Here is a 56935-nt window from a genome sequence, read left to right on the forward strand (position 1 = left end):
GACCGGGGTATTGCCCTTGCGCGAGACCACGTTGCCGGCGGCATCTTTCTCGTTGAACTCGTCATACCGGGCATCGACCCAGGCGAAGTTGCCCTCCAGCAGCAGGTTGGGGCTCAAGTGCAGCGAGCTGGCCAGTTCCACGCCCCGCGAACGCTGCTGGCCTACCGCAATGCTGTTGCTTGGATCCTGCGGGTCGGTCACCGAAAAGTCCTGGCGCTCGATGCGGTAGGCCGCCAGCGTGGCCGAGCCCCGGCCGTCCAGGTAGTCGAATTTGCTGCCGATCTCCCATTGCTTGCCGGTCGATACGTCGAAGTTCTGGGTGCCATTGGGCTGTTCGGCGGCCGTGCTGTACAGCACGTAGACGTTGGCGCTGGGGATGAACTGGTAGGTCAGGCCGAGGCGCCCGGTGACCGGCTCCCAGCGTCGCGTGAGATGACGCGGGTTGCTGGGCGTGACTTCACGGTGGTTGGTCAGGTCCAGTTCGATCGCGTCGTAGCGCAGGCCGCTCACCAGCGCCAGGCGTTCGGTCAGCGCCAGGCGGTTCTCGGCGAACAGCGCCCGGGTCGTGACCTCATTGGTCTTGTCGGCGACAAAGCCCTGGCGGGTCTGTGGCAGGTCATAGAAGTGCCCGGGCAAGTAGTTATCGGGATCGACACTGTTGGCGGCCTTGACGTTGAGCGGCGAACTGGTGAGGCGGTTGACCTTGTACTCGAAGCCGCTGGACCAGGTGCTGTCGAGGCCGAACAGCTGGCCCTCGTGGCGCAATTGGAACTGGTTGCCGTTCTGCTCGCCCTGGTGCCGCACCTGATAGGCGGTGGAGCGATTCACCCGGCTGTTGTCGGCGTTGTACTGGTAGGTCTCGAGGTTGCGGTAATCGCGCTGGCTGTCCAGGTGGTAGAGGGTGTTGCTCAGGCTGGTGCTGTCGTTGATCCGGTAGTCGATGATCGATCGCACCCAGATCGTGCGCTGCTCGTAGCGGCCGTCCGCGACGTTGTAGTTGTTGAAGCGGTTGTGCTTGTCGATCTTCAGTTCGCCGGCCTTGGGGTTGAGCACCGGAGTGCCCCAGTAGGGGCTGTCCTGGTGCTCGTCCTGGTACTCCAGGGCCAGGGTGTGGGACAGGTCCGGGGTCAGGTCGCTGAGCAGGGAAAATGCCAGGCTCCAGGCATCGCCCTGCTGGCGGTCGATATAGCCATTGCTGGTGTTGTGGCTGAGGTCCAGGCGCGCGTAGTGCTGGACCTCGGCGCCCGCGTCGCTGAGGGCATGGTTGAGGCCGAAGGCGGTCTGGGTCGTGTCGTAGGTGGCGTAGCTGATTCGGCCCTCGGCCGCCTGTTCCTGGCGGTTGGCCAGTTTGCTCACGTAGTTCAGCGAACCGCCCACCGAGCCTGCGCCATTGACCAGGGAGGCCGGGCCACCGAGCAACTCGACCCGGTCGTAGATCCAGGCATCCACCGGCCGCGCCAGGCCGCTGGAGACGTTGATGCCGTTGAACATCTGGGTGATCTGGCTGTTGCTGAAACCCCGGTAGGAGACAAATCCGCCAAAGCCCGGCGGAGCGCTGGCATTGACCCCGGGCAGGCTGTTGGCTGCGTCCTGGAAAGTCCGCGCGCCGTGGCGCTGCATATCGCTGCGATTGGCCACGGCCACCGAGGCCGGGGTCTGCCGCAGGCTCAGGCCCAGGCGCGAAGCGATGCCCCCGGCTTGGTCGAGGGCCAGGCCCGGTTCGGCCTCCTGTTCGCCGTCGATGGTGATCGGGGCCAGGTCGAGGCTGGCTTGCGCCCAGGCGTTGGCGGACAGGCAGCCGAACAGGCCGGCCAGCAAAGGAAGGTGTTTCATCGAAGTATCCTGAATTCTTGGCTAGGAATCAGCCCACGGCCGAACGCCACGCGTTGGCGCGGTGGGCAGGTGGTCGAGCGAAAGAGTCAGGCGACAGGTGGGGCGCGCGGGTGGGCCGTGGGCCAGAGGAAGCGGGTGGGGATTTCAGCGCTGGCGATCGGCGCCGGGGGCGGGCTGTGCTGCTCCGGCAGGATCGCCAGGGTCAGGCTGGAGTTGAGTGCCGGGCCCATGCCGCCACTGGAACACAGCGGACAACCGAAGGCCTTGGACAGGGTCGGCAGCGACTCATCGCCGGGGCTCACGGGGCTCGGTGCCTGGGTCTGCGGGTCGACCGCACAGAACTGGCCGCCGATGCCGTTGAGCTGCATGCCGACCATTTGCCCGTGACCGATGCTGCAGGCGAACACGTTGAACAGGACGCAGCAATAGAGCATCCAGGCCAGCAGTGAGCGGTCGGTTCGGGCAAGTTTCATGGGGCGGCACTTTACCATCGGTGCGACTGAAAGCACTTACAAAAACGTCCGGGGCGGTCCATTCTTCAGCGACATTTTTGTCAGGGATGTCTGAGCATGAGCCTTTTGGTCGCGCAAGGAACAGCCACGGTTTTGATCCTGATTGCCTTGGTTCATCTGTACTGGGCCCTGGGCGGGCGGCTTGGCAGCGAGGCGGTGGTGCCCCAGGTGGCGGGTGCGGCACCGGGCCAGTGGCAGCCGGCGTTCCGGCCGACGGCATGGATCACCGCGCTGGTGGCCCTGGGGTTGTTGTTGATTGCGCTGCTGGTGTGCCTGCGGGTCGGGCTGTTTCTGCCGCTGCTGGGCCAGCCGTGGTTGCAGTGGTTGATCAGTGCAATTGCGCTGTTGATGTTCGCCCGGGCCATTGGCGATTCGAGCCTGGTGGGCTTCTTCAAGGAGCCCAGCCCGTCGCGCTTCGCACGGCTCGACAGCCTGGTCTATTCGCCGCTGTGCGTGGCGCTGGGGGCCGGCCTGCTGGTGGTGGCGTGGAACTGAGGCAGCGGGGTTGCCGTTGCGCCACCACCGCTCTTCAGTTACCGCTCTCGCTGCGCTTGCTGCTGACTTCGGCCGGTACATCGTGCCCGGCCATGCGCTTGCGAAACAGCGCGGCGCGGGCCAGCAGCAGGGTGGTCACCGGCACGGTGATCGCCAGCAGGATCGGGATCAGCCAGGCATGCAATACCGGGCCGGACTTGAGCGCCGAAAAGTAGATGATCGACGCCAGCGCCACGGCCCAGGAGCCCAGGGTGGTGGCCAGCGCCGGCGGGTGCATGCGCTGGAAATAGTCCTTCATGCGCAGCATGCCCACCGCGCCGATCAGGGCGAACAGACTGCTGAGCACCAGCAGGATCGCCACGGGGATCTCGACCCAGGGCGACAATTCAACCAGGCCATTCATTCGATCACCTCGCCACGCAGAAGGAATTTCGCCAGGGCGAAGGAGCCGACAAACCCGAGCAGCGCGATCAGCAGCGCCGCCTCGAAGTAGGTATCACTGGCGTAGCGAATGCCCAGCACCAGCATCATCAGCATCGCCAGGATGTACAGGTAGTCCAGGGCCAGGACCCGGTCCTGGGCCGAAGGGCCCTTGAACAGGCGGACCAGGGTCAGGACCATGGCCACCGAAAACAGGAACAGGCTGAGCAGGATTGCATTGGAGAGGAGGGCGCTCATTCGAAGATCTCCATCAGTGGCCGCTCATAGGCGGTCTTGAAGTGCTCGATGAATTGCTCTTCGTCGTCCAGGTCGAACACGTGCAGCAGCAGGATGCTGCGGTCCAGGGACAATTCCGACCAGACCGTGCCCGGCACCACCGTGGTGATGGTCGACAGCGCCGCCAGGCCGTTGGCATCGCGCAGGTCCAGGGGGATCTTGACGAACTTCGAGCGTGGCGGCCGGCGTCCGGCATTCAGCACGCTCCAGGCCACCGCCAGGTTGGACAGCACCACATCGCGGCCCACCAGCAGGAACAGGCGCAGGATGGTCATGGGCCGGCGAATGCGGATTGGCAATGGCCGCAACGGGCGCATCAGCAGGGGGGCGGCGAAACCCAGGATCGCCCCCAGCAACAGGTTGCCCGGGCTCAGGGACAGGTTGAGCAGCAGCCACAGCAGCCACAGCGCCAGGGACAGCCAGGGGGCGGGGAAGATGCGCTTCATGGCTGCACCTCCAGCGCTGCGGCTCGGGCTTCAGGACTGGGCACGGCGCGGGTGCCCAGCACCGCCATCACGTATTGCTGCGGGTTGTTGAGGCTGTCGGCGGTGGCCTGGGTGAAGCGCAGCAGCGGCTCGGCCTTGAACGTCAGCAGCACGCTCAGCCCCAGCAGGGCGATGATCGGCACGCATTCAAAACGACGCAGCAGGGGCGAAGGCCGCTCCTCGGGAGTCCAGAAGCGCTGGATGCCAACCCGGGAAAAGGCGATCAGCGAGGCCAGCCCCGAGAGAATCAGCAACGCCAGCAAGCCCCAGGCCGCGAGGCTGATCGGCTGCTCGCTGGCAACGCCCAGGCCTTGCGGGTTGAGCAGGGCGCTGATCAGGCTCAGCTTGCCGATAAACCCCGACAGTGGCGGCATGCCGATAATCAGCAGGGCGCAGGCGATAAAGCTCAGGCCGAGGAAGGCCATGGTCCAGGGGATGACCTGGCCGACCACGGCTTTTTGCTCGTCATCGAGGTTGGTGCCCCGGGGCGGTTGCAGGGATTCCAGCGGTCGTGGCAGGACTTCGACTTCATCCTCCAGGGGGATTTCATTGGCCGAGCGCGAGCGTTCGATCAACTCCGCCAGCAGGAACAGCGCACTCAGGGCCAGGGTGGAACTGACCAGGTACACCAGCGCCCCGGCGATCAATTGTGGCTGGGCGAACCCTACGGCCGACAGCAGGATCCCGGCCGAGACCAGAATGCTCAGGCTGGCCATGCGCTCCAGGCGCTGGGCGGCGAGAATCGCCAGGGCCGCGCAGGCAATTGTCGCCATGCCGCCGTAGATCAGCCACTCGCCGCCAAAGTAGGCCGATGCGCCGGCCTGCCCGGAAAACAGCAGGGTCCACAGGCGCAGCAGGGTGTAGACGCCGACCTTGGTCATGATCGCGAACATCGCCGCCACCGGCGCGCTGGCCGAGGAGTAGGCCGGCACCAGCCAGAAGTTCAGCGGCCACATCCCGGCCTTGGCCAGGAACGCGGTGGCGAGGATCGCCGCGCCGGCATGCAGCAGGCCACGGTCGGCCTCCGGCACCAGCGGGATCTTCAGCGCCAGGTCGGCCATGTTCAGGGTTCCGGTGACGCCGTAGATCAGCGCCGCGCCGATCAGGAACAGCGACGACGCCAGGAGGTTGATCGCGATGTAGTGCAAGCCCGACGAGACCCGGGCGCGCCCCGAACCGTGCAGCATCAAGCCGTAGGAGGCAGCCAGCAGCACTTCGAAAAACACGAACAGGTTGAACAGGTCGGCGGTCAGGAAGGCCCCGTAGAGGCCCATCAGCTGGATCTGAAACAGTGCGTGGAAGCTGGCCCCGGCGCGGTCCCAGCGAGCCATGGCGAACAGCAGGGCGCTGACGCCGATGATTCCGGTCAGCACCAGCATCAGTGCTGACAGGCGATCGACCACCAGCACGATGCCGAACGGCACCTGCCAGTTGCCCGGCAGGTACACGCCGATCGAGCCGGGCACGCCTTGTTGCTGGGTCCAGTACAGCAGGAGCACGGAGATACCCAGGCCGACCATGCTTGAAAACAGGTTGATCCGGGCCTTGAGCGGGCGATGTTTCTCGCCAAGCATCAGCATGATCGCGGCCGTCAGTAACGGCAGCAGGATGGGGGCGGCTATCAGGTGCGGCATCAGGTTCATTCTTTAGGCTCCCGGCCATCCACGTGGTCGGTGCCGGTCAGGCCTCGCGACGCCAGGAGCACCACCAGGAACAGCGCGGTCATGGCGAAACTGATGACGATAGCGGTGAGGACCAGCGCCTGGGGCAGCGGGTCGGTGTAGTGCAGCAGGTCCTGGGGCACGCCGTCCTTGATGATCGGCTCCTTGCCGATGAACAGGCTGCCCATGCTGAAGATAAACAGGTTGACCCCGTAGGACAGCAGGCACAGGCCCATCACCACCTGGAAGGTCCGCGGGCGCAGTACCAGCCAGACTCCGGAGGCGGCCAGGACGCCGATGGCGATTGCGATGACTTCTTCCATCAGGCGGCTCCAGGCTTGGGCAGGGCTTTGATCTGGTTCGGCTTGTGGGCCCGCACCGATTGGTGCGCCAGGGCAGTGAGGATCAGCAGGGTCGAACCGACCACCACCGCGTAGACCCCGATGTCGAAGAACAGCGCGCTGGCGATATGGATATCACCCAGTACCGGCACGCTCAGGTGCAGGGTATGGGTAGTCAGGAACGGATAGCCGAAGGCCATGGCCCCGAGGCCGGTAACCGTGGCGAACAGCAGCCCGGTGCCCATCCAGCGCAACGGTCGCAGGCTCATCTGCGCCTCGACCCATTGGGTGCCGGCGACCATGTATTGCAGGATGAAAGCCACCGACATCACCAGGCCGGCGACGAAACCGCCGCCCGGCTGATTGTGCCCGCGCATGAACAGGTAGAACGACACCACCAGGGCCACTGGCAGCAGCAGGCGCACCAGCACCGCCGGCACCATCATGAAGCCCAGGGCGGTATCGCTGGCCTGGCGCGGGTTGACCAGGTCGGTGACCACGTCCGGTGCCAGCAGGCGCTGCTGGGCCGGCAGTTGCATGCTTTCCTTGGGCGGGCGGAAGCGTCGCAGCAGGGCGAACACGGTCAGGGCCACGGCTACCAGCACGGTGATTTCACCCAGGGTGTCGAAGCCCCGGAAGTCCACCAGCATCACGTTCACCACATTGCTGCCACCGCCCTCGGGCAAGGCGCGGCTGAGGTAGAACGAGGAAATGTCATTCGGTGTCTGGCGCGTCAGCATGGCGTAGGAGAGCACCGCCATGCCGAGGCCGACGGCGGTCGACAGCGCCAGGTCGCGCAGGCGGCGGATGCGCGCCTTGGGCACGCTGCTGGGCAGTGGCGAGACGTCTTCGATCCGCCGCGGCAGCCAGCGCAGGCCGAGCAGGATCAGGACCGTGGTCACCACTTCGACCACCAGTTGAGTCAGGGCCAGGTCCGGCGCCGAGAACCAGACGAAGGTCACGCAGGTCATCAGGCCGCAGACGCTGACCATGGTCAGGGCCGCCAGCCGGTGATACTTGGCTTGCCAGGCGGCGCCCAGGGCACAGGCAATTGCCAGCAGCCACAGGGTGACGAACACGATCGAGCCCGGGATCTTCGGCCGGTCGCCCCAGGTCAGGCTGCTGTTGAGCATCGGGATCAGGCCCAGCAGCACGGCGGTCAAAACCAGCAGGAACAATTGGGTCTGCAGGCGCCGGGTGCTGATCCACCGCTCCAGGCGTCGGGCCAGGCGCATCATGCTCACCAGGCTGCGTTCGAACAGGCGCTTGCCGTTGAGCGCGCCGGTCAGCGGCGGGTAGGCGAAGCGTCCCAGGTGCAGCTGCTTGCGCAGCAGCAGGTAGAGCACGATGCCGCCGGACATGGCAATCAGGCTCATGATCATCGGCGCATTCAGGCCGTGCCAGATCGCCAGGCTGTACTCGGGCAGGACCCCGCCCACCACCGGCAAGGCCGCAGCGGCCAGCAGCGGACCGACGATCTGCGCCGGGAAAATCCCCACCAGCAGGCAGGTGAACACCAGCAGCTCCACCGGCGCGCGCATCCAGCGCGGCGGCTCGTGCGGGGTGTGGGGCAGGTCGGTGGCCGGCTCGCCGAAGAACACGTCGACGGTAAAGCGCAGGGCATAGGCGACGCTGAAGGTCCCGGCGATGGTGGCGATCACCGGCAGGGCGGCTTCGACCCAGGCGGTGGAGTTGATGAACACGGTTTCGGCGAAGAACATTTCCTTGGACAGGAAACCGTTGAGCAGCGGTACACCGGCCATGGAGGCACTGGCCACCATGGCCAGGGTCGCGGTGAACGGCATCAGCTTGACCAGGCCGTTGAGCTTGCGGATATCCCGCGTGCCGCTCTCGTGGTCGATGATCCCGGCGGCCATGAACAGCGAGGCCTTGAAGGTGGCGTGGTTAAGGATGTGGAACACCGCCGCCACGGCGGCCAGCGGACTGTTCAGGCCCAGCAGCAGGGTGATCAGGCCCAGGTGGCTGATGGTGGAGTAGGCCAGCAGGCCCTTGAGATCGTTCTGGAACATCGCGCAATACGCGCCCAGCACCAGGGTGCAGGCACCGGCGCCGCCGACGATCCAGAACCATTCTTCACTGCCGGAAAGCGCGGGCCAGAGCCTGGCCAGCAGGAACACTCCGGCCTTGACCATGGTCGCGGAGTGCAGGTAGGCCGAGACCGGGGTCGGTGCGGCCATGGCGTGGGGCAGCCAGAAGTGGAAGGGGAATTGTGCGCTTTTGCTCAGGGCGCCGATCAGGATCAGCGGCAACAGGATGGGGTACAGGGCATGGGCCCGAATCAGGTCGCCGGCGGCCAGTACCTGATCCAGGTCGTAGCTGCCGACGACATGGCCGAGCAGCATGACCCCCGCCAGCAGGCACAAGCCGCCCGCGCCGGTCACCATCAGCGCCATGTAGGCGCCACGGCGGGCGTCGGAGCGGTGGTGCCAATAGCCGATCAGCAGAAACGAGAAGAGGCTGGTCAGTTCCCAGAAGAACACGATCTGGATCAGGTTGCCGGAAATCACCAGGCCCAGCATGGCGCCCATGAACGCCAGGAAAAACGCAAAGAAGCGTGGCACCGGGTCTTCCGGCGACATGTAGTAGCGGGCGTACAGCGACACCAGGGTGCCGATGCCCAATACCAGAATGGAGAACAGCCAGGCAAAGCCGTCCATGCGCAGGACGAAGTTCAGGCCCAGGCTGGGCAGCCACATGAACTCCTCGCGGATCACGCCGCCATGGGCGATCTGGGGATATAAAAGGGCTACTTGAATGGTCCCGGCCAAGGCAACAAGGCCGGCCAACAGGGATTCGGTGTTACGTGCGTTGTGCGGCAACAAGGCCGCTACACAGCTTCCAATAAAAGGTAGAAGCAATAGAACTATCAGGGACATAGGCTTCTAATCTGCGGAGAATTCTGACGAATGATACGTGCCGGACCCCGGATCACCAAACGTCAAGCTGTGCCAGGATCCTACAAAACTAGTTACATCAGGTTTCAAAGTAGGGGACAAACCCGACACCTGCCCAAAAACCGTGGCCATTTACTCGACACCGCCAGTGACCTGCGGCCATCGCTAAATGTTATCGTGGCGCCCGCGCCGACCCCAGGCTTGCAAAGGACCCTGCAGACTTCCCATGACTTCCACTACCTTGCGCCACAAGACCCTGATCATCGTGCTGCTGGTCATCATCCTGGGGTTGCTCGTCAACCTGTGGTTCGGCTTTATCGCCAGTTCGCCGAGCATGGGGATGCGGAAGATCAAGACCCTTGAACCCTTGCTGATCGGAGGGCCCCTGGAGGATGACAACGTGTATGCGCTGCCGCCGGGCACGCTGCTGTTTCTGGACACCGCCTTTGCCGAAGGGCACGTCCGCTACCTGGCGTACTTCTATCACAAGGGCGCGTTTGCCCATGAAGAGGTGCCGGCGGACCTGGAACACGGCCCCACTCTGGGGGCGCCCACCTGGCTGTACAACGTTGACCTGGACAACCCGGACGCACCCATCCCGCGCCCCCCGATGACCCGCGACGATATCGTCCAGGCCGTGCGCGCCGGCCAGGTCACGCGCCAGGACCTGACCGCCATCCTGCGCTCCCTGCCCAAGTAGCCTGGTGCTTACTGGCGTGATTCCAGCGTCTGCTCCTGCTCATCCGCCTCAGGCACCGGTTCGGCACGGCCCCTGGTTTTCAGCTCGCTGATGATCACTGCCGCCACGATCAGCGCACCACCGACCAGGGCCAGGGCCGGCAGCCGTTCGCCGGCGATGCGTCCGACCAGCCCGGCCCAGACCGGTTCGCCGGCGTAGATCAGGGTGGCGCGGGTCGGCGAGACGCTTTTCTGCGCCCAGTTCATCGCCACCTGGATCGCCGCACTGGCGGCGCCCAGGCCCAGGGCGCTGGCCAGCAGCAGCCAGGAAAACGACGGCAGGCTTTCCTGGGTCGGTACCACCATCAGGAACGCCAGCAATGAGGTCGCCGCCAGTTGCACCACGGTGACCCGGCGCACATCGACCTGGCCGGCGTAGCTGCTGATCAGGATGATTTCTGCGGCAATGGCCACGGTGCTGATCAGGGTGGCGATTTCCCCGGGGCTGAAATCCAGCGAAGCGCCGTTGGGCCCCGACAGCAGCATCAGCCCGGTAAAGGCCAGCATGATGCCGATGCTCGGCATCAGCCCCGGGCGCTTGCCCATGAACAGCCATTGCAGCAGCGGTACAAAGGGCACGTAGAGCGCGGTGATAAAGGCCGACTGGCTGCTGGGAATGGTCTGCAGGCCGATGGTCTGCAAGCCGTAGCCGAGCATGATCGCGGTGCCGATGAAAGTCCCGGCCTTGAGTTCGAACCAGGTCAGGCCCCGCAGGCTGCGGGCCGAAAATAGCGCGACGATGATTGCGCCGGCGGCAAAGCGCAGGCCGACGAAAAACATCGGCCCGCTCACGGTCATGGCGTGCTGCACCATCAGGAAGGTGCCGCCCCAGATCATGGTGATCAGCACCAGCACGCATTCGGCTTTGCTCAGCTTGAGGAAGGTTTTGCGGGAGTTCACCGGAGTCATGACCTTGCGTACAGGGGGAGTGGAACGCACAATGCGCCGAAATGCGGGCAGTATACTGCGCAATCCTTCTAAGTGAGCAATATAGTGCACAAAGAATCCGGCCAGCGGGCTTCGGTCCTGCAACATGTCAGCCTCAATGTGCGCCGCCTGCGCCACGCCGCCGGGCTGAGCCAGAGCGTCCTCGCGGAACAGTCCGATGTCAGCCGGCGGATGCTGGTGGCCATCGAGGCCGGCGAGAAAAACGTCAGCCTGGGCACCCTCGACCGGGTGGCCGCGGCCCTGGGGGTCGCGTTCAGCGACCTGATCCAGGCCCCGGAAGTGCGTGACCCCAGCCGTATCAATGAGCTGGCCTGGGCCGGGACCATCCCCGGCAGCACGGCGATGTTGCTGGCCAAGGCCGTGGCCACCCGCGAGGTTGAACTCTGGGAGTGGCGTCTGGAGCCGGGCGAGCTCTATCAGTCGCAATGCGATGCCGAAGGCTGGAGCGAACAGATCTATGTGTTCGAAGGCTGCCTTACCCTGGTACTGGGCGATACGGAGCGGCGGATCGAGACCGGCGAGTTCTTCATGTTCGCCAGCCACGTGCCCCATGCCTATCGCAACGACGGCCCGCTGGCCACGCGCTTCGTGCGCAATGTGGTGGTCTGAACTGACGCCAGGGCAACTGTTGGCCAGCCAACAGTGCTTGAACACTTTGCCTGTTTTGAATTGATGCCAGTTCTCTGATTGTTGATTAAGAGGCTGATAAACAAGGCTTTTAAACTTCGGCACGACTTCTGCAATAAGTCCTGAAACACAGGTCCGCCACGGGCCTGGCGCATTCATCCAGGACTTGGAGTCGGCCCATGACAGCCTCTGCCCAACCCACTCGAACCGCCCATATCATTCGCACCGACGCCGAGGCGATCAGCATCGCCCGGGAGCTGGCCGAGCGCTTTGCGGTCGATGCCAGCGTGCGTGATCGCGAGCGGCGCCTGCCGGTCGCCGAACTCGACGAGTTTTCCGCCAGCGGCTTGTGGGGCATCACCATACCCAGGGAATACGGCGGCGCGGGGGTGTCCTACGTCACGGTGGCCGAAGTGATCAAGATCATTTCCGCGGTCGACTCGTCCCTGGGGCAGATCCCGCAGAACCACCTGGGCGTGCTCGACATCCTGCTGCAAACCGCCAGCGAAGAGCAGAAGCGCTACTACTTCGGCAAGGTGCTGCAGGGCGTTCGCTTCGGCAATGCCTTCTCCGAAGCCAAGAGCAAAAACGCCGGGGCCTTTGAAACCACGATCCGCTTCGACGGTGACAGCGCGCAGATCGACGGCGAGAAGTTCTACTGCACCGGCGCGCTGTTCGCCCATATCGTGCCGGCGGTGGCGGTGAACGAGCAGAACCAGGCGTTTATCGCCTTTATCGAGCGCGATAACCCCGGGCTGACAGTGATCGACAGCTGGGACGGCTTCGGCCAGCGCACCACCGCCAGCGGCGGCGTGACCCTGAACGCGGTCCGGGTGCCGCTGAGCGCGGTGATCCCGGCCCATCGCGCCTTCGATGAGCCCACGGCCGACGGGCCGATTTCGCAGATTATCCAGGCCGCCGTGGACACCGGCATCGCCGTCGGCGCCCTTGAAGAAACCAAACACTACGCCCGCCAGTCACGGCCCTGGATCGACAGCGGCCTGGACCATGGCTGGCAGGACCCGTTCACCATCGCCGCCATCGGCGACCTGGAATGGCGCGTCCACGGCACCGAGGCGATCCTCGAAAAAGCCGGGAGCGCCATCGACCAGGCCTTGCTCAACCCCAATGAAGACAGCGTGGCTCACGCCTCGGTGGTGGTGGCCCAGGCCAAGGTGCTGTCGGCCGAAAGCGCCTTGCTCGCCAGCAGCAAGTTGTTCGAACTGGCCGGGACCCGCTCGGTGCTCGGCAAATACAACCTCGACCGTTACTGGCGCAACGCGCGCACCCACACCCTGCATGACCCGGCGCGCTGGAAATACCACCTGATCGGCAACTTCCTGCTCAACGGCGTCAAGCCAGCCCGTCACGCCTGGAATTAAAAGGACTTCGCTCATGAATGCACTGACCCAAACCGCTGCCGCCCAGCCGTCCCTGGCCCGCAGCGGCAATGACCTGGAACGCGCCCGGCAACTGTTGCAGCAGACCCTGCTGTTCGTCCGCGAGCAGGCCCAGCCCTGGGCTGGCAGCGGCCTGGCCAAGGCCAGCGACGACCCCTATGTGATCAGTCGTTTCGGCGACTTGCAGATCCGCATCGAAGTCGCGGCGGCCTTGCACGAACGGGCCGAAGCCCTGCGCAACGCCGCCCAGGACCCGGCCGAGGTCAGCGTGGCCCAGGCCGAGGCGGCGATTGCCAGTGCCGAAGCGCTGCTGGCCGCAAGTAACGCCGAATTCGAATTGACCGGGCAACGCAGCCCGCAGTTGGCGGCTCTGAACGATCCGCTGCGCTGGAAATATCAGTTGATCGGCAACTACCGCCTCAATGGCGTGCTGCCACCGAGCCTCAGGAGTGCTGTTTGATGTCCCGTGAAATTCGCCTCAACGCCTTCGACATGAACTGCGTCGGCCATCAATCCCCAGGCCTGTGGGCGCATCCGCGCGACCGCTCGTGGCAATACAAGGACCTTGAATACTGGACCGACCTGGCCAGGATTCTTGAACGCGGCAAGTTCGACGGTCTGTTTATCGCCGACGTGCTGGGCATCTATGACGTCTACAACGGCAACGGTGACGCGGCGATCCGCCAGGCGACCCAGGTTCCGGTGAACGACCCGTTGCAACTGATCCCGCCGATGGCGCTGGTGACCGAGCACCTGGGTTTTGGCCTGACCGCGTCCCTGTCGTTCGAGCACCCGTATCCCTTCGCCCGGCGCCTGTCGACCCTGGACCACCTGACCAAGGGCCGCGCCGGCTGGAACATCGTCACCTCCTACCTGGAAAGCGGGGCCAAGAACCTGGGGCAGAAGACCCAGACCGAGCACGACGCGCGTTATGACTTTGCCGAAGAATACCTGGAGGTCTGCTACAAGCTCTGGGAGGGCAGTTGGGAAGACGGGGCGATCCTGCGTGACCGCGAGCGGCGGATTTTCAGCGACCCGAGCAAGATCCACGAGATCCAGCACTTTGGGAAACACTTCCAGGTTCCCGGTATCCACCTGTGCGAGCCCTCGCCGCAGCGCACGCCGGTGCTGTACCAGGCCGGGGCATCGAGCCGGGGCAAGCAGTTTGCCGCCGAGCACGCCGAATGCGTATTTGTTGCCGCGCCGTCCAAGGTGCTGCTGAAAAAGACCGTGGCCGATATTCGCCGCCGCGCCGCCGAGGCCGGGCGTGATCCGTCGAAGATCCTGATTTTCAACCTGCAGACGGTGATCCTCGGCGAGACCGATGCCAAGGCCAAGGCCAAGTTCGAAGAGTACAAATCCTGGGTCAGCTATGAGGGGGCGATGGCCCTGATCTCGGGCTGGACCGGTATCGATTTCAGCCAGTTCAAGCCCGATGAACCGCTTAAACATGTGCACACCAACGCCATCCAGTCGGCGGTCGAGGCGTTTTCCACGGCGGACCCGAACAAGGTCTGGACCCCCATGAGTTGGCGGACTGGGTGGGGATTGGTGGTTTTGGCCCGTTGTTCGTCGGCAGCCCGGAGACCGTCGCCGACCTGTTGCAGGAGTGGGTCGAAGACACCGATGTCGATGGCTTCAACCTGGCGTATGCCCTGACCCACGAGACCTTTGTCGACGCCGTGGAATTGCTGGTGCCGGAGTTGCAGAAGCGCGGCGTGTACAAGACCGAATACGCCCCCGGCACCCTGCGCGAAAAACTCTTCGGCGCCGGCCCACGCCTGCCCGAGATCCACCCCGGCAGCGCCTGGCGTGATCTGGGTGGCCAACGCGCCGCCGCGCAAAAAACTGCCTGAGGAGCCTCGGCAGAAAACACATAGGGCTGCAGCAGGCGGATGGTCGTTGCTCATGAGGGGCAGCGGCCACAGATTTTGATTCACCCAACCCCCAGCCAGCGGACCACCGCACGCTTTAGCCATACGAGGTAAGCCCATGAGCGTGCATGAACTGAAACGTCCGCCCGTTGCCGAGCCGTTGGCCGCTGACGGGCGGCTGAGCCTACCCCAGGCCTTGGAGCAACTGCGGCACTGGGCCCAGGTCAGCCCGTTGCAAACCGCGCTGCGCCACAAGCGTCACGGCCAGTGGTATGCCTGGCGCTGGATCGACGCCTTGCGCGATGTCGAGCGCCTGGCCGACGGCCTGCGCCAGCAGGGCTTCAGCGAGCAGTCGCGGCTGGCCCTGAGCGGTGCATTCGAACCCAACCTGTTGCTGCTGGCCCTGGCGGCCCAGAGCATCGGCGCCCAGGTCTTGAGCCTGGGCGACGAGCTCGGCCCCGAGGCCCTGCGCCAGGCCTTATGGCGCTTGCAACCGAGCCATGCCTTTGTGCATTCGCGCCAGCAATTGCGGCAATGGCTGGCCGCGGTGCAGCACGCCCCAACGCCACTGGTGCTGATCAGCAACCAGCAGGTGCCGCGCCTGCCGGCAGATGCACCGCAACCGCTGGTGGAGTTCGCTGCATTGCTCGGCGCCAGCGAAGCCCCGCAACGCCAGGTCTACTGGCGTCAGCCGGTGGCCGCCGCGCAGTTGTGGAGCGAGGAGGGCACCCAGTGGCAGGACGGGCTCAAGGTGGTGCTCGAACAATGGTTGAGCAGCGGCCACAGCCTGGCGTTCCCCGAAAGCCGTGGCAGTGCCGGTCGCGACCGCCGCGACGTGGCCCCCAGCGGCTTGCTGCTGTCCGCCGAACGCCTGCAACGCCTGGCCGACGACATCGAAAACCGCCTGGCACCGCCCCTCAGCTGGCGCCGGCAACTCTGCGAATGGGCGCTGGCCCACCCCGAGCACCGCCTGGCCCGGCTGTTGAAAAACCGCGTGCGGCGCCTGCTCGGCTTCCAGCGCCTGGACTTTATCTGGCAAGCCCCGAGTCACGCCGCGCGAGCCTCGGCGCCGACCTGGCTGGCCGAATTCAAACGGAACATCGCATGAGCCCAACCGATTGCATCTTGCAGGTCAGCGCCATTTCCCTGTCGTTCAAGGGGGTCAAGGCGATCAATGAACTGTCCTTCGACGTCCGGCGTGGAGAGATCTGCGCCCTGATCGGCCCCAACGGCGCCGGCAAAAGCTCCCTGCTCAATGTGTTGAACGGCGTGTACCGCTTCGACGCCGGGGCCATCGTCTTCAACCAGCAGGCGTTCAAGCGTATCGACCCTCTGAGCGCCGCGCGCCGTGGCATTGGCCGCACCTTTCAAAACAACGCGCTGTTCAAGAAGATGAGCGTGATCGACAACATCCTCACCGGGCTTTCGCGACACATGCGCGTCAGCTTTATCGAACAGGCCCTGGGCCTGCCCCGGGCGCGGCGCGAGGCCGAGGCGTTCCGCCAGCGGGCCCAGGGCATCCTCGAATTTCTTGAACTGCAGGCCCAGCGCGATGTGCTGGTGGGCAACCTGTCCTACGGCCTGCAAAAGCGTGTGGAGCTGGGGCGGGCGCTGATCGCCGAGCCCAGCCTGTTGCTGCTGGATGAGCCCATGGCCGGGATGAACGCCGAGGAGAAGCAGGAAATGGCGCGCTTTATCGCCGATATCAACCGCGACCTGGGCACCACCGTGGTCCTGATCGAGCACGACATGAGCGTGGTCATGGGTCTGTCCGACCATGTGGTGGTGCTCGATTACGGACGCAAGGTCGGCGACGGCACCCCGGCCCAGGTGCAGGCCAATCCGGAGGTGATCGCGGCCTACCTGGGAGTGGTGCACTGATGAATTTCTTTCTCGAAACCCTGCTCGGCGGCTTACTGGCCGGCACCATGTATTCCCTGGTGGCCATCGGCTTCGTGCTGATCTACAAGGCCAGCGGAGTGTTCAACTTCGCCCAGGGCGCCATGCTGCTGTTCGCCGCGCTGACCTTTGTCAGCCTCCACGAACAGGGCGTGCCCTTTGCCGTGGCCTTGCTGCTGACGGTGCTGGTGATGGTTGTCGGCGCCCTGCTGATCGAACGCCTGGTGCTGCGGCCGCTGGTTAACCGTTCGCAGATCACCCTGTTCATGGCGACCCTCGGCCTGTCGTTCATCATCGAGGGCCTGGCCCAGGGGCTGATGGGCTCACAGGTCCGGGCCCTGGACCTGGGCATCGACGACGTGCCGCTGTTTCTCGGGCCGTTGATGGTCAGCCAGTTCGACCTGATCGCGGCGGCGACCGCCCTCGTGCTGGTGACCGTGCTGGCGCTGTTGTTCAACAAGACCCGCATCGGCGTATCGCTGCGGGCGGTGGCCGACGATACCACCGCGGCCTTGTCCATCGGCATCAACCTCAACCGCATCTGGCAGATCGTCTGGGCGGTGGCCGGGGTGGTCGGGCTGGTGGCCGGCTTGCTCTGGGGCGCGCGCCAGGGGTGCAATTCTCGCTGTCGCTGGTGGTGCTCAAGGCCTTGCCGGTGCTGATCATCGGCGGCTTCACCTCCATCGGCGGGGCGATTGTCGGCGGGCTGATCGTCGGTGCCGCCGAGAACCTGGCCGAGGTCTATATCGGCCCGCTGATCGGCGGCGGCATCACCCCCTGGTTCGCCTATGCGCTGGCCCTGGCCTTCCTTTATATCCGTCCCGCCGGCCTGTTCGGCGAACGCGCCATCGAGCGAGTGTGAATTCATGTCCCTGACTCTGTTGCATTCGTCGGCGCCGGTGCTGCTGGTCCGGCGCCGCCTGCCCTGGGGCCTGATCGGCCTGTTGCTGCTGGCCTTTGGCGCGGTGCCGCTGCTGGGCAACGACTATTGGCTGAACGCGATCCTGATTCCGTTCCTGGTGCTGTCCCTGGCTGGCCTGGGGCTCAACCTGCTCACCGGCTACACCGGCCAGACGTCGGTCGGGGCCGCGGGTTTCATGGCGGTCGGGGCCTTCGCCACCTACGGCTTCCTGCTGCGCCTGCCGGAGCTGGGACTGCCGCTGGCGCTGCTGGGCGGTGGCCTGATCAGCGCCATGGTGGGGGTGTTGTTCGGCCTGCCGAGTTCGCGGATCAAGGGTTTTTACCTGATGGTCACCACCCTGGCGGCGCAGTTTTTCCTGGAGTGGCTGTTCGTCAAATTCCCCTGGTTCTACAACTACGGTTCATCGGGGACCATCTCGGCGCCGAGCCTGAGCCTGTTCGGCCATGACCTCAACACTCCGGTCGGGCGCTACCTGCTGACCTTGGTCACGGTGCTGCTGCTGACCTGGGTGGCGCGCAACCTGGTGAACAGCCAGATCGGCCGCAACTGGATGGCGATCCGCGACATGGACACCGCCGCCGCGGTCATCGGCATCGGCGTGGTGCGCTACAAGCGCCTGGCGTTTGCCGTCAGCTCGTTCTACCTGGGGATCGCCGGCGCGCTCTGGGCCTTTGCCTACCTGGGCACGGCCAGCGCCGGCAGCTTCGATATCAATCGCTCATTCCAGATCCTGTTCATCATCATTATCGGCGGCATGGGCAGCCTCGCCGGCAACTTCGTCGGCGCGGCCTTTATCAGCCTGCTGCCGATCTTTCTCAGCCACGCCGGGCAGGCGCTGTTTGGCGGCGCGGTGGATGCCGGGCAGTTGCAGAACCTGCAGAAAATCATCTTCGGCGTGCTGATCATCATGTTCCTGATCAAGGAGCCCGAGGGCCTGATCCGCCTGCTTGGCAACTTCAGGCAACGGCTGGCGCACTGGCCGCTGCGTTTCTGACCCCATCCCGTTCAACCCCTATTTCGTTAGAGAACCACTATGCGTGCATCCTTGAGAGCGACTTTCCTGAAAATCAGCCTGGCCCGCGCCGCCCTGGCGCTCGCGGCGTTTGCCAGTGTGGTGCCTGCGGCCCAGGCAGGGCCGGACCAGCAGTTTTTCCCCCTGGCCACCTACCGGGTCGGGGCGTACGCCTCCAGCGGCGTGCAGGTCTGGGCGGGGATGATCGACTACCTGAACTACATCAATCAGGTCGAAGGCGGGATCAACGGGGTCAAGCTGGTCTGGCAGGAATGCGAGACCGAATGGACGGCAGAGAAGGGCATCGAATGTTATGAGCGCTTCAAGAAAGGCCTGGATGGGGCGCCGGTCGCGGTCTACCAGCCCAACGGCGCACCGGCGGCCTATGCCTTGAGTGAGCGCGCGGAGGTCGACAAGATCCCGCTGATCACCCTCGGTTACGGGCGCACCGAGGCCACCGACGGCACGGTGTTCCCCTATAACTTCCCGGTGATGCTGACCTTCTACAGCGAAGCCTCGACCCTGGTGAACTACATCGCCCAGCGCGAAGGGGGCTTCGACAAGCTCAAGGGCAAGAAGATCGCCACCGTCTACCACGACTCGGCCTATGGCCGCGAAACCCTCGGCCCGCTGAAATTGCTGGCGCAGAAATACGGCTTCGAGAATATCCAGATCCCGGTGGCCGACCCGGGCAACGAGCAGTCGGCGCAGTGGCGGCAGGTCCGTCAGTTGAACCCGGACTGGGTGTTCCTGCGTACCTGGGGCGTGTCGACCCCAGTGGCGGTGAAGACCGCGGCGCGCTTCGGCTTTCCGGTGGACCATATCGTCGGCGATATCTGGGCCAGTTCCAGCGAAGACGTACTGCCGGCCGGCGCGGCGGCCAAGGGCTACCTGGCTTTGACCCCGTACCCGGCGGGCAGCGATTTCGAGATCCACAAGCGCCTCAAGCAGTCCATCCTCGACTCGGGCAAGAGTGATCTCAAGGACCTGAAAAACTTCGGCAGCGTCTACTACAACTCCGGGCTGGTGAATGCCGCCGTGGCGGTCGAGGCGATCCGCACCGCCCAGGGCAAGTTCGGCAAGCGCCCGCTCAACGGCGAGGAAGGGCGCTGGGGCCTGGAACATCTGAATATCGACGATGCGCGGCTCAAGGCCATGGGTTACCTGGGCCTGATGCAGAACCTCAAGCTCTCTTGCCGTGACCACGAAGGCGGCGGTTCGGCCCGGGTGCAGCAGTGGGACGGCAGCCAGTGGGCCCTGGTCAGCGAATGGATCGCCGCCGATCGCGCTTTGCTGCGGCCGCTGATCGACGAAAAGTCGGCCGCCTTCGCCAAGGAAAAAAACCTCACGCCGCGCACCTGCACCGGGGATGAATAAGCCATGAGCCACGCCGCCAGCGCCGTTTCGAGCGACCCGCTGTTACAGGTCCGGGACATTGAAGTGATCTACGACGGCGCGATTCTGGCCGTGGCCGGGGTCTCCCTGAGTGTGCCCAGGGGCGGCATCGTTGCCTTGCTCGGGGCCAACGGCGCGGGTAAGAGCACCACGCTCAAGGCCATCTCCGGGCTGGTGCGGGCCGAACGCGCGGAGGTCAGCCGGGGCAGCATCGAGTTTCTCGGCCGCGACACTGCGGGCGTCGACCCCAGCCACCGGGTGCGCCAGGGCATGGTCCATGTGCTGGAGGGGCGCCATGTGTTCCCGCAGTTGACGGTGGAAGACAACTTGCGCAGCGGCGGGTTTGTCCGGGGCCTGAGCCGGCGCGAACTGGCTCAGGACCTGGAGCGGATCTACGCCTGGTTCCCGCGCCTGAAAACCAAACGCAAGACCCAGGCCGGCCTGACCTCCGGCGGCGAACAGCAGATGGTCGCCATCGGCCGCGCGCTGATGACCCGTCCTACTTTGGTACTGCTCGACGAACCGTCCATGGGTTTGGCGCCTATTATCGTCCAGGAGATTTTCCAGATCGTCGCCCAGCTCAATCGCGAGGCGCAGGTGAGCTTTCTGATCGCCGAGCAAAACATTAATGTGGCGCTCAAATATGCTTCCAGTGCCTACGTGCTCGACACCGGGCGCGTGGTGCTGTCGGGCAGCGCCGACGAGTTGCTGGCCCGTGGCGACCTGCATGATTTCTACCTAGGTAAACACTGACCGTGAGAACCCCATGAGCGAACCACACAACGCCCAGGCCCACCCCGAGACCGGCAGCGCCGATATCCTGATTGTCGGTGGCGGGCTCAGCGGAGCCTTGCTCGCCGGGCAGCTGTTGCGCTTGCCGGGACGGCGCCGGGTGGTGGTGCTCGAGTCGCGCAGCGAGCTGGGGCGCGGCGAGGCCTACAGCGCGGTGGAGTTGGGCCATACCCTGAACGGCAATGCTGCGCGCATGAGTGTCGACCCGGACAACGCCGATGACCTGACCCAATGGCTGACCCGCTACCTGGCGGACGGCGGCTGGCCCGAGGCGCACGAGCAAGGGGTGCCGATCAGCGAGTTGTTTCCGCCACGGGGCCTTTTCGGCCTGTATGCCCAGCAATGGCTGGCCCAGGCCGAAGCGCTCGGGGCGCGCGAGGGATCGACCGTGCGCCATGTCCGAGGCGAAGTGGTGGACCTTGAGACCGATGCCGACGGCACGCTGCTGACCCTGGCCGATGGACGCCAACTGCGAGGCGCCTATGGGGTGCTGGCCACCGGCATGTTTCCCGCCGCGCGCACGCCGCAGACCGAATCCAGTGGCTTGAATGCAGCGGCGCTGGACCCCTGGGATGTGCAGGCCATGGCCCGGCTGGACCCGCAGGCGAGGGTGCTGATCATCGGCTCCGGGTTGACCATGGTCGATGCCGTGGTGTCCCTGGAACAGGCCGGGCATCGCGGGCCGATCGAGGTGTTTTCCCGCCATGGCCTGTTGCCCCATGCCCGTCGCCAGCCGCCGGTGTGGGAAGACTTCCTGGCCCGGGATCCGGGTATTCGCAGCCCCCGGCAATTGCTGCGCGAGCTGCGCCGTCAATGTAGGGCGGCAATTGCCCAGGGGATTGACTGGCAGGCACCTTTGGACACGGTGCGCGCCCATATCGGCCGCCTGTGGAGCCAGGCCAGCGACCGCCAGCGCCGCCAGTTCGTGCGCCATGTACGGCCTTGGTGGGAGAGCCATCACCATCGCTCGCCACCCTTGAGTGCCGAGTTGGTGGCGCGACTGCATGAGCAGGGCCGGTTGCGGATCCACGCGGCGTCGTTCCAGGGCCTGGAGCCTGGAGCGGATGGGCGCCTGGCAATTCGCATCCGCCGCCGTGGGGAGTCGCACACCACCCAGGTGCCGGGTGATGCGCTGATCAACTCCAGCGGTATCGAATACGACTGGCGCCGGGTGGCGCGCGCGCTGCCCCGGCAATTGCTGGCCCGGGGCCTGATCCAGCCCGGCCCGCTGGCCCTGGGGATTGCCGCCGACCCCGGTGGCGCGGTGCTGGATGCCCAGGGGCAGGTGTCCAGTCGCCTGTTCGCCATGGGCCCGCCACTGCGTGGCCTGTGGTGGGAAAGTACCGCCGTGACCGACGTCGCCCTGCAGGCCAAGCACCTGGCGGCACGCCTGGCCGCGCTGCCCCTGTAGCCGCTACGGCAGGCTGACCCAGCGTTGTTCCAGGGCCGCCAGGCGGATGGCCGTGGCCAGGCGCTCGACTTCCCAGGCCTCCTGGAAGTCGGTGCCGCCCAGGCCCTGGCCGGCTACGGCCATCAGCAGCTCGTGAACCTCCAGGGTCTTCAGTTCGTTGTAACCCAACTGGTGGCCGGGAGCGGGGCTGAACGCGGCGTAGCCGGGCAGGTCGGGGCCGGCCAGCAGGCGCTGGAATCCTGCTTCGCCGGCACGGTACAGCCGCAGTTCGTTGAGTCGTTCCTGGTCGAAGGCCAGGGTGCCGCGAGTGCCGCTGATCTCGAAGCTCAGGTGGTTTTTGTAGCCATGCTTGAGCCAACTGCTGCTGAACGTCCCCCGGGCGCCGTTGGCGAAACGCAACAGGGCGTGGGCCTGATCGTCCACGGCAATCGGCCGTTGTTCCTGGCTGCCGTTGCTGGCCGGGCGCTGGCGGTGCACGGTCTGGGTGTCGGCGCATACGGCGCTGACCGGGCCCATCAGGTAGCGGGCCATGGCCAGCAGGTGGCTGCCAAGGTCGGCCAGGGCGCCGCCGGCGTGCTGCGGGTCGCAGCGCCAGGACCAGGGCGAAGCCGGGTCGGCCATGAAGTCTTCGCTGAACTCACCCTGGAAGCTGAGCAACTGCCCCAGTTCGCCAACCTCGATCAGCTCGCGAGCGCGGACGATCATCGGGTTGTGCTGGTAGTTGTAGCCGACCCGAGTCACCACGCCAGCAGCCTTGGCAGCCTGCTGCATCTGTTCGGCCTGCTCGACGCTGACCGCCAGCGGCTTTTCGCAATACACCGCCTTGCCGGCCGCCAGCGCAGCCATCGCCATGGGGAAGTGCAGGTGGTTGGGGGTGGTGATGGCCACCAGGTGCACCTTGGGGTTGGCGATCAACTGCTGCCAGTCGCCGTGGGCCCGCTCAAAACCCCAGGCCGCCGCGCAGTGCTCGGCCCGCTGGCAATCGGCATCGGCCAGGGCGGCCAGGTGCAGACGCATGGGCAATTCGAACACCGCGCTTACATGACGAAACGCCAAGGCGTGGGCCCGGCCCATAAAGCCGGTGCCGATCAGACCAATTCCAAGCTCATGCATAGCCGCGCCCTTCAGAATTTTTATTTTAAGAAGGGCTATTTATGGAATAAATATTCTCTAATTGCAATCCGTGGAATAAAAATTCACACGCGCCAGTAACCGCTGCCGAGCCCGCGAGGCAGCGCTGGCCGCAACAGGCGCCATTGCATTTCAGTGTGATTGGGTTGTTCGGGAGGGCCAGCGCAGCCTAGCGGCAGCGGTTACAAGTGCTAGGTTGCGCTGGCTGGAACGGGCGCCATGGTCTTTCAGATGGAGTCGTGTCGTCCGACGGCAGACGAACTCAGGAAAGGAACCCGCCATCCACATTCAAGGCCACGCCGGTGGTGTAGCTGGAGGCATCGCTGGCCAGGTACAGCACGGCGCCGGCCATTTCGCTGGGGTCGGCCACGCGCTTGAGGGGGATTTGCGCCAGTGCGGTCTTGAGGATGGCGTCATTCTTCACCAGGGCCGAGGCGAATTTGGTGTCGGTCAGGCCCGGCAGCAGGGCGTTGCAACGGATGCCGAACTGCGCGCATTCCTTGGCGAAGACCTTGGTCATGTTGATCACCGCAGCCTTGGTCACCGAATAGATGCCCTGGAAGATCCCCGGCGATATGCCATTGATCGACGCCACGTTGATGATGCTGCCGCCACCGTTGTCGCGCATCAGCTTGCCAGCTTCCACCGACATGAAGAAATAGCCGCGAATGTTCACGTCGACGGTTTTCTGGAACGCGCCCAGGTCGGTGTCCAGCACGTTGCAGAACTGCGGGTTGGTGGCCGCGTTGTTGACCAGGATGTCCAGGCGCCCGAATTGCTCGCGAATGCCGGCGAAAACCTGGCTGATCTGCTCCATTTCCCCGATATGGCAGGCAATCGCCGTGGCCTTGCCACCGTCGGCAATAATGGCGTCGGCCACGTGCTGGCAACCTTCGAGCTTGCGGCTCGACACAATCACGTGGGCACCTTGCTGGGCCAGAAGCTTGGCGATGGCTTCACCGATACCGCGGCTGGCGCCGGAAACGAAAGCGATCTTGCCATCGAGGTCGAACAACTGAGTCTTGGACATGGTTATTCCTTGTTATAGGCGAGGGGCGCCATCAGAGGCTGGATTTCTGGATGACTTGCAGGCTCATCTGCTCCAGCAGTTTGTTCATGTGAATGAACTGCGCGAAGCGTTTGTCCTGGGTCTGACCGTGGAAGAAGCGGTAGTAGATCTGCTGCACGATGCCCGCCAGGCGGAACAGGCCGTAGGTGTAATAGAAGTCGAAGTTGCCGATCTCGATGCCTGAGCGCTCGGCGTAGTAATCGACGAACTGCTGGCGGGTCAGCATGCCCGGGGCGTTGCTCGGTTGCCGGCGCATCAGTTGCACTGCTGGTGGGTCGCCGGCTTCGATCCAGTAGGCCAGGGTGTTGCCCAGGTCCATCAGCGGATCGCCGAGGGTGGTCAGCTCCCAGTCGAGCACGCCGATGATCTGCATCGGGTTGGCGGGGTCGAGGATCACGTTGTCGAAGCGGTAGTCGTTATGCACGATGCTCGAGGTCGGGTGGTCGGCCGGCATCTTGTCATTGAGCCAGGCTTTCACCGCTTCCCATTTCGGCGCGTCCGGGGTCAGGGCTTTCTCGTAGCGGTCGCTCCAGCCGCCGATCTGGCGTTTGACATAGCCTTCGGGCTTGCCCAGGTCGGCCAGGCCGCAGGCGTTGTAGTCCACGCGATGCAGTTCGACGAACTTGTCGATAAAGCTCTTGCACAGGGCTTGGGTCTGGTTCGCGTCCAGGCCCAGCTCCGGCGGCAGGTCCGAGCGCAGGATGATGCCCTTGACCCGTTCCATCACATAGAACTCGGCGCCGATCAGCGACTCATCGGTGCAGTGCACATAGGCTTTGGGGCAGTAGGGAAAACCGTCTTTGAGCTGATTGAGAATGCGGTACTCGCGGCCCATGTCATGGGCCGACTTGGCCTTGTGGCCGAAGGGCGGGCGGCGCAGGACGAACTCCTGTTCCGGGTATTCCAGCAAGTAGGTGAGGTTCGAAGCGCCGCCCGGAAACTGGCTGATCTGCGGCGTACCGCTAAGGCCTGGAATATGCGCCTTGAGGTACGGATCGATCAGGTTGGCATCAAGTTCTTCGCCGGAACGAGTACGGGTGGACTGGTCAGTAAGCGCCATGCTTATCCCTTCTGCTTATTCTGGAGGCCAGAGATTATTGGCTAATCTAATGCGCACACCGGGCCGCCACAATCGTGGCGGGCCTTTATAGGTGAGCGTGTTGCCGGGCAATCATTGCTTTTGATACAAGCGTTTGAAAACCCCAGGCCTGACTCTAGTTCAGTTCGGCGCAGGCAGGGTGAGGGGCGTCAGCAAGGGTTGGCCGGAGAAGTAGGCCCGCAGGTTTTTACCGACCATTTCCACAGTGTCGCGGGCGGCCTCCGGCGAATGGCCGGCGACATGGGGTGTCAGCACCACGTTGTGCAGCCCCTTCAACTCCTCGGGAACCTGGGGCTCGTGATCGAACACATCGAGGGCCGCGCCGGCGATGCTGCGCTGCTCCAGTGCGTGCAGCAGGGCGGCGGTATCGACCACGCTGGCGCGGGCGATGTTCACCAGAAAACCATCGGGCCCGAGGGCCGCCAGCACCTGTTTGTCGATCAACTGCCGGGTGTCGGTGCCGCCCGGGGTGGCGATGACCAGGTAATCCGATTGGCGCGCCAGCTCGGCCGGGGTTTCGCAATAGTGGTAGGGCAGGTCGGTGCGCGGCCGGCGGTTGTGGTAGCTCACGCTCATGTCAAAGCCCAGGGCGCAGCGTTTGGCGATGGCCAGGCCCACCGCGCCCAGGCCGAGAATCCCCAGGCGTTTGCCGGCCAGGGACGGGCGCATGACCTTGGGCCATTCGCCACGGCGCACAGCGGCATCGGCCCGGGGAATGTCACGCACCAGGCTCAGCAGCAGCGCCAGGGCATGGTCGGCCACCGACGAGGCGTTGACTCCGGCGCCATTGGTCACGGCAATCCCGCGGTTGCTGGCGGCCTGCAGGTCGACCTGTTCATAACCGGCGCCGATCACGCAGATGATTTCCAGGTGCGGCAAGGCGGCGATTTCTTCGGCATGCAGGCCCAGCGGACCACGGGTCAGCACGGCGTTGATCTGCCCGGCATGGGTCTTGATGGCTTGGGCGCGCTCACTGGGCGTGGGTGCGAGGATCAGATGAAAGCCTTGGGCTTCGAGAATTGGCAGGTATTCGTTGATGGTTTCAACCAGGACCAGAACAGTGGCGGGCATGGCGGGTTCCTGAGGCGGAGGACAGGGCGCTCAAGAGTGCTGGTTGGGGGGGCTTTTGGCAATCGCCGTCGGTGCGCAAAGGTTCAGGCCAGAGGCCTCGCAATCAGGTCTTGGGGAAAAGCCCGCCAGGGCGGCGGGCTGATCAGGGTGACGTCAGAACGCGATATCCACGGTGTTTTCCAGGCGTACGAAGGCACCGTTGAGGGTGGCGTTGTGGTGATCGATGATCGCCTTGGCCGTCAGCACGGGAGTGTCCATGCAAGTGTGCGCATCGGCTACCAGCACGGGCGCAAAACCCAGGTCTGCGGCGGCGCGGCAGGTGCTGTCGATGCAGTATTGAGTCTTCATGCCGACGATCACCAGTTGGCCGATGTCGGCAGCGTGCAGACGCTCGGCCAGTTCGGTGCCGAAGAAGCAGTTGGGGCGGGTCTTGTCGAACAGGGTGTCGTGTTGCTCATCCAGCTCCAGTGTCGGCAGCAACTGCCACAACGGGCTGCCGGCATGAATGGGCGACTCGGCCGGGCCGGTGTGGCGCACGGCGAAGATCGGCACGCCGGCCTGGCGGGCGCGGCGGATCAGTTGGTTGATGTTTTCCAGTACGCGTTCGCGTTCGAAAGGTTTGTCCGGGCCGTTGAACAGTCCGACTTGCATGTCGACGACCAGCAAGGCGGGGCGCTTGGCTTGGGCTGATGGCATGGTGTTTCTCCTTGAAAGCCAGCTGGACGGAGAAACAAAAGGCCCCGTCCATCGCTGGCGGGGCCTTGGTGTCACTGCGCTGTATTCAACTCTCGCAGCCACCATCCGACCCGCCGAAGGCAGTCGTGGTGGTGGAGGTGGGGTTGAGCGCGTAAATATTCATGGGGTCCGATCATGCCGTCGTCGCCCCAAGGCTGTCAACGTCGCGCCCGCCATTCACACTGGACCCTGGAGCCGCTGCCGAGCCCGCGAGGCTGCGCTGGTCGGAGCGGGCGCCGTGGGGTGTCAGGTATGGACACGTTGCTGCTGATGGCCAGCGTCTGAACGCGGCCCGAGCCGTCGGCAGCGGCTACAGCCATGCCGGCAAATACACCGTTCCTCAGCTAAGTCTTTGCTTCTGTTACCGAATCCCGGACAATCGCGCCCCTGTTTCGACCAGGGCGCTGCCTGTCGGGTTTTCCGACTCGTCCTGGCCGAGTGGCAAATGACCGGAATGCGGAGATCCGACCGGATGAATGATCAGGCCAATAGCGTTGATCAACGCTTTGAAGCGGCAGCCCCAACGACCCTCAGTCGCTGGGATCGCCATGACACCACCTGGATGCTGGGCCTGTTCGGCACCGCCATCGGTGCGGGTACCCTGTTTCTGCCCATCAACGCGGGCCTGGGCGGTTTCTGGCCGCTGCTGATCCTGGCGCTGCTGGCATTCCCCATGACTTTCTACGCCCACCGGGGCCTGACCCGCTTCGTGCTTTCCGGGCGTGACGGTGCGGACATCACTGACGTGGTGGAAGAGCATTTCGGGCTCACCGCCGGCGCATTGATCACGCTCCTGTACTTCCTGGCGATCTTCCCGATTCTGCTGATCTACAGCGTGGCCCTGACCAATACCGTCGACAGCTTCATGACCCACCAGCTGCACATCGCGCCGCCGCCCCGGGCGATCCTGGCCCTGATGCTGATTTTCGGCCTGCTGGCGGTGGTGCGCTGTGGCGAGCAGGTGATCGTCAAGGCCATGAGCCTGATGGTCTATCCGTTCATCGTTGCCTTGCTGTTCCTGGCGGTGTTCCTGATCCCGCACTGGAATGGCGGCATCCTCGCCACCGTCAGCGATGTCCCGGCGCCTTCGGCCTTCCTGCATACCCTGTGGCTGGCGATTCCGGTGATGGTGTTTTCGTTCAACCATTCGCCGATCATCTCGGCCTTTGCCGTGGACCAGAAGCGCCGCTATGGCGAACACGCCGAACAGCGCAGCTCGCAGATCCTGTCCCGCGCCCACCTGTTGATGGTGGGCATGGTGCTGTTCTTCGTCTTCAGTTGCGTGCTGACCCTGTCGCCGGCGCAACTGGCCGAAGCCAAGGTCCAGAACCTGTCGATCCTGTCCTACCTGGCCAACCACTTCAACAACCCGACCATCGAATTCGCCGCGCCGTTGATTGCGTTCGTGGCCATTGCCAAGTCCTTCCTCGGCCACTACATCGGTGCCAGCGAAGGCCTCAAGGGCCTGATCGGCAAGAGCGGCCGGCGCCCGGGATCGAAAACCCTGGACCGGGTCACCGCCGCTTTCATGCTGGTGATCTGCTGGGCCGTGGCGACCCTCAACCCGAGCATCCTGACGATGATCGAGACCATGGGCGGCCCGGTGATCGCGACGATCCTGTTCCTGATGCCGATGTACGCCATCCACAAGGTGCCGGCCATGGCTCGTTATCGCGGTCAGGCTTCCAATGTCTTCGTGACCCTGGTCGGCCTGGTGGCGATCTCGGCGCTGGTGTATTCCCTGAGCGTCTGATCTGCCGCGCTCTACTGACCGCCCCGGGTTGCCGCCCGGGGCGGTTTTTTTTGCCTGGAACAAGGCGCGACATGGGTACGCTCGCCGAGATATCTGATTGATATCAAGAGTCTTGCCGCGATAGCGACTAAGCTTGGGGGCCACGATCGACCTCCAGGATTGCATCGCCTTGCCGTCTCCCGAACTCCCTGTTGTCCAGCGTCCGGAACGCTCCCGTGACCTGCTGGCCGGCCTGTCCATTGCCGGCCTGTTACTGCCCGAGGCGGTTGCCTATTCGAGCATCGCCGCCTTGCCGCCCCAGGCCGGGGTGATTGCCCTGTTTGCCGGCCTGCTGTGTTATGGCCTGCTGGGTAACAGCCGGTTTGCGATTGTCTCCGCGACCTCTTCTTCCGCGGCCGTGCTGGCAGCGGCGACCCTGTCTCTGGCCGGCGGTGACAGTGCCTTGCGCATGAGCCTGGCGTTTGCGCTGGTGCTGTTGACCGGCGGCTTCTTCGTCCTGGCGGGATTGTTCCGCCTGGGCGGGGTCACGGCCTTTATCGCCAAGCCGGTGCTGCGCGGTTTTGCCTTCGGCCTGGCCCTGACCATCGTCATGAAGCAGGTGGCCAGCGTGGTCGGGGTCCACCTCACGGACCCCAACCTGGTGCGGTTCCTGCCGCAGTTGCTGGAGCAGCTGCCGCAGTGGAACTGGGCCGGCGCCGCCGTGGCGCTCACCGCGTTGCTGGTGCTGTGGCTGTGCGGGCAGATTCGCTACCTGCCGGGCGGATTGCTGGTGGTAATCCTCGGCATCGCCGCCGGGCAGTGGCTGGACCTCGAGGCCCACGGGGTCAAGCTGATCGGGGTGATTGAACTCAAGCTGGAAGTGCCGAACCTGCCGGTGCTGCCGTTTGCCGACTGGTTGCGCTTGGGGGAGCTGGGCTTTGCCATGGTGATGATCCTGTATGCCGAGTCCTATGGCTCCATCAGCTCATTTGCCCTGAAGCACGGCGACCGGGTGTCGTCCAACCGCGACCTGCTGGCCCTGGGTGCGTCCAACCTGCTCTCGGGGCTGTTTCACGGGATGCCGGTCGGCGCCGGTTATTCCGCGACCTCGGCCAACGAAGCTGCCGGCGCCACCTCGCGCCTGGCGGGGCTGACGGCGGCGCTGGTGATGCTGGTGATCGTGCTGACGGTATTGCCCTATATCGCCCTGACCCCGGAGCCGGTGCTGGCGGCGATCGTGATTCATGCCCTGGGGCGAGGCCTGAGTCTGGAGCCCCTGGGGCGTTATTTCATCTGGCGTCGCGACCGGCTGCTGGTGATCTGCGCGGTGGCCGCGGTGTTGGTGCTGGGGGTGCTGGACGGCCTGTTGATGGCGGTCGGGGTGAGTATCGTGCTGATGCTGCGCCAGCTTTCGGGGGCGGATATCCAGATTCTCGGGCAGTTGGGCAGCGGGCATGATTTTGTCGACCTCAATCGCCATCCCCAGGCCCGGCAAGTCCCCGGGGTGTTGATCCTGCGGCCGAGCGAGGCGTTGTTCTTTGCCAACGCGGAACGGATCCTGGGCGGTGCGCTACGGCTGATCCGGCATGCCGAGGCGCCGGTGCACACGGTGGTGCTGAGCCTGGAGGAATCCCCCAACCTGGACGGCACCAGTATCGAGGTCCTGGACGATTTCTTTCTGCGGGTCAGCCAGGAACACAAGGGCCTGGCCCTGGCCCGGGTCAAACACAGGGCGCGGGCCGCCTTGCTTGCGCTGCCTTCGACCGAGGCCCTCGGGGTGCTGATCAGCGGCACCAGTGTCGATGACACGGTGCAGGCGGCGCTCAATCTCCAGCCCGCCGAAGACAAATCCCAGGCATAAAAAAACGCCGCGTATCGTGGAATACGCGGCGTTCTTCAGTGCTTTACAACGTTAGGCTTGGATCACCGGAATGTTGGCATTCGCAGCAGCCTCACGGAATTCGGCGATCTGGTCAAAACTCAGGTAGCGATACACATCGCTGGCCATGGTGTTGATCTGAGCGGCGTATTCCATGTACTCCTCGACGGTCGGCAGGCGACCCAGGATCGAAGCCACCGACGCCAGCTCGGCCGAAGCCAGGTAGACGTTCGCGCCATCACCCAGACGGTTCGGGAAGTTACGGGTCGAAGTCGACACAACGGTCGAGTTCGGCTCTACGCGTGCCTGGTTACCCATGCACAGCGAGCAGCCCGGCATTTCCATGCGCGCGCCAGCCTTGCCGTAGATGCCGTAGTAGCCTTCTTCGGTCAGTTGGTGAGCGTCCATCTTGGTCGGCGGCGACAGCCACAGACGGGTTGGCAGCTGGCCCTTGACCTGATCCAGCAGCTTACCGGCAGCGCGGAAGTGACCGATGTTGGTCATGCACGAACCGATGAACACTTCGTCGATCTTCTCGCCAGCAACGCTGGACAGCAGACGGGCGTCGTCCGGGTCGTTCGGCGCGCAGAGCACAGGCTCCTTGATTTCAGCCAGGTCGATTTCGATGACTTCGGCGTATTCGGCGTCGGCATCAGCCACCATCAGCTCAGGGTTGGCGATCCAGGCTTCCATCGCTTGAGCACGACGTTCCAGGGTCCGCGCATCGCCGTAGCCTTCGCCGATCATCCAGCGCAGCAGGGTGATGTTGGAGCTCAGGTACTCGGTGATCGACTCTTTCGACAGCTTGATGGTGCAACCGGCAGCCGAACGTTCGGCCGAGGCGTCGGACAGCTCGAAGGCTTGTTCGATGCTCAGGTTGTCCAGGCCTTCGATTTCCAGGATGCGGCCGGAGAAGGCGTTCTTCTTGCCTTTCTTTTCTACGGTCAGCAGGCCAGCCTGGATCGCGTAGTAAGGAATGGCGTGAACCAGGTCACGCAGGGTGATACCCGGTTGCATTTCGCCCTTGAAGCGCACCAGGATCGATTCCGGCATGTCCAGTGGCATAACACCCGTGGCGGCGGCGAACGCTACCAGGCCGGAACCGGCCGGGAACGAGATGCCCATCGGGAAACGGGTGTGGGAGTCACCACCGGTGCCGACGGTGTCCGGCAGCAGCATGCGGTTCAGCCAGCTGTGGATGATGCCGTCGCCTGGACGCAGCGATACACCGCCACGGGTCATGATGAAGTCAGGCAGGGTGTGGTGGGTGGTCACGTCGATCGGCTTTGGATAGGCCGCGGTGTGGCAGAACGACTGCATCACCAGATCGGTGGAGAAGCCCAGGCACGCCAGGTCTTTCAGTTCGTCACGGGTCATTGGACCGGTGGTGTCCTGGGAGCCGACGGTGGTCATTTTCGGTTCGCAGTAAGTACCAGGACGAACGCCTGCTACGCCGCAAGCCTTGCCGACCATTTTCTGCGCCAGGGTGAAGCCCTTGGTGCTTTCGGCTGGTGCTTCAGGCTTCTTGAACAGGTCCGACGGTGGCAGACCCAATTCGGTACGGGCTTTCTCGGTCAGGCCACGGCCGATGATCAGCGGGATACGACCGCCGGCACGAACTTCGTCCAACAGGACCGGGGTCTTCATTTCGAAGGTGGTCAGGACTTCATCGGTGCCGTGTTTGCAGACTTTGCCAGCATGGGGGTACAGGTCGATCACGTCGCCCATGTTCATGTTGGTAACGTCGAACTCGATAGGCAGTGCGCCGGCATCTTCCATGGTGTTGTAGAAGATGGGAGCGATCTTGCTGCCGAAGCAGAAGCCGCCAGCGCGCTTGTTCGGCACGTAAGGAACGTCGTCGCCGAAGAACCACAGTACGGAGTTGGTGGCCGACTTACGCGACGAACCGGTACCGACCACGTCACCGACGTAGGCGATCGGGAAGCCTTGGCCGCGCATTTCTTCGATCTGCTTCATCGGGCCGGTCTTGCCTTGCTCGTCCGGCACGATGCCTTCGCGAGCCATTTTCAGCATGGCCAGGGCGTGCAGCGGGATGTCAGGGCGGGACCAGGCATCCGGGGCAGGGGACAGGTCGTCGGTGTTGGTTTCGCCGGTGACCTTGAACACGCGCAGGCTGATCTTGTCGGCCAGGGTTGGGCGGTTCTTGAACCACTCGCCGTCGGCCCAGGACTGGATCACGGCTTTGGCGTGCTGGTTGCCGGCCTTGGCTTTTTCAGCCACGTCGTGGAACGCATCGAACATCAGCAGGGTGTGCTTGAGTTGGGCGGCAGCGACCGGCGCCAGCTCGGCGTCGTCCAGCAGTTCGACCAGGGTCACGATGTTGTAGCCGCCTTGCATGGTGCCGAGCAGTTCAACAGCGCGTTTCTTGTCGATCAGAGGGGAAGTGGCTTCGCCCTTGGCCAGGGCAGACAGGAAACCGGCCTTGACGTAAGCAGCTTCGTCAACGCCTGGTGGAATGCGGTTGGTGATCAGGTCAACGAGGAATTCTTCTTCGCCAGCCGGAGGATTTTTCAGCAGCTCGACCAGGCCTGCGGTTTGTTCGGCGTTAAGCGGCTGGGGAACGATACCCAGGGCTGCACGCTCTTCGATATGTTTGCGGTAGGCTTCAAGCACAGTTATTACCCTCATCAGTGGTCCCAAATGGGTGTCCGGGACGCTCATCCCGAAATTGCCGTACTCATGCGCTGCGTGGCGTTGTGGGCCACTTAGCCAGAATTACCGACAATTCCTTACAGAAGCTGCTTTCAAAGTTTTACGCCTGCAGAACGGAGAGCTGATGAGGGTTGGCGTTGGGCTTTTCCCCGCTGGAAAAACCCTTCGCCAACACCGCTCTGAAGGAACGACTGTGCTCGTGACGCTTTGAAAACAGCTTCAAACGGACATTGGCGCCTAAAAAGGCTGGCTGATTCTACGGGAAAAAAAATTTAAAGGTAAGTTAGGCCCCGAAGTTTGAGGGGTGATCAATGTTAGACAAAGGGCTAACATGCGCTCCTGTTTTGCTTTTCCGCGTACTCCCTACCTATGCCCAATCAGACTATCAAGACCCCCTGCGTCGGCCTCTGCTCCACTGTCTACGGTGATTTGGTGTGCCGTGGCTGCAAGCGCTTCCACCATGAAGTGATTCACTGGAATGGCTACAACGAGGAAGAAAAACGCGCGGTGTGGCTGCGTCTGGAACAGCTGCTGGTGCAGGTGATGGCCGGCAAACTGGAGATTTTCGACGCCCAGCGCCTGCGCGGGCAGCTGGAGGCGCGCAAGATCCGCTTTGTGCCGCACCAGTCGCAATACTGCTGGGCCTACCAGTTGATCGCCCGTGGGGCGCGGGTCATCAGCCAGCTGGATGCCTACGGGATGGTGTTGCTGCCGGAGTTCCGCGACTGGAGCCTGCCGGAACTACGCGATGCCATTGATCGGGAATTCTTCCTGCTGTCGGAAGCCCACTACCAGCGCTACATCGCGCCAGGGTTTCTCAAGGACGCATTTGGCGCCTGAGTGAACACCTGTGGCGAGGGGGGCTGTGGCGAGGGAGCTTGCTCCCGCTGGCCTGTGCAACAGGCCCCAACCCTGTCACGTCAATCTGCCTGACCCACCGCCGCGCCCTCATTTACGGCCGCTGCGCGCCCGTGCAGGAGCGAGCTCCCTCGCCACAAGAGCGTAGTGCCCGCGCTAATAACGCTTTTCAGCCCTTGGCCGCCAACTCCTCCAGGTGGTCCATCATTTCCTGCGGCTTGAGCACCAGCACGTCGCTTTCCAGGGAATCGAGCACCACTTCCGCGGTATTGCCGATCAGGGCGCCCGACAGCCCGGTGCGTGCCACGGTGCCGATGATGGTCACCGCCGCCTGCAACTGGTGGGCGGTGTGGGGGATCAGCACATCCGCCGGGCCTTCTTCGATATGCAGGTGCGCGTCGTCGATATCGAATTCGGCCTGGAACGCCTTGCACTGCTCGCGGTAGCGCGCCTCGATGGTTTCCTTGAGTTGGAACACCGGGTCGGCCGCCGACAGCATGGGCGAGGGGTGGGCGCTGATCACATGCAGCCGGGCCTTGGCCAGGCTGGCGATGTCGAAGCCGTGGTCGACGATGCTGTTGTGCAGGGCGCGGTGTTCGCCGTCGGTGTTGCCGACGTCGATGGCCGCCAGGATCACCTGGCCGGCCCAGGGCTTGGAGGTCTTGACCAGCAGCACCGGGGTCGGGCAGTAGCGCAGCAGCTTCCAGTCGGCAGGGGTGAGCAGGGCCTTTTTCAGCGGGTTGTCGGCAAAGTGCTGCTTGATCACCAGGCCACAGCCCTCGGCCTGCTGCACGTCGATGATGGTCTGGTGCAGGCTGTCATTCCAGGCCTGCTCGGTGGTCACGCTGTAGCCCTCGCTCGACAGGCTGCTCTTGAGCACGCTGAGCAGCGCCGAATGCTCGTGCTTTTTATCGCAGACCAGCAGGTGCAGGTGGGCCTGGGTCACCCCGGCGATCAGCTTGGCGCGCTTGAGCGCGAGGCTTTCGGAATGCTCGGGCTCGATAACCACCAGGATGCTGCGGATGGCTTGCATGTCGGGATCTCCAGAAGGGATGAGGGCGTGCCTGCACAACTATAGTTGCTGCGCACCGGGCAGGATGTTGATGCACATCAAGCGGCGCGACTGGTGGTCTGTGGCGCTGCCGGTATAATCGGCGCCCTTCGCCGTGAACCTTTTGTCCGTGAGCCTCATGTTATTGACCCGTGATATTGCCGCCGCCCTGCCTTGTGAGTCCTTTGCCCCGCTGGAAGTGCAGCCATGAGCCTGCCGGAAATTCACGAGTTCCTCGGCTGCCGCACCCCGGATGGCTGGGTCCAGGCCGCGCTGGCGGATCAGGAAACCCTGCTCATCGACCACAAGAACTGCGAGTTCAAGGCCGCCAGCACCGCCCTGAGCCTGATCGCCAAGTACCACTCCCATGTCGACCTGATCAACCTGATGTCGCGCCTGGCGCGTGAAGAGCTGGTGCACCACGAGCAGGTCATGCGCCTGATGAAAAAGCGCAAGATCGAGCTGCGCCAGCTGTCGGCCGGGCGTTATGCCTCGGGCCTGCGCAAGGTGGTGCGCAGCCACGAGCCGGTAAAGCTGGTGGACACCCTGGTGGTCGGGGCCTTTATCGAAGCTCGCAGTTGCGAGCGTTTCGAGGCCCTGGTGCCGCACCTGGACGAAGAGTTGGGCACGTTCTATTTCGGCCTGCTCAAGAGCGAGGCCCGGCACTTCCAGGGTTACCTGAAGCTGGCCTACCAGTACGGTGACGCCAAGGACATCGCCCAGGTCATCGAGCGGGTGCGCGCGGCGGAGCAGGAACTGATCGAGTCGCCGGACGTCGAGTTCCGCTTCCACAGCGGCGTGCCTACTCTGTAAAACGGATCGGATCCGTGTAAAAAAACAGGCAAATTGTAAAAAACTCTTAAAAGAATGAAAGTTCGCGCAAAGCCGGCCGCAATGGCCGGTTTTTGCGTATTGGCGTAGCCGTGGATTCACCTGTTGGGCCCTATAATGCGCGCACTGAAAATGGGCGGGTCGCAGACGGGTACTTATGGATAACCTGGGTCTTGGCAAAGTTTTGCTGGTGGAGGATGACGAAAAGCTCGCCGGGCTGATCGCGCACTTCCTGTGCCAGCACGGATTTGAAATCCGCACCGTGCATCGCGGCGACGTGGCGCTGGCCGCGTTCCTTGAGTTCAAGCCGAAAATCGTCGTCCTCGACCTGATGCTGCCGGGGCAGAGCGGCCTGCACGTGTGCCGGGAAATCCGCGCGGTGTCCGACACCCCGATCGTGATCCTCACCGCCAAGGAAGATGACCTGGACCACATCCTGGGGCTGGAGTCCGGCGCCGACGATTATGTGATCAAGCCGATCAAGCCGCCGGTCCTGCTGGCTCGCCTGCGCGCCCTGCAACGGCGCCAGGTGCCCGAGGCGCCGGCGCGCGGCAACTTGGAGTTCGGCAGCCTGAGCATCGATCGCAGTTGCCGCGAAGTGCGCCTTGAAGGCGAAGGGATCGAGCTGACCACCATGGAGTTCGAACTGCTGTGGCTGCTGGCCAGCTCGGCGGGCAAGATCCTGTCGCGGGACGACATTCTCAACCGCATGCGCGGGATCGCCTTCGACGGCCTCAACCGCAGCGTCGACGTCTATATCAGCAAGCTGCGGGCCAAGCTCAAGGACAACCCGCGCGAGCCGCTGTGCATCAAGACCATCTGGGGCAAGGGCTATCTGTTCAATCCGTTCGCGTGGGAGCTTTAGATGCTGCGGCTTTTCCTGGGCTTGTACATTGTCCTGGCCATTGGTTTTGCCGGGGCCATCACGGCGGTCGACCATATCTTCACCACGGTGCTCAGTGACCCGCTGGAAGCCTATAACCGTGATGCGGTGCGCGGCCCGGCCTACAGCCTGACGGAGAAACTGCGGCCCTACGACAGCCAGGGACGCGAGCAGCAGCTGGAACAGCTCAAGCCGCACTATGGCTTGCAGTTGAAGCTGGTGCAGGCCGCTGAACTGGGCCTCAGCCCCCGGGAGCAGGCGCTGCTGGACAGCAACCAGCTGGTGGTGCGCCAGACCTTCACCGAGTTCATCGCCAACATTGACGGCGGCCCGCAGCTGCTGAGCATCAAGCTGCCGGAAGAACCCTCGATGACCATCCTCTACACCATCGCCGCCTATGCCTTGCTCGGCGCGTTGGTGGGCATCGTCCTGTACTTCTGGGTGCGCCCGCACTGGCGGGACCTGGAGCAGCTGCGGCTGGCCGCCGAGCGTTTTGGCAACAACGACCTGGGCACGCGCCTGCACCTGTCGCGGCGCTCGAACATCCGTGACCTGGCCGAGCACTTCAACCGCATGGCCGGGCGCATCGAGGGCCTGATCGCCAACCAGCGCGAGCTGACCAACGCGGTGTCCCACGAGCTGCGCACGCCGATTGCCCGGTTGTCCTTTGAACTCGACCAGCTCCGGCAGCAACCCGACCCCCGGGAAAACCGCGAGCTTATCGCCGATATGTACTCGGACCTCGGCGAGCTGGAGGAAATGGTTTCCGAGCTGCTGACCTATGCCAGCCTCGAACGCGGGGCCACGGTGATCAAGCGCGAAGATATCCAGGCCCACAGTTGGCTCGACAGTGTGGTTGGCAGTGTTGCCCTGGAGGCCGAGGCGGCCGGGGTGCAACTGCGGGTTCGCACCTGCCAGGTCGATTCGATCCGCATCGAGCCACGGTTTATGGCGCGGGCCGTGATCAACCTGCTGCGCAACGCGATTCGCTATGCCGAACAGCGGGTCGAGGTGTCGCTGGTACGCCAGGGCGACGGTTATGAAGTGCGGGTCAACGACGACGGGCCCGGGGTGCCGATCGACGGGCGGGAGAAGGTCTTTGAACCCTTTTCCCGCCTCGATGCCAGCCGCGATCGGCGCACCGGCGGCTTTGGCCTGGGTCTGGCTCTGGTGCGGCGGGTCTCGCAATCCCATGGCGGGCATGTCGAAGTCGGTGATTCGGAGTGGGGCGGTGCCTCGTTCCGCATGACCTGGGCCCATCTGGAATAAGGCGCCGCCCGACGCCCCGGCGCAATGCGCGCTTTGCGATCAGGGGCGGATCAGGCAGAATCCTGCGCTTTGATTTCAGGGAAGACAGTGATGATCGCCTCATTGCAGAGCGCCGCGGCGCAGGTTCGAAGCGCGGTCCGGGTCGCCACTGAAGGCCTGGTAGGCCGTGAGCAACTGGCCGAGCTGATTGTGCTGGCCGCCGTCGCCCAGGAGCACCTGCTGGTGATCGGCCCGCCGGGCACTGCGAAAAGCGCCGTGGTGCGGCGTGTTGCCCAGTCCATGGGCGGGCGCTACTTCGAATACTTGCTGGGCCGGTTCACCGAGCCTTCGGAGCTGTTTGGCGCGGTCGACCTGAAAAAACTGCGTGAAGGTACGGTCGAGACCGATGTCAGCGGCATGCTGCCCGAGGCCGATATCGTGTTTCTCGATGAGGTGTTCCTCGGCTCCACGGCCATTCTCAACACCCTGCTCGGGGTGCTCAACGAGCGGCGTTTCCGCCGTGGCCACACCCAGATCCAGTGCCCGTTGCGGGTCTGTGTCGGCGCCGCCAACGGCCTGCCGGACGACGAGGCCCTGGCCGCGTTCGGCGACCGCTTCCTGCTGCACCTGTTTGTCGAATCGGTGCCGGACAACCAGCTCGAAGCCATGCTCAGCGGCGGTTGGCAGTCCGAGCGGCGTCCGGTTCAGCAATTGCTGGGGCTGAGCCAGCTCGACACCCTGAGCCAGGCGCTGAAAGGCGTCGACCTCGACCAAGCGCGGCCACTGCTGGCCACGGCCATCCGCCGTCTGCGCGAAGCGGGCATTGCCCTGTCCGACCGGCGCATCGTCAAGTCCCAGCGCCTGATCGCCGCCGCCGCGCTGTTGAGCGGCCGCACCCAGGCCACCGACGCCGACCTGTGGCCGCTGCTCTACGTGCTGCCGACCCAGGAAACCCAGCAACGCGGGCGCGAAGTGCTGCGCGAGCTGTTTGCCGCGTCGAGCAACAGCCATCTGTTCAGCGCGGTGGAGGAGGCGACCTTGCAGCCGCTGTCGCGGGTCAATCGTCTGCAGGAAACCGCCCTCGAACTGTTGCAGCGCCCGCTGGCCGATCACGCCGCCGTGGAAAGCCTGCTGCGGGAAATCGACGCCAATTTCGACAGCGCCACCTTGCCCGAGCCGTTGCAAGGCCTGCGGGGCCAATTGGCCAGCCAGTTGTCTGACGGCGCATGACGCAAGCGCCTGGATTGAGCTGGAACTGGCAGCCCCGGGCCGAGCCGGTTGTCGCCCGCGCGGCGGTGGCCTGGGGCGATGTCGCCCGGCGCCTGCACGCCCGCCTGCAACAGCTGCCGGCCCCCCAGGCCGCGCGGTTGCAAGCGACGGCCAATACCCAGGTACTGCTGGTGCTGGGCGAAGAGGCCGATCTGCCGTGGATCGAAGGCCTGCAATATGCCGCGCCCGACCCTGAGGCTCCGCAGCTCTGGCTGCCGACCCACTACCAGCCCGATGTGTCGCCAGCGTTGCTGGCTCAGGCGTTGCTGGCGCGTTGTTCATCGACGCCGCTGCTGCTCTGGCACCAGCCGAAGGCGCTGATCCCCCTGCACCGACAACTGCCGGTCAGCGCGCAACACCTGGCGCGAATCGCCGCCTACTGGGCGGAGCCCTGACATGCAATTACCTCAAGCGCTGGAACCCTGGAGCGAATGGCTAGGCTGGTTCGCTCCCGAACTGCTGCCCGGGTTCGCCGATTTGCTGGGACGGATCAACCCGGTGCTCGGGCCGTTGCGTGGTCGCCAGCAAAATGGTGTGCCCGAGCCCGACGGCCTGGGCGACTTGCAACGCCGAGGGCCCTACGAGCGGCTGTTGTCCAGCGAATGGCTGCTGGCGGAGGAAGTGCCCGATGAGTTTCTGCGGCGGGCCGCCGGTGGCGAGCATCTGTTTGTCGCCCCGCAGTACCGCGCGCATCAGGCCAACGCGCTGATTGTGGTGCTGTTTGATGCCGGTCCATTGCAGCTGGGTGCCTCGCGCCTGGTGCATGTGGCACTGCTGATCCTCCTGGCGCGTCGGGCGCGGGAAGCCGGCGCGCAGTTTCGCTGGGGCATCCTGCAAGCCACGCCGCGCCTGTACGAGCTGGACTCGGTGGCGCAGATCAAGCGCCTGCTGGACCAGCGGGTGTTTGCCTGCGTCAGCGCCGCGCACTGGCAGGCCTGGAGTGAATGGCTGGGGCAGCAGGAGCTGGCGGCGGGCGAATGCTGGGCGGTGGGGCAACGCCTGCCGATCGACGCCAACGACCCGCTGTGCAGCCACCGGGTACAGGTGCAGCGGGACCTGGATGGCAGCGCCCTGAGTTTCGAGGTGCTGGGTTCCGGGCGTGCCCGGTTGCAGTTGCCAATGCCCGACAACGCAGCAGCCATGGGTTTGCTGCGGGGCGAATTCGACAGCGTGCAAGCCGCCCCGGTGCGTCATGACGAGGCCGCGCCACGGGTGGCCCTGACCCTGCCACCGGTGATCTCCAGTGCCGGCAACTATGTGGCCCTGGCGCTGCTGGGCCAGCCCGGCGCAGTGGTGATCAAGCTGCCCACCGAGCAGCAGAAGAAGAAAATCGAGATCCGTCGCCACCTCTGGGCGGCCGGTCGCAGCCCGCTGAGCATGGCCTTTCTCAGTCGCACCTTTGGCGCGGTGCTCAGCAATGAGCAGCAGTTGGTGTTCTGGAAAATGTCCGGGCTGGTGAATGTGCCACGGCCGGGTATCGAGCAGCTGAAGATCCCGCCGGGCACCGCCAGCCTGCTGCCCACCGCCTGGCTGCGCAGCCGCGACGCCGGGCGTCTGTACCTGCTCGATACCCAAGGCCATTTGGCGTTCTGGACCATGCGGGTCTACCCGCTGCGCGCCGATCAAGAGCTGGGCAAGACCCATTTCCTCGCCGACCGGGTGCTGGGCATGGCCAAGGTCGAGCACGAAACCCTGGTGTATGTCCGCAATGAGCGTGGCCAGTTGCAGGCCCACACCGCCGGGGTCAATGGCGGCGGGTTTGACCGCTTCGTGGTGGGCGCTGCCGAGGGCGTCAGCCAGGTGCTGATCGCCGCCGGTTTCGCCTGGCGCCACGGCTTCGGGGCCTGTGCCTTGCTGACGGTGAACAATGGCAGTGAAAGCTGGCGCCTGCTGACCCCGGCCAGTTACCCGGCCCCGCACGAGCAGATCAGCCTGGCCCCGGGCTGGCGTGGGCTGGGCCTGGTGCGCAAGGACGAGAGCTGTTCGATGCTGCTGATGGGCCCCGACCAGCAGACCTTTGCCCTGTACTTCGAGGGCCGCCAGGAGGTGCTGTTCAGCACCAGCCACCCGGTGGTCAAAAGCAGTTTCTGCCCGATCAGCGGGTTGCTCGCGGTACTGACCGGCGCCCGCGAGCTGCTGGTGTACTCGGTGCGCCAGCGCAAAATGCGCCTGCAGCTGTTCTGTAACCTGGCGCCCGAGAAGGATGCAGCCCATGCATGAGCCAGGCCTGGAGCCGATACGCCATCCGCTGTTGCGCGGCCGGCAGCGCATCGAAGGCCTGTGGTTCAGTGCCGAACGCTGCCCGGAACCCGAGCGTCGGCGCCTGATCCTCAGCCACTGGCAGGCCGGGGCGCGGCTCTACCGCTTTGCCCAGGGCGATCTGCTGCGCTTTGCCGCCCCCCAATCGGTGCTGTGCGAGGCACTGCTGGGCTGGCCCCTGATTCGTCACGGCCGGGCCCTGTGTTCGGCGCAACTGGATGCCGGAGAAATCGCTCGGCTGCCGGCGGCCGACCTGTGGCTGGTGCGCGGCAGCCAGGTCCTGGCCTTGCACCTTGGCGACGGGCAGTTGATCGAACCCGGGCGCTGGCTGGAGGTCGGTGACTACCCGCTGCTCGACACCTTCAATTGTGTGGTCGCGCTGCCGGCTCCGGTGTTGCAGCCCATCGCCGTGGAAACCGACCTGCGGCAGGTGCTCGGGCCTGCGCTGGCGGCGCCGGACCCGGAGCGCGCCGCGGTGATGCAGGCGATGATCGAGCGCCAGCAGCAACAACAGCGCGAGGGGCGGCAGGCCCCCGCGAGCCCCGCGAACACCGGTGCCAGTCCTGGCGCACGGACGGGCAGCGGTATCGGCGGCATCGGTGGGCTCTGGGAAAAACTGCTGCTGGCGGGCCTGGTCCTGGCGGGGCTGTTGGCGTGGCTCAAGCCCTGGATCCGCGATCGGTCCAGCAGCCTGCCGAGCGCGGCGAGTCCGGAGCCGCTGAAGTCGGCGGGCGATTTCGGCGGCTGGATCCTGGCCCTGGTGCTCAGTGCCATCCTGTTCACCGCCATGCTCGCGCTGCTGGGCAAGCTGCTGCGGCGTAACAGCCAGGCTTGGGCGCCGTCGGCGCCGGCCAGTGCCGCCGCGCCGGCCGCCCCGGGCATCCGCCAGCGGGCCCAGGCCGGGCGCGCCAAACCGGCCCAGTGGCGGCGCTGGCTGAGCCGCCTGACCCTGGGTTCGCGCCTGCGGGATCTGTACGGCAAGCGCCAGGCGGCCTATCTGCGGCGCATGCTCGACATGTTCGAGCGCGGCGACTTGCAAGAAGCCCTGCGTCACGCGATCCCCCTGGGTGGCGAGCCCTCCGGCGAGCAGGCTTTCGGCACCCCCGAACGGCGCCAGGAACTCAAGCTCGGGGAAGCCCGTGGGGCGAGTCGGGCGATGTTGTTTCCCGATGACATGCAAGCCCATCTGCGGCAGCTGTATCGGCAAAGTTTTACCCGCCTGGATCGGGAAGGGCGGATCGAAGAGGCGGTGTTTGTGCTCGCCGAGCTGCTGCACGCCCGCCAGGAGGCCCTGGATTACCTGGAGCGCCACCAGCGCTTTACCCAGGCCGCCGAACTGGCCCTGGCCTGGGACATGTCGGCGCCACTGATCGTGCGCCTGCTGTGCCTGGCCGATGACTGGCCACGGGCATTGCAGGTGGCGCGCCGGGACGATGCCTTCAACGAAGCGGTGTTGATGCTTCAGGGCAAATGGCCGGAAATCGCCAACAAACTGCGCCTGGAATGGGCCGAGGCGCTGACCAGCAAGGGCCTGTGGTTGCAGGCGGTGGAGGTGATCTGGAACCTGCCGGATGAACGGGAGCGTGCAGCCCGCTGGTTGCTCGATGCCGAAGCCGCCGGTGGCGGGCTGGCGGCAGCGGCCCTGGTCAAGCGCGCGATCCTGCTGCCCGACACCCTGGAGACCTACCGCGACTATGTGCAGCAACTGCGCGATGATCCGCAGCGCTGCGAGGAGCGCGCGGTGCTGGTCCGGGCGCTGTTGCAGCACCGCAGCCATGGTGGTTCCCTGGCCTGGCTGGCGGGGGCCATTGTGCATGCAGTGCTGGCCGACGTGGCGCAAGGCCTTGGCCCGTTGCTCGCCCATCAGGTGCAGTTGCTGGTCAAGTTGAGCAGCGACAAGCTGCTGCGCGTTGACCTGCCGAACCAACTGTTGCAGCGCTCCAAACCGACACCGCTGCACTCGGTCCTTTCGACCCTGGAATGGGTGGCCGGGGAGAGCGGCAGCCGGGTGATTTTCGATGCGGTGCTGCTGGACGATGAGCGCTACCTGCTGGCCTTGGGCGAAGCCGGGACGCTGGTGGTCGATCGCCACGGCGCGCCGCTGTTCAGTCTGGCGGCCCCGGCCTGGCACATTGTGCTGGGCCATAGCCGGCAGGTGGCCCTGGTGCTGGCCCGGCGCGATGCGGTGTGGCGCGTGAGCAAGCTGGACCTGGTGCAGCGTCGGGTGATCGACCTCGGGGTGCTGGTGATGGAGCATTTTTCCCGAAGTTTCGATGGCTGCGCCTGGACCATAGGCGCCGAGCGCCAGGTGCGGGTGGTGGATGTCGATCGCGGGTTCGAGACCTTGTGGCACGTCAGCGACCTGCCGGGCAGCCTGTTGGGGATCAAAGGCGACGCCGAACACGAGTACCTGTTGCTGGATGCCGGGGAGCGCGGCAGCGAGCGCTGGCATTACCGGTTGCCGGGGCGACGCTTGCAGGGGCGCGATGATGTGCCGCCGCTGACCGAGGTCGGCCAGTTCCAGGTGCTGACGGCCTCCGGAGATGTGTTGCAGGGCTCGATCAAGGACGGCGACAGCGCCGAGTCGACCCTGGTGCTGGCCATGGGCGGCAGTCGCAAGAGCTGGTACCTGCCGGGCCTGGGCGAAGACCTGTTTCATCCGCCCCAGGTGTTTGCCAGCCAGAAGTGGCTATTGATCGATTACCTGGTCGGCGAGCACGAGCAGCGCTGGCACTTTATCAGCCGCAGCGACGACCGCCTGGCGGCGACCCTGACCTGGCCGCAACAGAGCATCGCCCACCTGCGCATGGGTGATTCCCACTGGCTGCTGTTCGACCGCGAGGGGCGCCTGTGCCATATCGATGTCGACACCTGCGAAGTGCGCCACCTGAGCATCCATTGAGCCGCGCCCCTGGTTCCAGGGGCTTACAGGTCCAGGCTGTGGATCACCTGGGTGGCGTCGTCCGGGTCGGTCCTGTGGCTGAAGCCCAGGGCGCTGGTCAGCTCGCGGATGCTGCGGTTGGCGGCGCTGTCCACCGAGTACAGGTGTTTGAAACCATTGCTGCGGGCTTCGTCGATCAGGTGCTGCAACAACAGCGCGCCGAGGCCGCGTTGTTGCCAGTCATCGGCCACGGTCACCGCGATCTCGCAGACATCCGCGCCATCCCCGGCCTGGGCATAACGGCTGATGCCGATCTCCCGCAGGCTGCCGTTGTCGTGGACCAGCGCGACAAAGGCCACTCGCTCCCGGGTGCCGACATCCATCAACTGGTCCAGCAGGCGGCCGTCGACTTCCTTCACTTCACCCAGAAAGCGCTGATGCCGGGTCAGCGGCGAGAGGTTTTCGATAAAGGCTTTTTCACGCTCGCGGTCCTGGGCGCGCAACGGACGGATCAGCACCGGGCTGCCGTCGTTCAGGCGATCGATCCAGTGCTGGCCCTGTTGGGCCGGAAATGACAGCGGGGCAGGGCGCAGGCTTGAGGTGCTGGGCATGGTCGAGTCTCTGAAAAGTTAAAGGGTTGCTGATCATTTACGCCTGTGGCGCGGGCGGCACTTGATCAGGGTCAAGCCTTGCGTGGGCGGCTCGACGGATCCGATCACCGGTAGGGCGGGCAGGCAATTTATGTCGCAGGTGGAACTGCGGGCGCCAAAGGCGATCTGTTGCTGGCCCTGGCACGCAATTGATAGCGGCAGACGGCTCGGGGCGCTTAAGATCGAGCACCGCGGATCACAGGAGGTATCCATGAACAACACCGGCACAGTACTCACCCACGGCCATCGGCCCCGCGCAGCAAGGGTCAGCCCATGAGCACCCTGGAGCGCGCCATCGCCATTGCCGCCCAGGCCCACGAGGGCCAGTTCGACAAGGGCGGTTCGCCCTATATCCTGCATCCGCTCAAGGTCATGATGCGTGTCTCGACGCTTGAGGAACGCATGGCCGCGGTGTTGCACGACGTGGTGGAAGACACCCCGGTGACCCTCGACGAATTGCGCGAACAGGGCTTCAGTCAGGCGGTGCTGGCAGCCATTGACGCCCTGACCAAGCGCGAGGGCGAAGACTACCCGCTGTTCGTCGAACGTGCCGGCCGCGACCCCATCGCACGGGTGGTAAAACTGGCGGACCTGGCCGAAAACAGCGACCTGGCGCGCCTGCACAACCCCACCGAAAAAGACTTCCAGCGCCTGGAAAAATACCGCAACGCCATCGCCTACCTCACCGACCTCAGCCCACCCTTGTAGCCGCTGCCGCAGGCTGCGCTGGCCCTCTGGAACACTGCACCTGCACCTGACCCAACACAGCGCCCATGCCGGTCAGCGCAGCCTCGTGCCTCCGCGGTAGCTACAACGCGGTGAGCGGTACAGGACAAGATGGCGAGTGACTCTTGCGTCGACTGATGGCAGGCTTCAGGGCGAAATCGCCTGAGCCAGGAGCTGTCCAGATGAATCTGCCCCATTTCAATTACCACCCCGACCCGGTCGCCAGCGGTTCCGTCGAGCCGTCCGAGGCCAGCTGCATCTGTTGTGAGCGGCCCCGAGGCTTGATCTACGTGGGCCCGGTGTTCGCGGTGGAAGAGTATGAAGAGAGCTTCTGCCCTTGGTGCATTGCCGATGGCAGCGCCCATGAAAAATTCGCCGTGACCTTTACCGACGAAGACAGCATCGGCCCCGACGACGATGACCTCGACGAACAGGTCCGGGACGAAATCAGCCAGCGCACCCCCGGCTTCAATGGCTGGCAGCAGGAGCAGTGGCTGACCCATTGCGGCGACGGTGCGCAGTTTCTGGGCAAGGCCGGTCACGCCGAACTGCTGGAACTGGGGGCCGAAGCGATCCTCGCGGTGCAGGATTCCACCGGCCTGCCCAACGGCCCGCAATGGGAAGGTTTTTTCAATGCCCTGGATAAACACCAGGGCCCGACGGCCTACCTGTTCCGCTGTCGCACTTGCCAGGCACTGGCGGCGTATCAGGATAACCACTGAGGGCTGCGCCAGGCGCCGCGTCTGCCTGGCTTGAGTCGAGCCGTGGCCCGTTCCCCTGGACGTGCCGCTGCCGGCTGTTTCGTCCCGCTCCTTGACCGCCCATGACGTAGAATCTTCCTGCCTGCCCCTCATTTGCCGCCGAGACCTGCCCCCTCCATGCAAACCCCCACACAACGCCCGCTATGGAAGATCTACCTGGCGTTTCTCGCGCCGATGGTGCTGTCCAACTTCCTGCAATCGATGTCGGGCACCCTGAACAGCATTTACATCGGCCAGATGCTCGGCACCCAGGCCTTGGCGGCGGTCTCGGGGATGTTCCCCATCGTGTTTTTCTTTATTGCCCTGGTGATCGGCCTTGGCGCCGGGGCCGGCGTGCTGATCGGCCAGGCCTGGGGCGCGCGGGAGCCGGGCACGGTCAAGGCGATTGCCGGTGCGACCCTGTTGCTGGGGGCGATCATCGGTTTGCTGGCGGCGGTGGTGGGCAGCCTGTTTGCCCGGGAAGCCTTGCAGGGCCTGGGCACCCCGGCGGATGTGCTGGAGGACGCGGTGTCCTATGCCCGGGTGATGATGCTGACCATGCCGCTGCTGCTGGTGTTTGTGCTGTTCACCCAACTGCTGCGCGGGGTCAGTGACACGCTGTCGCCGCTGCTGGCCCTGGTGGTGTCGACCTGCGTCGGCCTGCTCCTGACCCCGGCGCTGATTCGCGGCTGGCTGGGGTTGCCGAGCATGGGCATCCAGAGTGCGGCGTTGGCCGGCCTGGCGGGCAATATCGCGGCCATGGCGGTCCTGGCCTGGCGCCTGAACCGCAAGCGGCATGTGCTGGCGCTGGACCGTGGGCTGTTCGCGGCCATGCGCTTGGACCTGAACATCCTCGGCAAGGTGCTGCGCATCGGCCTGCCGACCGGCTTGCAGATGGTGGTGATCTCGCTGTCGGAGCTGGTGATCCTGGCCCTGGTCAACCAGCACGGTTCCCAGGCCACGGCGGCCTATGGTGCGGTGACGCAGATCGTCAACTACGTGCAGTTCCCGGCGCTGTCGATTGCCATTACCGCCTCGATCCTCGGCGCCCAGGCGATTGGTGCCGGGCGCCTGGAACGTATCGGGCCGATCCTGCGCACCGGGTTGCTGATCAACGTCTGGCTGACCGGCGGCCTGGTGCTCCTGGGTTACCTGTTGTCCCACTGGCTGCTTGGGCTGTTCATCACCGACTCGGCAACCCAGGCCCAGGCCCAGCACCTGTTGCACATCATGCTCTGGAGCATGCTGGTGTTCGGCTTCCAGGCGGTGGTGGGCGGCATCATGCGCGCCAGCGGCACGGTGCTGATGCCGGTGACGATTTCGATTTTCTGCATTCTGGCGATCGAGGTGCCGGCGGCCTATCTGTTCAGCGCGAACTTCGGCCTTGAGGGTGTGTGGATGGCTTTCCCGGTGACCTACTTGTGCATGCTGGCGTTGCAGAGCGCCTACTACAAACGGGTCTGGCAGCATCAGAAGATCCAGCGCCTGATCTGATCCACGCCACAACGCAACCCGGCAGGGGACGTCGCCCGTGCCGGGTTGCTGTGGGTCATGGCAATTGCGGCAGGTCCTGAGGTCGCAGGTCGAATACCAGGACTTCGGCATCCTCGCCCTGGTCGAGGTGGATTTCCCGCTCATTGCGCAACCGCGCGCCGTCGCCTTCCTGCAACCGCTGGCCATTGACCGTCAGACTGCCGCGCGCCACGTGGATGTAGGCGTAGCGCTCGGCGTCCAGGGTCAGGCTGGCGGCTTCGGCGCCGTCGAACAGACCGGCGTAGACCCGCGCGTCCTGGCGCACATGCAGCGAACCCTTGGCCCCGTCCGGGGAGATGATCAGCTGCAAGCGTCCGCGTTTTTGCTGCGCGCTGAAGTGCTCCTGCTGATAACGCGGTTCGGCACCGCTGACCTGGGGCACGATCCAGATCTGCAGGAAGTGCACCGGCCGGGTCGAGCTGTGGTTGAACTCGCTGTGGGCCACGCCGCTGCCGGCACTCATCAATTGCACATCGCCGGGACGGATCACCGAACCGGTGCCCAGGGTGTCCTTGTGTTCCAGGGCGCCTTCGAGCACATAGGAGAAAATCTCCATGTCGCGGTGCGGGTGCTGGCCGAAACCCTTGCCGGCGGCGACCCGGTCGTCATTGATCACCAGCAGGTCGGAAAAACCCTGTTCCTTTGGGTTCCAGTAGTTGGCGAAGGAAAACGTGTGGAACGACTTCAACCAGCCATGGTTGGCGGCGCCGCGGTCCGAGGCTTTGCGAAGGGTAAGCATAAGGTCTTCTCCTGAAGGGGAGCGGGGCTGCGAGATGCAGGGCTCCGGCGTTGAGAAGAAGGTTAATGGTTACCGGTCGGCTCAAAAAGCGCCTGAAAGTTGAATGACTGTCGCTTTTGGGTTGACAGTTGGTGAGCGGTATTTACCCCCGAGTTGCGGAATATTCCACCCGGGGCGAGACCTTCGCCATAATGCGCGGGCCTGATTCCAGGCCTGCAAGCTTTGCCTCCGACGAGTGCCTTCTTTGTGATCAAAACCGTGGCTATGGTGCTGTTTCCGGACTTCCTCCTGCTCGATATGGCCGGGCCCCTGGAGGTGTTTTCCATCGCCAACCGTTACCTGCCCGACGCCGACCATTACCGGATTTCGACCATCGGCACCGAGCGGACGGCGCTGCGCGCCTCGAACGGGGTGCTGGTGCATGCCGACCACCCTTTGGAGCAGTCCCTGGACAGCTATGACCTGCTGCTGGTACCGGGCGGGCCGGGGGCCTACAACCAGCGGCACCTGCCGTTGCTGGCCTGGCTCGAATCGGCGCCGCAGCGTGCCCGGCGCTACGGTTCGATCTGCACCGGGGCCTTTATCCTGGGGCATGCCGGGTTGCTCGACGGCCACCGCGTGACCACCCACTGGCACTACACCGAACGCCTGGGCAAAAGCTTCCCCAAGGCCCTGGTCGAGACCGATCACATTTACCTCCAGGACCGTCGGCTGATCACCTCCGGCGGGGTCACGGCGGGCATCGACCTGGCGCTGTCCATTGTCGCCCAGGACCATGGCAAGAAGGTCGCCCTGGAAGTGGCCAAAGTGTTGCTGGTGGTGATGAAACGCCAGGGCAGTCAGGCACAGTTCAGCCCGCTGGTGGCGGCCGTAGCGCCCCAGGATTCGCCGATTACCCGGGTGCAGAACCATGTCCTGGAGCACCTGGAAGAAGCCTTCAGCATCGAGCGCATGGCCAGCCTGGCGGCCATGAGCGCGCGGCATTTTGCCCGGGTCTTTGCCCGCGAGGTGCAGATGACGCCCATGGAGTTTTTGCAGAGCGCGCGCATCGACCGCGCCCGCAGCCTGCTGGAAAGCAGCGACCTGCCGCTGAAGACGGTGGCCTTTCGCAGTGGCTTTGGCAGCGTGCGGCACATGCGCTTTCTGTTCGGTGAAAAACTCGGCCTGACCCCGACCCAGTACCGCCAGCAGTTCAGTTGAGGGGCGGATGGCCGTGCAGGGCACCGTGATGTCCGTGCCGCTCCCCGTGCCAGCATTGCCCTGCCATGTGTGCCTGCCAAGATAGCGTCGAGCCCTCTGGAAAAGGATGCGCAGAGCTTGGCCTGGACCGTCCGCCGATTGAGGACGCTGTGCCTGGCCAGGTCATTTCGCGCCACAGTGCATGACATGAACCGCCTTGAACCCCATGACCCCGACGCGGTGCTGCGTTTCGGGCCTTTCACCCTGCAGCGCCAGCAACGCCTGGTCAGTGAAGCGGGGCGGCCGCTGCCGTTGGGCGGACGGGCCCTGGAACTTCTCCTGGTGCTGGTGGAATGCGCCGGCCAGTTCGTCAGCAAGGACACCCTGATCGCCCGGGTCTGGCCGCACAGCGTGGTCGAGGAGATCAACCTGCGGGTGCACATCGCCGCGTTGCGCCGGGCCCTGGCCGATGGCCGCGATGGCCAGCACTACATCGTCAACCTGCCGCAGCGCGGCTACTGTTTTGTGGCCCCGGTGTATGGCCGCGCCCCGGGCGAAAGCCTGGCCAGCGACCCGACGCCTTCGGGCCCACGGCACAACCTGCCGGCGCGGCTGAGCCCGGTGATCGGTCGTGAGGAACTGCTGGGCAGCCTGCTGCGGCGGCTGTCGGGGCAGCGCCTGGTGACGCTGGTCGGCCCGGCCGGGGTCGGCAAGAGCACCCTGGCCCTGCGCCTGGCCGAATTGCGTTTGCCACGCTGTCGCGATGGCGCCTGGCGGGTTGACCTGGGAGCGCTGCGCGAACCGGCGGCGCTGATCAAACACCTGGCGCACGGCCTGGGGCTGAGCCTGGAACCCGAAGGTTCGCTGAGCGATCTGTGCCGGCAACTGGCCCCGCGGCAGATGCTGTTGGTGCTGGACGGCTGCGAGCACCTGCTGGCGCCGTGCCGGGCCCTGGTGCTGGCGCTGTTGCAGGCGGCGCCCCAGGTGTCACTGCTGCTGAGCAGCCGCGAGCCGCTGCGGATAGCCGCCGAGTGGGCACAGGCGGTGCCGGTGCTGGCGCTGCCACCGCTGTCGGCGCTGCGCAGCGTGAACCAGGCACTGGCCTATCCGGCGGTGCAGCTGTTTGTCAGTCGGGCCCGTGCCGGGCAGCAGGGCTTTTGCCTGCGCGAGCAGGACCTGCTGGCCCTGCGCGATATCTGCCGGCGTCTGGATGGCCTGCCCCTGGCCCTGGAATTGGCGGCGGCCCAGGTCGCGGCGCTGGGCATCCAGGGCTTGCAGGCCCAGCTGGAGAACGGCTTGCAGGTGTTGGGCAAGGGCCGGCGCACGGCCGTGGAGCGGCATCAGACCCTGAAGGCCGCCCTGGACTGGAGTTATGAACGCCTGAGCCTGCCCGAGCAGTGGCTGTTCCAGCACCTGGCGTTGTTTCCCGGCGGCTTCAGCCCGGCAGCGGTCAGGCGCAGCGTGGTCGGCAGCGCCCTGGAGCACGCCGACCTGAGTCACCTGTTGAGCCGCCTGGCGACCAAGTCCCTACTGAGCCTGGAACCGCGACCGGGTGCCCTGCACTATCGGTTGCTCAACACCACTCGCGCCTACGCCCGCGACAAACTCAATGACCCGTTGCAGTTGCAGCATTTGCAGCAGCGTTATGCCCATTACATCGGCTGCCCGAGTTGGGTCTCAGGCCGCGAGCTGGCGTTGCAGATCGTCGAGTAGGCGCCGCACCTGCATCAGGTCGGGGGTGGCGAAACCTTCAGTGAAGCGCGCGTAGATCGGCTCCAGCACATCCCGTGCCTGCTGGTAGCGACCCTGCTGCTGCCACAGCCGCGCCAGTGAGGTGGCGCTGCGCAGCTCCCAGGCCAGGGCGCCCTGGCGCCGAGCCACGGCCAGCGCCTCGAGCAATACCCCTTCGGCGCTGCGGGTCTGTTGCGGGCAATCCTGTCTCAGCAGGTTGTCGGCCCGTACCCGCAGAATCTCCGGTGCGCTCCAGCCGGCGGCACCGCTGTTGGCGCGTTGCAGCAGGGCGTCGTCCACCACCTCGGGGCGCAGGGTCAGCATGATGTCGCGGATCAGCCCGTCGCCCTCGGCAGTTTCGGGGTCGGCGCCGCCGGGGGTTGCTTCCAGCACCTGGGCATAGTGCCGGCCCCAGGTGTGGAACAGCCGCACCGAGTGTTTCTGCGCCTGTTGCAGCAGCAGTTCGAGCAAGGCCCGGGCCGTCGGCGCGTCGCCGTTGTAATGGGCGATGACGCAGCCGGACAGGGCCAGGGTGTAGCAGATCGAGGTGCCATGGTTGATCTGCAACGCCAGTTCCAGCGCCTGGCTGGCGGTGCGCCAGGCCTGCTCCGGAAAACCTTGCAGCCACAGGATCCGCGCGAGGATGGTCAGGGACGCCACGCTCTGGTCGTACTGCACGCCAAAACCGTGGGTAAAGCGATTGAGGTGGCCACTCTGGGCCATGCGCTGGATCACCTGTTCGGCGTTGTGCCGGGCCAGCACCTGGTCCCCGACAAAATGCTGCGCCAGCACCTGCAAGCGCTGGGCGCTGAGGGCCAGCACCGGTTCCTCGTGGGGCCCCAGGCGCTCGAAGTGCCGGCTCTGCTCCTGGGCCTGCCGGTAGTTGCCGCAGCACAGGTTGACCGCCATCAGCCCCGAGACGGCCTTGAGCTGGCCGAGCAGGTCGGCGCAGTGTTCGGCCAATTCCCGGGCACTGACAAAGGCCTGAAGGGTGTGCGCGGTGGCGCCGCGGGTGTGGTACGAAAAACTGCCCATGGCCAGCTGCAGGCTGATGTTCAGGCGCGGGCAGGGCGTGGCGAACTGCTCCAGCAGGGCCAGGGCCTTGCTCACGTACAGCCCGTGCTCCTTGAGCAGCGACAGTTCCTGCCACAGCGGCATGGCACTGGCGGTCAGGCGGATGGCCAGGATCTGCGGGCCGTGGGGGCCCAGGCCCCAATCGAGCGCGGCGCGGATGTCTTCGCGGTGCGGTGCATAGCGGCTGATCCACTGTGCGCTGGGGAGCAGCTCCCAGTCATGTTCGGCCTGTTTCATCAGGGCCAGGCAGCGTGCGGCGTGGCGTTCGCGGGTGGCGAACAACTCGGCGGCAGCGGCGAGTTTCTCCCGGGCGTAGCTGCGGGTGGTGTCCAGCAGGCGGTACGCCACCTCGTCGTCGCCGGCTTCCACGTTCAGCAACGACTTGGCCACCAACTGCGTCACCGAACCCAGCACCTCGCCGGGGGCGATGTGTTCGCCGCCAATCACCGCCGCCGCCGACTCCAGGGTAAAGCTGCCGCGAAACAGCGCCAGGCGCCGCAGGCAGATCTGTTCGCAGGGGGTGAGCAGGGCGAAGCTCCAGTCCAGGGTGGCGCGCAAGGTCTGCTGGCGCGGCAGGCTGCAGTCGCGGCCACGGGTCAGCAGGCGAAAGCGCCCCTGCAACTGGGTCAGGAGCCCGGACAGGCCAAAGCGGGCGATTTGCGCCGCCGCCAGTTCCAGGGCCAGGGGAATGCCGTCCAGACGACGGCAGACCTCGATGGCCAGGGGCAGCTCGGCGTCGCTCAGTTCGAAGGTTTCCTGGTTCGACAGCGCCCGTTCCAGCAGCAATTGCAGGGCCGGGTAGCCGAGGGCCCGGGCGCGGTCCGGGGGTTCGGTCGCCGGTGGGCAGGCCAGGGAATCCAGACGCTGCACAGACTCGCCCTCGGCCCGCAGGCTTTCGCGGCTGGTGGTCAGGATGTGCAATTGCGGGGCGCTGCGCAGCAGGGTCTCGCTGATCAGGGCGATGGCATCGAGCAGGTGCTCGCAATTGTCGATCACCAGCAGCATCTGCCGCTCGCGCAACTGCTCGGCAATGCCTCCCAGCGGGTCCTGGTCACGGGGGGTGAGGTCGAGCAGGGCCGCGAGGTTGGGCACGATCAGCGCCGGGTCGTTGAGCGGCGCCAGGTCCAGCAGGCGGATGCCGTCGCGGTAATGGCCGATCAGCAACTCGGCGACGCGCAGGGCGACGGTGGTCTTGCCGATGCCGCCGGCGCCGGTCAGGGTGATAAAACGCTGTTGCGGCAGCTGTTGCACCAGGCTGTCGATCAAGGCCTGGCGCCCGATCATCCGCGTGCGTCGCAGCGGCAGGTTGTGGCCGAGGCTGGCATGGGGCAGGGGGGCGCTGTGGCAGGGCGCCGGTTCGATGCTCAGGGGGGCGACAAAACTGTAGCCGCGCTGAGCCACGGTGACGATGTAGCGCTGGCCGGCCTGGCCATCGCCCAGGGCCTTGCGCAAGGCCGCCATGTGCACCCGCAGGTTGCCGTCCTCGACGACGCTTTTGGGCCAGACACGGGCGATCAGTTCCTGTTTGCTCACCACATTGCCCGCGTGTTCCAGCAGGATCAGCAGGATATCGACCGCCCGCTTGCCCAGGCGCAGCGGACGCCCGGATTCCAGCACCAGGCGCTGTTGCGGGTGGATGCGATAGGGGCCGAAATGCACGGCCTGGTCGCTGGCAAGGGGCTTGTACTGACTCATGGGGCGGTCTCTTTTTCGGCTCGCGAAGCCCACGGCCACACCCGACCCAGGCGGGCAGTGCGCTGACTGGCGATGAACCTGAGCATATTCCTCAGGTTTTACCCGCTGCGCAACGAGGACCGCGCCCGCTGCACGCCGGCGATTTTCCTCCAGGGCGCGTCGCAGAGCGGTTGCGCGCCGGATTTACGGGGCATTGCCGATCGTCTGCTGGCGGCGCAGGGGCCAGAAAATTAACAACGTTTAACTCGTGCTGACGCGGGCCCAAGCCCAACCATTGGCGGATTAGAGGCCGTGCCACGGAGTCGCCCGGGCGCCCGGAACCGGCAGGGCCATCCATCGAGGATGCCAGGATGAGCAGGGTGGCGATTGTCTATCACAGCGCGTTCGGCCGGACCCGCAGCCTGGCCGAAGCGGTGTTGGCCGGTGTCGAGAGCCAGCCCGGGAGCCATGGCTGCCTGATCGCGGTGGAGCAGGTGCCGGAGCACTGGGACGAGCTGCACCGCGCCGACGCGATTATCTTCGGCGCGCCCACCTGCATGGGCAGCCTGTCGGCGCCGTTTCGCGGGTTTATGGACGCCACCGCCGCCTTCTATCTGGCCCAGCCCTGGCGCGACAAGCTGGCGGCCGGGTTCACCCATGCCGACAGCCTCAGCGGCGACACCCTCAACAGCCTGCTGCAACTGGCGGTGTTTGCCTCTCAGCACGGGATGATCTGGGTCGGCCTGGGCCTGCTGCCTGGCACCGGCGGCGAAGGCTCGTCCCTGAACCGACTAGGCTGTTCCCTGGGCGCCATGGCCCAGTCGTTGCCCGAACACTCGCTCCAGGCGGCGCTGGCGCTGGCCGACCGACGCACTGCGGCCTGCCTCGGCCAGCGCGTGGCGCAGATTGCCGTGCGCCTGCGGCCTGATCCCGATTGACCCGGCGCTCGGCGCCGATTGTTGTTCGTCCGACCCACCCACGAGGAATCCCACCATGAGCACCTTTACCACCCGCGATGGCAGCGAGATCTACTACAAGGATTGGGGCAGCGGCCAGCCCGTGGTCTTCAGCCACGGCTGGCCCCTGAACGCCGACAGCTGGGAGGCGCAGATGCTGTTCCTGGCGTCCCGAGGCTACCGGGTGATCGCCCACGACCGCCGGGGCCACGGTCGCTCCAGCCAACCGTGGGACGGCAACGACATGGACACCTATGCCGACGATCTGGCGCAACTGATCGAGCTGCTGGACCTGCAGGACGCCGTGCTGCTGGGCTTCTCCACCGGCGGTGGCGAGGTGGCGCGTTACATCGGTCGTCACGGTACGGCGCGGGTGGCCAAGGCCGGGCTGATTTCTTCGGTGCCGCCGCTGATGCTCAAGACCGAGGCCAACCCCAAGGGCGTGCCGCGCGAGGTCTTCGACGGCTTGCGCCAGGGTTCGCTGGCGGACCGTTCGCAGCTCTACCGTGACCTCGCCAGCGGGCCGTTTTTCGGTTTCAACCGGCCGGGAGCCGAGGTGTCCCAGGGCCGCATCGACTGGTTCTGGATGCAGGGCATGCTCGCCGGGCATAAAAATGCCTACGACTGCATCCAGGCGTTTTCCGAGACCGACTTCACCGAAGACTTGCTCAAGTTCGATATCCCGACCCTGGTGGTGCACGGTGACGACGACCAGATCGTGCCCATCGAAACCGCCGGTATCGCCTCGGCGCGCCTGGTCAAGGGCGCCCAGCTGCTGGTGTACCCGGGCGCGCCCCATGGCCTGACCGACACGCACAAGGAGCGTTTGAACGCCGATTTGCTGGCGTTTATCCAGGGCTGAAGGTAGCCGGCGCGGGCTAGGCCCGCGTCGGCCGGATTACCGGCTCAGGTGTGTGCTGCCGAAGCGCGCCCGCAAGCCATGGTTGAAGAGCCCTCGCTGAAACCTGGCAGGGCGTTGCGCGTCGCGGCGAGCCGCAGTTGGTGGCTGCGCCAGGTCATGGGGTTGACCCCTTCGCTGCGGGTGAACATATGGCAGAAGTGGGCCTGATCGCAGAAGCCGCATTCCTGGCTGATCTGGGTCAGGTTGAGGGTGGAGCGGGTGATCAGTTCCTTGGCCCGGGCGATGCGCTGCTGGCGGATCCATTCCTGGGGCGAAAGGCCGGTGCTGCATTTGAAGGCGCGGGAGAAATGGCTGCGTGACAGCGCGCAGGCGCGGGCCAGCTCGCTCACTTCCAGGCTTTGCGCCAGGTTGGCCAGGATCAGTTG

48 protein-coding genes and 2 pseudogenes (2 of these 50 cut by a window edge) are annotated in these 56935 nt (G+C 65.1%); 30 read left to right on the forward strand and 20 right to left on the reverse strand.

Features of this window, described 5'->3' with window-relative positions; genetic code table 11:
* A protein-coding gene (locus JFU57_RS20820; RefSeq protein ID WP_201130637.1) for a TonB-dependent receptor crosses the window boundary here: on the reverse strand, positions 1-1833 show its 5' portion. 300 nt of this gene lie to the left of the window's left edge; the window shows 1833 of its 2133 coding nt (coding positions 1-1833); it begins with the start codon at positions 1831-1833; the stop codon falls past the left edge of the window.
* Positions 1834-1919: 86 nt separating this feature from the next.
* Positions 1920-2306: a DUF2946 domain-containing protein gene (locus tag JFU57_RS20825; protein ID WP_201130638.1), complete on the reverse strand. Its 387-nt coding sequence runs from the start codon at positions 2304-2306 to the stop codon at positions 1920-1922.
* A 96-nt stretch (positions 2307-2402) separates the two neighbouring features.
* On the opposite strand from JFU57_RS20825, the gene JFU57_RS20830 reads away from it, so the two are divergent.
* Positions 2403-2840, forward strand: a complete 438-nt coding sequence (locus JFU57_RS20830; protein WP_201130639.1) for a DUF3995 domain-containing protein — start codon at positions 2403-2405, stop codon at positions 2838-2840.
* Between the two features lie 34 nt (positions 2841-2874).
* On the opposite strand, the gene JFU57_RS20835 is transcribed toward JFU57_RS20830, so the two are convergent.
* From JFU57_RS20835 to JFU57_RS20860, 6 genes are read right to left on the reverse strand one after another with little or no spacing between them, the layout of a single operon-like run.
* Complete coding sequence (locus tag JFU57_RS20835) at positions 2875-3243, reverse strand: Na+/H+ antiporter subunit G (protein WP_020300631.1); 369 nt, start codon at positions 3241-3243, stop codon at positions 2875-2877.
* Positions 3240-3518 (reverse strand): K+/H+ antiporter subunit F, encoded by a 279-nt coding sequence (locus JFU57_RS20840; protein ID WP_078471443.1) that lies wholly within the window; start codon positions 3516-3518, stop codon positions 3240-3242. The genes JFU57_RS20835 and JFU57_RS20840 overlap by 4 nt, the downstream gene beginning before the upstream one ends.
* Positions 3515-4003 carry a Na+/H+ antiporter subunit E gene (locus JFU57_RS20845; protein WP_078471442.1) on the reverse strand — a complete coding sequence of 163 codons (489 nt, stop codon included), beginning with the start codon at positions 4001-4003 and terminating at the stop codon, positions 3515-3517. Before JFU57_RS20845 ends, JFU57_RS20840 begins: the two co-directional genes overlap by 4 nt.
* A complete protein-coding gene (locus tag JFU57_RS20850) occupies positions 4000-5685 on the reverse strand; it encodes a monovalent cation/H+ antiporter subunit D (protein ID WP_201130640.1) in 1686 nt (561 codons plus the stop codon). Before JFU57_RS20850 ends, JFU57_RS20845 begins: the two co-directional genes overlap by 4 nt.
* The gene (locus tag JFU57_RS20855; protein WP_003202835.1) at positions 5682-6026 is read right to left on the reverse strand and encodes a Na+/H+ antiporter subunit C; all 345 of its coding nucleotides are present in this window, start codon (positions 6024-6026) and stop codon (positions 5682-5684) included. The genes JFU57_RS20850 and JFU57_RS20855 overlap by 4 nt, the downstream gene beginning before the upstream one ends.
* Positions 6026-8941, reverse strand: a complete 2916-nt coding sequence (locus JFU57_RS20860) for a monovalent cation/H+ antiporter subunit A (protein WP_078471440.1) — start codon at positions 8939-8941, stop codon at positions 6026-6028. The genes JFU57_RS20855 and JFU57_RS20860 overlap by 1 nt, the downstream gene beginning before the upstream one ends.
* Before the next feature lie 244 nt (positions 8942-9185).
* Between JFU57_RS20860 and JFU57_RS20865 the strand changes: the two genes are divergently transcribed.
* On the forward strand, positions 9186-9659 hold the full coding sequence (locus JFU57_RS20865; RefSeq protein WP_201130641.1) for a hypothetical protein: 474 nt from the start codon (positions 9186-9188) through the stop codon (positions 9657-9659).
* An 8-nt stretch (positions 9660-9667) separates the two neighbouring features.
* On the opposite strand, the gene JFU57_RS20870 is transcribed toward JFU57_RS20865, so the two are convergent.
* A complete protein-coding gene (locus JFU57_RS20870) occupies positions 9668-10696 on the reverse strand; it encodes a DMT family transporter (protein ID WP_102047923.1) in 1029 nt (342 codons plus the stop codon).
* Here JFU57_RS20870 and JFU57_RS20875 point away from each other — a divergent pair.
* The 11 genes and pseudogenes from JFU57_RS20875 to JFU57_RS20925 all read left to right on the forward strand — a co-directional run bounded on the left by JFU57_RS20875 (position 10691) and on the right by JFU57_RS20925 (position 21977).
* Positions 10691-11254, forward strand: coding sequence for a helix-turn-helix domain-containing protein (locus JFU57_RS20875; RefSeq protein ID WP_020300638.1), 564 nt, complete (start codon positions 10691-10693; stop codon positions 11252-11254). The two genes, JFU57_RS20870 and JFU57_RS20875, sit on opposite strands and share 6 nt — an antisense overlap.
* Before the next feature lie 197 nt (positions 11255-11451).
* The gene (locus JFU57_RS20880; RefSeq protein WP_201130642.1) at positions 11452-12654 is read left to right on the forward strand and encodes an SfnB family sulfur acquisition oxidoreductase; all 1203 of its coding nucleotides are present in this window, start codon (positions 11452-11454) and stop codon (positions 12652-12654) included.
* A gap of 13 nt (positions 12655-12667) precedes the next feature.
* On the forward strand, positions 12668-13132 hold the full coding sequence (locus JFU57_RS20885) for an acyl-CoA dehydrogenase (protein ID WP_020300640.1): 465 nt from the start codon (positions 12668-12670) through the stop codon (positions 13130-13132).
* Positions 13132-14528, forward strand: a pseudogene (locus JFU57_RS20890) (LLM class flavin-dependent oxidoreductase). Before JFU57_RS20885 ends, JFU57_RS20890 begins: the two are co-directional and overlap by 1 nt.
* A 136-nt stretch (positions 14529-14664) precedes the next feature.
* Complete coding sequence (locus JFU57_RS20895; protein ID WP_201130643.1) at positions 14665-15654, forward strand: AMP-binding protein; 990 nt, start codon at positions 14665-14667, stop codon at positions 15652-15654.
* The gene (locus tag JFU57_RS20900) at positions 15651-16427 is read left to right on the forward strand and encodes an ABC transporter ATP-binding protein (RefSeq protein ID WP_201130644.1); all 777 of its coding nucleotides are present in this window, start codon (positions 15651-15653) and stop codon (positions 16425-16427) included. Before JFU57_RS20895 ends, JFU57_RS20900 begins: the two co-directional genes overlap by 4 nt.
* Positions 16427-17307, forward strand: a pseudogene (locus JFU57_RS20905) (branched-chain amino acid ABC transporter permease). The gene JFU57_RS20900 and the pseudogene JFU57_RS20905 overlap by 1 nt, the downstream one beginning before the upstream one ends.
* 4 nt (positions 17308-17311) lie before the next feature.
* Positions 17312-18361, forward strand: a complete 1050-nt coding sequence (locus JFU57_RS20910; protein ID WP_201130645.1) for a branched-chain amino acid ABC transporter permease — start codon at positions 17312-17314, stop codon at positions 18359-18361.
* A gap of 39 nt (positions 18362-18400) precedes the next feature.
* On the forward strand, positions 18401-19756 hold the full coding sequence (locus JFU57_RS20915; protein WP_201130646.1) for an ABC transporter substrate-binding protein: 1356 nt from the start codon (positions 18401-18403) through the stop codon (positions 19754-19756).
* A gap of 3 nt (positions 19757-19759) precedes the next feature.
* Positions 19760-20527: an ABC transporter ATP-binding protein gene (locus tag JFU57_RS20920; RefSeq protein WP_020300647.1), complete on the forward strand. Its 768-nt coding sequence runs from the start codon at positions 19760-19762 to the stop codon at positions 20525-20527.
* A gap of 13 nt (positions 20528-20540) precedes the next feature.
* On the forward strand, positions 20541-21977 hold the full coding sequence (locus JFU57_RS20925) for an FAD/NAD(P)-binding protein (RefSeq protein WP_201130647.1): 1437 nt from the start codon (positions 20541-20543) through the stop codon (positions 21975-21977).
* Positions 21978-21980: 3 nt separating this feature from the next.
* Here JFU57_RS20925 and JFU57_RS20930 read toward each other — a convergent pair whose 3' ends face one another.
* The 5 genes from JFU57_RS20930 to JFU57_RS20950 all read right to left on the reverse strand — a co-directional run bounded on the left by JFU57_RS20930 (position 21981) and on the right by JFU57_RS20950 (position 27043).
* A complete protein-coding gene (locus JFU57_RS20930) occupies positions 21981-23090 on the reverse strand; it encodes a Gfo/Idh/MocA family protein (RefSeq protein WP_201130648.1) in 1110 nt (369 codons plus the stop codon).
* Positions 23091-23370: 280 nt separating this feature from the next.
* Entirely contained in the window at positions 23371-24138 is a 768-nt protein-coding gene (locus JFU57_RS20935; RefSeq protein WP_020300650.1) for an SDR family oxidoreductase, read from the reverse strand.
* Between the two features lie 31 nt (positions 24139-24169).
* Positions 24170-25237 carry a phosphotransferase family protein gene (locus JFU57_RS20940; RefSeq protein WP_078471429.1) on the reverse strand — a complete coding sequence of 356 codons (1068 nt, stop codon included), beginning with the start codon at positions 25235-25237 and terminating at the stop codon, positions 24170-24172.
* A 159-nt stretch (positions 25238-25396) separates the two neighbouring features.
* Positions 25397-26347 (reverse strand): 2-hydroxyacid dehydrogenase, encoded by a 951-nt coding sequence (locus JFU57_RS20945; RefSeq protein ID WP_078471428.1) that lies wholly within the window; start codon positions 26345-26347, stop codon positions 25397-25399.
* A 153-nt stretch (positions 26348-26500) separates the two neighbouring features.
* Complete coding sequence (locus tag JFU57_RS20950; RefSeq protein ID WP_078471427.1) at positions 26501-27043, reverse strand: cysteine hydrolase family protein; 543 nt, start codon at positions 27041-27043, stop codon at positions 26501-26503.
* Between the two features lie 511 nt (positions 27044-27554).
* On the opposite strand from JFU57_RS20950, the gene JFU57_RS20955 reads away from it, so the two are divergent.
* Together JFU57_RS20955 and JFU57_RS20960 are read left to right on the forward strand one after the other, a co-directional pair.
* Positions 27555-28835: an HAAAP family serine/threonine permease gene (locus JFU57_RS20955; RefSeq protein WP_201130649.1), complete on the forward strand. Its 1281-nt coding sequence runs from the start codon at positions 27555-27557 to the stop codon at positions 28833-28835.
* Between the two features lie 169 nt (positions 28836-29004).
* Positions 29005-30675: a SulP family inorganic anion transporter gene (locus JFU57_RS20960; protein ID WP_207202221.1), complete on the forward strand. Its 1671-nt coding sequence runs from the start codon at positions 29005-29007 to the stop codon at positions 30673-30675.
* Between the two features lie 51 nt (positions 30676-30726).
* Here the strand turns inward: JFU57_RS20960 and acnB are convergent, their stop codons facing one another.
* Entirely contained in the window at positions 30727-33327 is a 2601-nt protein-coding gene (gene acnB / locus JFU57_RS20965) for a bifunctional aconitate hydratase 2/2-methylisocitrate dehydratase (RefSeq protein WP_078471425.1), read from the reverse strand.
* Positions 33328-33735: 408 nt separating this feature from the next.
* On the opposite strand from acnB, the gene JFU57_RS20970 reads away from it, so the two are divergent.
* Entirely contained in the window at positions 33736-34206 is a 471-nt protein-coding gene (locus JFU57_RS20970) for a DUF1289 domain-containing protein (protein WP_078471424.1), read from the forward strand.
* Between the two features lie 187 nt (positions 34207-34393).
* Here JFU57_RS20970 and JFU57_RS20975 read toward each other — a convergent pair whose 3' ends face one another.
* Positions 34394-35257 (reverse strand): universal stress protein, encoded by an 864-nt coding sequence (locus JFU57_RS20975; protein WP_078471423.1) that lies wholly within the window; start codon positions 35255-35257, stop codon positions 34394-34396.
* 225 nt (positions 35258-35482) lie between these two features.
* On the opposite strand from JFU57_RS20975, the gene miaE reads away from it, so the two are divergent.
* The 7 genes from miaE to JFU57_RS21010 all read left to right on the forward strand — a co-directional run bounded on the left by miaE (position 35483) and on the right by JFU57_RS21010 (position 44667).
* Positions 35483-36088, forward strand: a complete 606-nt coding sequence (miaE, locus tag JFU57_RS20980; RefSeq protein WP_078471422.1) for a tRNA-(ms[2]io[6]A)-hydroxylase — start codon at positions 35483-35485, stop codon at positions 36086-36088.
* 175 nt (positions 36089-36263) lie between these two features.
* Positions 36264-36971, forward strand: a complete 708-nt coding sequence (locus JFU57_RS20985; RefSeq protein ID WP_201130650.1) for a winged helix-turn-helix domain-containing protein — start codon at positions 36264-36266, stop codon at positions 36969-36971.
* Complete coding sequence (locus JFU57_RS20990; RefSeq protein ID WP_201130651.1) at positions 36972-38258, forward strand: ATP-binding protein; 1287 nt, start codon at positions 36972-36974, stop codon at positions 38256-38258.
* A 90-nt stretch (positions 38259-38348) separates the two neighbouring features.
* A complete protein-coding gene (locus tag JFU57_RS20995) occupies positions 38349-39467 on the forward strand; it encodes an AAA family ATPase (protein WP_201130652.1) in 1119 nt (372 codons plus the stop codon).
* A complete protein-coding gene (locus tag JFU57_RS21000; protein WP_201130653.1) occupies positions 39464-39901 on the forward strand; it encodes a bpX5 domain-containing protein in 438 nt (145 codons plus the stop codon). The genes JFU57_RS20995 and JFU57_RS21000 overlap by 4 nt, the downstream gene beginning before the upstream one ends.
* A gap of 1 nt (position 39902) precedes the next feature.
* Entirely contained in the window at positions 39903-41726 is a 1824-nt protein-coding gene (locus tag JFU57_RS21005) for a hypothetical protein (RefSeq protein WP_201130654.1), read from the forward strand.
* A complete protein-coding gene (locus tag JFU57_RS21010) occupies positions 41719-44667 on the forward strand; it encodes a bpX6 domain-containing protein (RefSeq protein WP_201130655.1) in 2949 nt (982 codons plus the stop codon). Before JFU57_RS21005 ends, JFU57_RS21010 begins: the two co-directional genes overlap by 8 nt.
* 23 nt (positions 44668-44690) lie before the next feature.
* Here the strand turns inward: JFU57_RS21010 and JFU57_RS21015 are convergent, their stop codons facing one another.
* The gene (locus JFU57_RS21015) at positions 44691-45257 is read right to left on the reverse strand and encodes a GNAT family N-acetyltransferase (RefSeq protein ID WP_078471415.1); all 567 of its coding nucleotides are present in this window, start codon (positions 45255-45257) and stop codon (positions 44691-44693) included.
* Positions 45258-45569: 312 nt separating this feature from the next.
* Here JFU57_RS21015 and JFU57_RS21020 point away from each other — a divergent pair, with 312 nt between their 5' ends.
* From JFU57_RS21020 to JFU57_RS21030, 3 genes are all read left to right on the forward strand, one after another.
* Positions 45570-46004 (forward strand): HD domain-containing protein, encoded by a 435-nt coding sequence (locus JFU57_RS21020; RefSeq protein ID WP_201130656.1) that lies wholly within the window; start codon positions 45570-45572, stop codon positions 46002-46004.
* Between the two features lie 200 nt (positions 46005-46204).
* The gene (locus JFU57_RS21025; RefSeq protein ID WP_201130657.1) at positions 46205-46744 is read left to right on the forward strand and encodes a CbrC family protein; all 540 of its coding nucleotides are present in this window, start codon (positions 46205-46207) and stop codon (positions 46742-46744) included.
* A gap of 156 nt (positions 46745-46900) precedes the next feature.
* Positions 46901-48256, forward strand: a complete 1356-nt coding sequence (locus tag JFU57_RS21030; RefSeq protein ID WP_201130658.1) for an MATE family efflux transporter — start codon at positions 46901-46903, stop codon at positions 48254-48256.
* A gap of 55 nt (positions 48257-48311) precedes the next feature.
* Here JFU57_RS21030 and JFU57_RS21035 read toward each other — a convergent pair whose 3' ends face one another.
* Positions 48312-49034 carry a pirin family protein gene (locus JFU57_RS21035; protein ID WP_201130659.1) on the reverse strand — a complete coding sequence of 241 codons (723 nt, stop codon included), beginning with the start codon at positions 49032-49034 and terminating at the stop codon, positions 48312-48314.
* A gap of 249 nt (positions 49035-49283) precedes the next feature.
* Here JFU57_RS21035 and JFU57_RS21040 point away from each other — a divergent pair, with 249 nt between their 5' ends.
* On the forward strand, positions 49284-50234 hold the full coding sequence (locus tag JFU57_RS21040; protein WP_201132162.1) for a DJ-1/PfpI family protein: 951 nt from the start codon (positions 49284-49286) through the stop codon (positions 50232-50234).
* A gap of 186 nt (positions 50235-50420) precedes the next feature.
* Positions 50421-51926 (forward strand): ATP-binding protein, encoded by a 1506-nt coding sequence (locus tag JFU57_RS21045; protein WP_201130660.1) that lies wholly within the window; start codon positions 50421-50423, stop codon positions 51924-51926.
* Here the strand turns inward: JFU57_RS21045 and JFU57_RS21050 are convergent.
* Positions 51891-54713: an ATP-binding protein gene (locus JFU57_RS21050; protein ID WP_201130661.1), complete on the reverse strand. Its 2823-nt coding sequence runs from the start codon at positions 54711-54713 to the stop codon at positions 51891-51893. The genes JFU57_RS21045 and JFU57_RS21050 overlap by 36 nt on opposite strands.
* A 350-nt stretch (positions 54714-55063) precedes the next feature.
* Here JFU57_RS21050 and JFU57_RS21055 point away from each other — a divergent pair, with 350 nt between their 5' ends.
* Together JFU57_RS21055 and JFU57_RS21060 are read left to right on the forward strand one after the other, a co-directional pair.
* Complete coding sequence (locus JFU57_RS21055; protein ID WP_201130662.1) at positions 55064-55630, forward strand: flavodoxin family protein; 567 nt, start codon at positions 55064-55066, stop codon at positions 55628-55630.
* A 55-nt stretch (positions 55631-55685) separates the two neighbouring features.
* The gene (locus JFU57_RS21060; RefSeq protein WP_078471406.1) at positions 55686-56510 is read left to right on the forward strand and encodes an alpha/beta fold hydrolase; all 825 of its coding nucleotides are present in this window, start codon (positions 55686-55688) and stop codon (positions 56508-56510) included.
* A 44-nt stretch (positions 56511-56554) separates the two neighbouring features.
* On the opposite strand, the gene JFU57_RS21065 is transcribed toward JFU57_RS21060, so the two are convergent.
* Positions 56555-56935, reverse strand: partial view of a helix-turn-helix domain-containing protein gene (locus JFU57_RS21065; protein WP_201130663.1) — the 3' portion only. 105 nt of this gene lie beyond the right edge of the window; only the last 381 of its 486 coding nucleotides appear in the window; its start codon lies off the right edge, out of view; the stop codon is at positions 56555-56557.

Source organism: Pseudomonas sp. TH07 (assembly GCF_016651285.1).
Classification (GTDB): Bacteria; Pseudomonadota; Gammaproteobacteria; order Pseudomonadales; family Pseudomonadaceae; genus Aquipseudomonas.

Coding starts and splice junctions, on each gene's coding strand:
- JFU57_RS20995 (WP_201130652.1), top strand. CDS start 38,349: ATGATCGCCTCATTGCAGAGCGCCGCGGCGCAGGTTCGAAGCGCGGTC.
- JFU57_RS21050 (WP_201130661.1), bottom strand. CDS start 54,713: ATGAGTCAGTACAAGCCCCTTGCCAGCGACCAGGCCGTGCATTTCGGC.
- JFU57_RS20920 (WP_020300647.1), top strand. CDS start 19,760: ATGAGCCACGCCGCCAGCGCCGTTTCGAGCGACCCGCTGTTACAGGTC.
- JFU57_RS20985 (WP_201130650.1), top strand. CDS start 36,264: ATGGATAACCTGGGTCTTGGCAAAGTTTTGCTGGTGGAGGATGACGAA.
- JFU57_RS21025 (WP_201130657.1), top strand. CDS start 46,205: ATGAATCTGCCCCATTTCAATTACCACCCCGACCCGGTCGCCAGCGGT.
- JFU57_RS20970 (WP_078471424.1), top strand. CDS start 33,736: ATGCCCAATCAGACTATCAAGACCCCCTGCGTCGGCCTCTGCTCCACT.
- JFU57_RS20935 (WP_020300650.1), bottom strand. CDS start 24,138: ATGTCCAAGACTCAGTTGTTCGACCTCGATGGCAAGATCGCTTTCGTT.
- JFU57_RS20975 (WP_078471423.1), bottom strand. CDS start 35,257: ATGCAAGCCATCCGCAGCATCCTGGTGGTTATCGAGCCCGAGCATTCC.
- JFU57_RS21015 (WP_078471415.1), bottom strand. CDS start 45,257: ATGCCCAGCACCTCAAGCCTGCGCCCTGCCCCGCTGTCATTTCCGGCC.
- miaE (WP_078471422.1), top strand. CDS start 35,483: ATGAGCCTGCCGGAAATTCACGAGTTCCTCGGCTGCCGCACCCCGGAT.
- JFU57_RS21005 (WP_201130654.1), top strand. CDS start 39,903: ATGCAATTACCTCAAGCGCTGGAACCCTGGAGCGAATGGCTAGGCTGG.
- JFU57_RS20850 (WP_201130640.1), bottom strand. CDS start 5,685: ATGAACCTGATGCCGCACCTGATAGCCGCCCCCATCCTGCTGCCGTTA.
- JFU57_RS21055 (WP_201130662.1), top strand. CDS start 55,064: ATGAGCAGGGTGGCGATTGTCTATCACAGCGCGTTCGGCCGGACCCGC.
- JFU57_RS21035 (WP_201130659.1), bottom strand. CDS start 49,034: ATGCTTACCCTTCGCAAAGCCTCGGACCGCGGCGCCGCCAACCATGGC.
- JFU57_RS20840 (WP_078471443.1), bottom strand. CDS start 3,518: ATGAGCGCCCTCCTCTCCAATGCAATCCTGCTCAGCCTGTTCCTGTTT.
- JFU57_RS20845 (WP_078471442.1), bottom strand. CDS start 4,003: ATGAAGCGCATCTTCCCCGCCCCCTGGCTGTCCCTGGCGCTGTGGCTG.
- JFU57_RS20895 (WP_201130643.1), top strand. CDS start 14,665: ATGAGCGTGCATGAACTGAAACGTCCGCCCGTTGCCGAGCCGTTGGCC.
- JFU57_RS21045 (WP_201130660.1), top strand. CDS start 50,421: ATGAACCGCCTTGAACCCCATGACCCCGACGCGGTGCTGCGTTTCGGG.
- JFU57_RS21020 (WP_201130656.1), top strand. CDS start 45,570: ATGAGCACCCTGGAGCGCGCCATCGCCATTGCCGCCCAGGCCCACGAG.
- JFU57_RS20940 (WP_078471429.1), bottom strand. CDS start 25,237: ATGGCGCTTACTGACCAGTCCACCCGTACTCGTTCCGGCGAAGAACTT.
- JFU57_RS20950 (WP_078471427.1), bottom strand. CDS start 27,043: ATGCCATCAGCCCAAGCCAAGCGCCCCGCCTTGCTGGTCGTCGACATG.
- JFU57_RS21060 (WP_078471406.1), top strand. CDS start 55,686: ATGAGCACCTTTACCACCCGCGATGGCAGCGAGATCTACTACAAGGAT.
- JFU57_RS21010 (WP_201130655.1), top strand. CDS start 41,719: ATGCATGAGCCAGGCCTGGAGCCGATACGCCATCCGCTGTTGCGCGGC.
- JFU57_RS20930 (WP_201130648.1), bottom strand. CDS start 23,090: ATGCATGAGCTTGGAATTGGTCTGATCGGCACCGGCTTTATGGGCCGG.
- JFU57_RS21000 (WP_201130653.1), top strand. CDS start 39,464: ATGACGCAAGCGCCTGGATTGAGCTGGAACTGGCAGCCCCGGGCCGAG.
- JFU57_RS20830 (WP_201130639.1), top strand. CDS start 2,403: ATGAGCCTTTTGGTCGCGCAAGGAACAGCCACGGTTTTGATCCTGATT.
- JFU57_RS21030 (WP_201130658.1), top strand. CDS start 46,901: ATGCAAACCCCCACACAACGCCCGCTATGGAAGATCTACCTGGCGTTT.
- JFU57_RS20885 (WP_020300640.1), top strand. CDS start 12,668: ATGAATGCACTGACCCAAACCGCTGCCGCCCAGCCGTCCCTGGCCCGC.
- JFU57_RS20925 (WP_201130647.1), top strand. CDS start 20,541: ATGAGCGAACCACACAACGCCCAGGCCCACCCCGAGACCGGCAGCGCC.
- JFU57_RS20910 (WP_201130645.1), top strand. CDS start 17,312: ATGTCCCTGACTCTGTTGCATTCGTCGGCGCCGGTGCTGCTGGTCCGG.
- JFU57_RS20915 (WP_201130646.1), top strand. CDS start 18,401: ATGCGTGCATCCTTGAGAGCGACTTTCCTGAAAATCAGCCTGGCCCGC.
- JFU57_RS20865 (WP_201130641.1), top strand. CDS start 9,186: ATGACTTCCACTACCTTGCGCCACAAGACCCTGATCATCGTGCTGCTG.
- JFU57_RS20860 (WP_078471440.1), bottom strand. CDS start 8,941: ATGTCCCTGATAGTTCTATTGCTTCTACCTTTTATTGGAAGCTGTGTA.
- JFU57_RS20835 (WP_020300631.1), bottom strand. CDS start 3,243: ATGAATGGCCTGGTTGAATTGTCGCCCTGGGTCGAGATCCCCGTGGCG.
- JFU57_RS20990 (WP_201130651.1), top strand. CDS start 36,972: ATGCTGCGGCTTTTCCTGGGCTTGTACATTGTCCTGGCCATTGGTTTT.
- JFU57_RS20825 (WP_201130638.1), bottom strand. CDS start 2,306: ATGAAACTTGCCCGAACCGACCGCTCACTGCTGGCCTGGATGCTCTAT.
- JFU57_RS20945 (WP_078471428.1), bottom strand. CDS start 26,347: ATGCCCGCCACTGTTCTGGTCCTGGTTGAAACCATCAACGAATACCTG.
- JFU57_RS20900 (WP_201130644.1), top strand. CDS start 15,651: ATGAGCCCAACCGATTGCATCTTGCAGGTCAGCGCCATTTCCCTGTCG.
- JFU57_RS20855 (WP_003202835.1), bottom strand. CDS start 6,026: ATGGAAGAAGTCATCGCAATCGCCATCGGCGTCCTGGCCGCCTCCGGA.
- JFU57_RS20880 (WP_201130642.1), top strand. CDS start 11,452: ATGACAGCCTCTGCCCAACCCACTCGAACCGCCCATATCATTCGCACC.
- JFU57_RS20955 (WP_201130649.1), top strand. CDS start 27,555: ATGAATGATCAGGCCAATAGCGTTGATCAACGCTTTGAAGCGGCAGCC.